The organism is Nonomuraea sp. NPDC049158 (assembly GCF_040648335.1).
In the GTDB taxonomy this organism is placed as follows: Bacteria; Actinomycetota; Actinomycetes; order Streptosporangiales; family Streptosporangiaceae; genus Nonomuraea.
In genome coordinates, this window is sequence record NZ_JBEZDM010000002.1 from 229520 (window position 1) to 285062 (window position 55543).

General features: G+C 69.5%; 54 protein-coding genes, 1 tRNA gene and 1 riboswitch (2 of these 56 cut by a window edge). Of the genes, 25 read left to right on the forward strand and 30 right to left on the reverse strand.

What is annotated here, in order from left to right; translation table 11 throughout:
• From AB0B61_RS05190 to AB0B61_RS05205, 4 genes are all read right to left on the reverse strand, one after another.
• A protein-coding gene (locus AB0B61_RS05190; RefSeq protein ID WP_358428232.1) for an ABC transporter ATP-binding protein crosses the window boundary here: on the reverse strand, positions 1-1692 show its 5' portion. It extends 150 nt beyond the left edge of the window; the window shows 1692 of its 1842 coding nt (coding positions 1-1692); the start codon lies at positions 1690-1692; the stop codon falls past the left edge of the window.
• Positions 1693-2169: 477 nt separating this feature from the next.
• Positions 2170-3555 (reverse strand): xylan 1,4-beta-xylosidase, encoded by a 1386-nt coding sequence (locus AB0B61_RS05195; protein WP_358428235.1) that lies wholly within the window; start codon positions 3553-3555, stop codon positions 2170-2172.
• 94 nt (positions 3556-3649) lie between these two features.
• The gene (locus AB0B61_RS05200) at positions 3650-4399 is read right to left on the reverse strand and encodes an SDR family NAD(P)-dependent oxidoreductase (protein WP_358428238.1); all 750 of its coding nucleotides are present in this window, start codon (positions 4397-4399) and stop codon (positions 3650-3652) included.
• A gap of 24 nt (positions 4400-4423) precedes the next feature.
• Complete coding sequence (locus AB0B61_RS05205) at positions 4424-5464, reverse strand: phosphotransferase family protein (protein ID WP_358428241.1); 1041 nt, start codon at positions 5462-5464, stop codon at positions 4424-4426.
• Between the two features lie 153 nt (positions 5465-5617).
• On the opposite strand from AB0B61_RS05205, the gene AB0B61_RS05210 reads away from it, so the two are divergent.
• Positions 5618-6700, forward strand: coding sequence for a GNAT family N-acetyltransferase (locus tag AB0B61_RS05210; RefSeq protein WP_358428244.1), 1083 nt, complete (start codon positions 5618-5620; stop codon positions 6698-6700).
• The gene (locus AB0B61_RS05215) at positions 6697-7803 is read left to right on the forward strand and encodes a DegT/DnrJ/EryC1/StrS family aminotransferase (RefSeq protein WP_358428247.1); all 1107 of its coding nucleotides are present in this window, start codon (positions 6697-6699) and stop codon (positions 7801-7803) included. The genes AB0B61_RS05210 and AB0B61_RS05215 overlap by 4 nt, the downstream gene beginning before the upstream one ends.
• Before the next feature lie 85 nt (positions 7804-7888).
• Here the strand turns inward: AB0B61_RS05215 and AB0B61_RS05220 are convergent, their stop codons facing one another.
• The gene (locus AB0B61_RS05220; RefSeq protein ID WP_358428250.1) at positions 7889-9274 is read right to left on the reverse strand and encodes a PLP-dependent aminotransferase family protein; all 1386 of its coding nucleotides are present in this window, start codon (positions 9272-9274) and stop codon (positions 7889-7891) included.
• A gap of 71 nt (positions 9275-9345) precedes the next feature.
• On the opposite strand from AB0B61_RS05220, the gene AB0B61_RS05225 reads away from it, so the two are divergent.
• From AB0B61_RS05225 to AB0B61_RS05265, 9 genes are all read left to right on the forward strand, one after another.
• A complete protein-coding gene (locus AB0B61_RS05225) occupies positions 9346-9984 on the forward strand; it encodes a pyridoxamine 5'-phosphate oxidase family protein (protein WP_358428253.1) in 639 nt (212 codons plus the stop codon).
• Between the two features lie 86 nt (positions 9985-10070).
• The gene (locus tag AB0B61_RS05230) at positions 10071-12497 is read left to right on the forward strand and encodes a protein kinase (RefSeq protein WP_358428256.1); all 2427 of its coding nucleotides are present in this window, start codon (positions 10071-10073) and stop codon (positions 12495-12497) included.
• Positions 12498-12610: 113 nt separating this feature from the next.
• Positions 12611-14245, forward strand: coding sequence for a serine/threonine-protein kinase (locus AB0B61_RS05235; protein ID WP_358428259.1), 1635 nt, complete (start codon positions 12611-12613; stop codon positions 14243-14245).
• Positions 14246-14268: 23 nt separating this feature from the next.
• Positions 14269-15624: a hypothetical protein gene (locus AB0B61_RS05240; RefSeq protein ID WP_358428262.1), complete on the forward strand. Its 1356-nt coding sequence runs from the start codon at positions 14269-14271 to the stop codon at positions 15622-15624.
• A gap of 90 nt (positions 15625-15714) precedes the next feature.
• Positions 15715-16923, forward strand: coding sequence for a DUF2510 domain-containing protein (locus AB0B61_RS05245; protein WP_358428265.1), 1209 nt, complete (start codon positions 15715-15717; stop codon positions 16921-16923).
• A 70-nt stretch (positions 16924-16993) separates the two neighbouring features.
• A complete protein-coding gene (gene orn / locus AB0B61_RS05250; protein ID WP_358428268.1) occupies positions 16994-17587 on the forward strand; it encodes an oligoribonuclease in 594 nt (197 codons plus the stop codon).
• Positions 17588-17653: 66 nt separating this feature from the next.
• Positions 17654-17729, forward strand: a tRNA-His gene (locus tag AB0B61_RS05255).
• Between the two features lie 154 nt (positions 17730-17883).
• On the forward strand, positions 17884-18114 hold the full coding sequence (locus tag AB0B61_RS05260) for a response regulator transcription factor (RefSeq protein ID WP_225292318.1): 231 nt from the start codon (positions 17884-17886) through the stop codon (positions 18112-18114).
• 111 nt (positions 18115-18225) lie between these two features.
• Positions 18226-18996, forward strand: a complete 771-nt coding sequence (locus AB0B61_RS05265) for a helix-turn-helix transcriptional regulator (protein WP_358428271.1) — start codon at positions 18226-18228, stop codon at positions 18994-18996.
• Between the two features lie 114 nt (positions 18997-19110).
• Here the strand turns inward: AB0B61_RS05265 and lat are convergent, their stop codons facing one another.
• The 4 genes from lat to AB0B61_RS05285 form a co-directional block, all read right to left on the reverse strand.
• The gene (lat, locus tag AB0B61_RS05270; RefSeq protein ID WP_358428274.1) at positions 19111-20397 is read right to left on the reverse strand and encodes an L-lysine 6-transaminase; all 1287 of its coding nucleotides are present in this window, start codon (positions 20395-20397) and stop codon (positions 19111-19113) included.
• A 76-nt stretch (positions 20398-20473) separates the two neighbouring features.
• Complete coding sequence (locus AB0B61_RS05275; RefSeq protein WP_358428277.1) at positions 20474-21007, reverse strand: HdeD family acid-resistance protein; 534 nt, start codon at positions 21005-21007, stop codon at positions 20474-20476.
• Positions 21008-21109: 102 nt separating this feature from the next.
• Positions 21110-21757: a hemolysin III family protein gene (locus AB0B61_RS05280; protein ID WP_358428280.1), complete on the reverse strand. Its 648-nt coding sequence runs from the start codon at positions 21755-21757 to the stop codon at positions 21110-21112.
• 92 nt (positions 21758-21849) lie between these two features.
• Positions 21850-23337, reverse strand: coding sequence for a penicillin-binding transpeptidase domain-containing protein (locus tag AB0B61_RS05285; RefSeq protein WP_358428283.1), 1488 nt, complete (start codon positions 23335-23337; stop codon positions 21850-21852).
• Positions 23338-23411: 74 nt separating this feature from the next.
• Here AB0B61_RS05285 and AB0B61_RS05290 point away from each other — a divergent pair, with 74 nt between their 5' ends.
• Positions 23412-24257 carry a fused MFS/spermidine synthase gene (locus AB0B61_RS05290; protein ID WP_358428286.1) on the forward strand — a complete coding sequence of 282 codons (846 nt, stop codon included), beginning with the start codon at positions 23412-23414 and terminating at the stop codon, positions 24255-24257.
• Positions 24258-24289: 32 nt separating this feature from the next.
• Here the strand turns inward: AB0B61_RS05290 and AB0B61_RS05295 are convergent, their stop codons facing one another.
• Positions 24290-24982 carry a response regulator transcription factor gene (locus AB0B61_RS05295; RefSeq protein WP_358428289.1) on the reverse strand — a complete coding sequence of 231 codons (693 nt, stop codon included), beginning with the start codon at positions 24980-24982 and terminating at the stop codon, positions 24290-24292.
• Positions 24975-26717: a histidine kinase gene (locus tag AB0B61_RS05300; protein ID WP_358428292.1), complete on the reverse strand. Its 1743-nt coding sequence runs from the start codon at positions 26715-26717 to the stop codon at positions 24975-24977. Before AB0B61_RS05300 ends, AB0B61_RS05295 begins: the two co-directional genes overlap by 8 nt.
• A gap of 187 nt (positions 26718-26904) precedes the next feature.
• On the opposite strand from AB0B61_RS05300, the gene AB0B61_RS05305 reads away from it, so the two are divergent.
• Entirely contained in the window at positions 26905-28518 is a 1614-nt protein-coding gene (locus tag AB0B61_RS05305; RefSeq protein ID WP_358428294.1) for a serine hydrolase, read from the forward strand.
• Positions 28519-28722: 204 nt separating this feature from the next.
• Positions 28723-29682 (forward strand): pirin family protein, encoded by a 960-nt coding sequence (locus AB0B61_RS05310; RefSeq protein ID WP_358428297.1) that lies wholly within the window; start codon positions 28723-28725, stop codon positions 29680-29682.
• Positions 29683-29779: 97 nt separating this feature from the next.
• Here AB0B61_RS05310 and AB0B61_RS05315 read toward each other — a convergent pair whose 3' ends face one another.
• From AB0B61_RS05315 to AB0B61_RS05325, 3 genes are read right to left on the reverse strand one after another with little or no spacing between them, the layout of a single operon-like run.
• Positions 29780-30874 carry a HAMP domain-containing sensor histidine kinase gene (locus AB0B61_RS05315; protein WP_358428300.1) on the reverse strand — a complete coding sequence of 365 codons (1095 nt, stop codon included), beginning with the start codon at positions 30872-30874 and terminating at the stop codon, positions 29780-29782.
• Positions 30875-30902: 28 nt separating this feature from the next.
• On the reverse strand, positions 30903-31580 hold the full coding sequence (vanR-Sc, locus tag AB0B61_RS05320) for a VanSc-type vancomycin resistance response regulator transcription factor VanR (RefSeq protein WP_358428303.1): 678 nt from the start codon (positions 31578-31580) through the stop codon (positions 30903-30905).
• 9 nt (positions 31581-31589) lie between these two features.
• Entirely contained in the window at positions 31590-32306 is a 717-nt protein-coding gene (locus AB0B61_RS05325; RefSeq protein ID WP_358428306.1) for a VanZ family protein, read from the reverse strand.
• A 280-nt stretch (positions 32307-32586) separates the two neighbouring features.
• Here AB0B61_RS05325 and AB0B61_RS05330 point away from each other — a divergent pair, with 280 nt between their 5' ends.
• The 3 genes from AB0B61_RS05330 (at position 32587) to AB0B61_RS05340 (ending at position 34828) form a co-directional block, all read left to right on the forward strand.
• Positions 32587-33837: a serine hydrolase domain-containing protein gene (locus tag AB0B61_RS05330; RefSeq protein ID WP_358428309.1), complete on the forward strand. Its 1251-nt coding sequence runs from the start codon at positions 32587-32589 to the stop codon at positions 33835-33837.
• A gap of 68 nt (positions 33838-33905) precedes the next feature.
• Positions 33906-34460, forward strand: a complete 555-nt coding sequence (locus AB0B61_RS05335; protein ID WP_358428312.1) for a MarR family transcriptional regulator — start codon at positions 33906-33908, stop codon at positions 34458-34460.
• On the forward strand, positions 34457-34828 hold the full coding sequence (locus AB0B61_RS05340; protein WP_358428315.1) for a hypothetical protein: 372 nt from the start codon (positions 34457-34459) through the stop codon (positions 34826-34828). The genes AB0B61_RS05335 and AB0B61_RS05340 overlap by 4 nt, the downstream gene beginning before the upstream one ends.
• Before the next feature lie 59 nt (positions 34829-34887).
• On the opposite strand, the gene AB0B61_RS05345 is transcribed toward AB0B61_RS05340, so the two are convergent.
• Entirely contained in the window at positions 34888-35217 is a 330-nt protein-coding gene (locus AB0B61_RS05345) for a nuclear transport factor 2 family protein (RefSeq protein WP_358428318.1), read from the reverse strand.
• On the reverse strand, positions 35214-36314 hold the full coding sequence (locus tag AB0B61_RS05350) for a low temperature requirement protein A (protein WP_358428321.1): 1101 nt from the start codon (positions 36312-36314) through the stop codon (positions 35214-35216). Before AB0B61_RS05350 ends, AB0B61_RS05345 begins: the two co-directional genes overlap by 4 nt.
• A 139-nt stretch (positions 36315-36453) precedes the next feature.
• Between AB0B61_RS05350 and AB0B61_RS05355 the strand changes: the two genes are divergently transcribed.
• On the forward strand, positions 36454-37851 hold the full coding sequence (locus AB0B61_RS05355; protein ID WP_358428324.1) for a M6 family metalloprotease domain-containing protein: 1398 nt from the start codon (positions 36454-36456) through the stop codon (positions 37849-37851).
• A 129-nt stretch (positions 37852-37980) separates the two neighbouring features.
• Here the strand turns inward: AB0B61_RS05355 and AB0B61_RS05360 are convergent, their stop codons facing one another.
• The 7 genes from AB0B61_RS05360 to AB0B61_RS05390 form a co-directional block, all read right to left on the reverse strand.
• Positions 37981-38787 (reverse strand): hypothetical protein, encoded by an 807-nt coding sequence (locus tag AB0B61_RS05360; RefSeq protein WP_358428327.1) that lies wholly within the window; start codon positions 38785-38787, stop codon positions 37981-37983.
• 71 nt (positions 38788-38858) lie between these two features.
• The gene (locus tag AB0B61_RS05365; protein WP_358428330.1) at positions 38859-39134 is read right to left on the reverse strand and encodes a 4a-hydroxytetrahydrobiopterin dehydratase; all 276 of its coding nucleotides are present in this window, start codon (positions 39132-39134) and stop codon (positions 38859-38861) included.
• Between the two features lie 9 nt (positions 39135-39143).
• Entirely contained in the window at positions 39144-40019 is an 876-nt protein-coding gene (locus AB0B61_RS05370; protein ID WP_358428333.1) for a carbohydrate ABC transporter permease, read from the reverse strand.
• A gap of 1 nt (position 40020) precedes the next feature.
• On the reverse strand, positions 40021-40935 hold the full coding sequence (locus AB0B61_RS05375) for a sugar ABC transporter permease (RefSeq protein WP_358428336.1): 915 nt from the start codon (positions 40933-40935) through the stop codon (positions 40021-40023).
• 3 nt (positions 40936-40938) lie between these two features.
• Complete coding sequence (gene ngcE / locus AB0B61_RS05380) at positions 40939-42384, reverse strand: N-acetylglucosamine/diacetylchitobiose ABC transporter substrate-binding protein (protein WP_358428339.1); 1446 nt, start codon at positions 42382-42384, stop codon at positions 40939-40941.
• A gap of 192 nt (positions 42385-42576) precedes the next feature.
• Complete coding sequence (locus AB0B61_RS05385) at positions 42577-43791, reverse strand: aminotransferase class III-fold pyridoxal phosphate-dependent enzyme (protein ID WP_358428342.1); 1215 nt, start codon at positions 43789-43791, stop codon at positions 42577-42579.
• A gap of 52 nt (positions 43792-43843) precedes the next feature.
• Entirely contained in the window at positions 43844-44788 is a 945-nt protein-coding gene (locus AB0B61_RS05390; protein ID WP_358428345.1) for a carbohydrate kinase family protein, read from the reverse strand.
• Between the two features lie 71 nt (positions 44789-44859).
• Here AB0B61_RS05390 and AB0B61_RS05395 point away from each other — a divergent pair, with 71 nt between their 5' ends.
• Positions 44860-45444, forward strand: a complete 585-nt coding sequence (locus tag AB0B61_RS05395) for a TetR/AcrR family transcriptional regulator (protein WP_358428348.1) — start codon at positions 44860-44862, stop codon at positions 45442-45444.
• 168 nt (positions 45445-45612) lie between these two features.
• On the opposite strand, the gene AB0B61_RS05400 is transcribed toward AB0B61_RS05395, so the two are convergent.
• Both AB0B61_RS05400 and AB0B61_RS05405 read right to left on the reverse strand, forming a co-directional pair.
• A complete protein-coding gene (locus tag AB0B61_RS05400; RefSeq protein ID WP_358428350.1) occupies positions 45613-46182 on the reverse strand; it encodes a hypothetical protein in 570 nt (189 codons plus the stop codon).
• Positions 46179-46721 (reverse strand): helix-turn-helix domain-containing protein, encoded by a 543-nt coding sequence (locus AB0B61_RS05405; RefSeq protein WP_358428353.1) that lies wholly within the window; start codon positions 46719-46721, stop codon positions 46179-46181. Before AB0B61_RS05405 ends, AB0B61_RS05400 begins: the two co-directional genes overlap by 4 nt.
• 134 nt (positions 46722-46855) lie before the next feature.
• On the opposite strand from AB0B61_RS05405, the gene AB0B61_RS05410 reads away from it, so the two are divergent.
• Positions 46856-47494 carry a class II aldolase/adducin family protein gene (locus AB0B61_RS05410; RefSeq protein ID WP_358428356.1) on the forward strand — a complete coding sequence of 213 codons (639 nt, stop codon included), beginning with the start codon at positions 46856-46858 and terminating at the stop codon, positions 47492-47494.
• A gap of 5 nt (positions 47495-47499) precedes the next feature.
• Here the strand turns inward: AB0B61_RS05410 and AB0B61_RS05415 are convergent, their stop codons facing one another.
• Complete coding sequence (locus AB0B61_RS05415) at positions 47500-49068, reverse strand: DUF885 domain-containing protein (RefSeq protein ID WP_358428359.1); 1569 nt, start codon at positions 49066-49068, stop codon at positions 47500-47502.
• A gap of 22 nt (positions 49069-49090) precedes the next feature.
• On the opposite strand from AB0B61_RS05415, the gene AB0B61_RS05420 reads away from it, so the two are divergent.
• A complete protein-coding gene (locus AB0B61_RS05420) occupies positions 49091-50347 on the forward strand; it encodes a DUF4032 domain-containing protein (protein ID WP_358428362.1) in 1257 nt (418 codons plus the stop codon).
• On the opposite strand, the gene AB0B61_RS05425 is transcribed toward AB0B61_RS05420, so the two are convergent.
• The gene (locus tag AB0B61_RS05425; RefSeq protein ID WP_358428364.1) at positions 50341-50943 is read right to left on the reverse strand and encodes an NAD(P)-dependent oxidoreductase; all 603 of its coding nucleotides are present in this window, start codon (positions 50941-50943) and stop codon (positions 50341-50343) included. The two genes, AB0B61_RS05420 and AB0B61_RS05425, sit on opposite strands and share 7 nt — an antisense overlap.
• Before the next feature lie 234 nt (positions 50944-51177).
• Between AB0B61_RS05425 and AB0B61_RS05430 the strand changes: the two genes are divergently transcribed.
• Genes AB0B61_RS05430 through AB0B61_RS05445 form a run of 4 tightly spaced genes read left to right on the forward strand, consistent with a single transcriptional unit; the run spans position 51178 to position 53234 of the window.
• The gene (locus AB0B61_RS05430) at positions 51178-51555 is read left to right on the forward strand and encodes a roadblock/LC7 domain-containing protein (RefSeq protein WP_358428366.1); all 378 of its coding nucleotides are present in this window, start codon (positions 51178-51180) and stop codon (positions 51553-51555) included.
• Between the two features lie 3 nt (positions 51556-51558).
• The gene (locus AB0B61_RS05435; RefSeq protein WP_358428369.1) at positions 51559-52440 is read left to right on the forward strand and encodes a hypothetical protein; all 882 of its coding nucleotides are present in this window, start codon (positions 51559-51561) and stop codon (positions 52438-52440) included.
• Positions 52441-52469: 29 nt separating this feature from the next.
• A complete protein-coding gene (locus AB0B61_RS05440; RefSeq protein WP_225292286.1) occupies positions 52470-52844 on the forward strand; it encodes a roadblock/LC7 domain-containing protein in 375 nt (124 codons plus the stop codon).
• A gap of 18 nt (positions 52845-52862) precedes the next feature.
• Entirely contained in the window at positions 52863-53234 is a 372-nt protein-coding gene (locus AB0B61_RS05445; RefSeq protein WP_358428372.1) for a hypothetical protein, read from the forward strand.
• 65 nt (positions 53235-53299) lie between these two features.
• Here the strand turns inward: AB0B61_RS05445 and AB0B61_RS05450 are convergent, their stop codons facing one another.
• From AB0B61_RS05450 to AB0B61_RS05460, 3 genes are all read right to left on the reverse strand, one after another.
• Positions 53300-54142, reverse strand: a complete 843-nt coding sequence (locus AB0B61_RS05450; protein WP_358428375.1) for an alpha/beta hydrolase — start codon at positions 54140-54142, stop codon at positions 53300-53302.
• 125 nt (positions 54143-54267) lie between these two features.
• A complete protein-coding gene (locus tag AB0B61_RS05455) occupies positions 54268-55008 on the reverse strand; it encodes a hypothetical protein (RefSeq protein WP_358428378.1) in 741 nt (246 codons plus the stop codon).
• A 181-nt stretch (positions 55009-55189) separates the two neighbouring features.
• Positions 55190-55325, reverse strand: a riboswitch (cyclic di-AMP (ydaO/yuaA leader).
• 164 nt (positions 55326-55489) lie between these two features.
• Positions 55490-55543, reverse strand: the final stretch of a protein-coding gene (locus AB0B61_RS05460) for a DUF5302 domain-containing protein (RefSeq protein ID WP_225292283.1). 147 nt of this gene lie beyond the right edge of the window; 54 of the gene's 201 nt are visible here — the last part of the coding sequence; the start codon falls outside the window, past its right edge; it ends in the stop codon at positions 55490-55492.

A 55543-nucleotide genomic window follows, 5' to 3' on the forward strand; every position in this document is an offset into this window, starting at 1 on the left:
CAACCGGCGCAACGGCTCCATCACCCGCTCAGCGGTGACCACGTCCAGCCCGGTCATCGGCTCGTCCAGCACCAGCACCGGCGTGTCACGCAGGATCGCGCGGGCGATGGCGAGGCGCTGGCGCTGGCCGCCGGACATGAGGCGGCCCCGCTGGCCGATGGGCGTGTCGTACTTCTGGGGCAATGTCTGGATGAAGTCGTGGACGTCGGCCAACTCGGCCGCCAGCACCACGGCGGCGTCGTCGGCGCCCGGAGAGCCGTAGGCGATGTTGTCGCGCACCGTGCCGGAGAACAGGAGGTTCTCCTGGTGCAGGAGCGTGATGGTGTCGCGCAGTGACGATCGGGTCAGGTCGCGCAGGTCCACCCCGTCCAGGAGGATGCGGCCGGTGTTCGGGTCGTAGAAACGCAGGAGCAGCTTGGCGAGCGTGGATTTGCCCGCACCGCTGGCGCCGGTGCAGACGACGAGTTCCCCCGGTTCGATCACGAACGACAGCTCGCGCAGTGTCGCCCTGATCCGCTTGGGGTACGTGAAGCCGACCCGCGAGAACTCGATCCGTCCCCTGCTGCGCCCCAGCACCGGTACGGCGGTGGGACGGTCGACGACGGTCGGGCTCACGGAGAGGACCTCCATGACGCGGTCCGAGCCGGCGGCGGCCTCCGAGACGGTCAGGGCGAGCTGGCCCAGACCCTGGACGGCGGGGTACAGATAGGCGAGGTAGGCGGCGAAGGCGAGCAGACCACCGAGCGTGAGGCGGTCTTGGGTGATCTCCCAGGCGCCGAAGCCCAGGATGACGATCAGGCAGATGGTCTCCAGCACCTGTACGGCGGGGCCGTAGAGACCGGAGAGCCACGCCTGGGACAGGTTCGCGCGCAACCAGGTGCGGCCTTCGCGGTGCAGGTGCCTGGCCTCGGTCTCCTGCTGGTTGTAGGCCTGGACGAGCGACTGGTTGGACAGGCTCTCCTCGATGACGCTGTTCATGGTGCCGTTGCTGGTCCGCTCGCGGGCCGCCGCGTTCCTGAACCGGGACGCGAACAGCTTGGAGACCACCAGGAACGCCGGGATCAGCGCGAACGTGACCAGCGCCAGGTCCCATCTGATGATGAACGCCGCGCCGGCGAAGAAGATCACGCTGGCCACGGTGGTGAACATCTTGACCAGGCCGGAGCCGACGAGCTCCTCGATGGCCTCGATGTCGTCAGTGAGCCTGGCCATCAGGTCGCCCGTGCGGCGGTTCTCGAAGAAGTCGGGTGTGAGGGTCTGGACGTGGCCGAAGACGCGGTCGCGGAGCTTGAGGAGAAAGCGTTCCGCGCCCGCGGCGGTGATGTACGCGCCGGCGAAGGAGACGAGACCGGCCAGCACCGCCAGGCCGAGCCAGGCGGCCGCGGGGGCCCAGAAGGCGCCCAGGTCCCGTTCGCTGAGGACCTTGTCGGTGATGTAACCGAACAGGGCGATCGCGGCGACCTCACACAGAGCGGCCAGGATCGCGAACACGACCCCGGCCGCGAACAGCGCCCTGACGCCACGGGTGTCCGGCCAGAACTCCCGGAAGGTGTTTCGGATGGACACCGTCGGCGCCAGGGGCTGAGCGGAGAGTGAGAGCCGTTGGGAGACCCGACGGCTCTCAGGTGGCACCTCCGCTACCACCACCACCGCCTGCGCCATCCGCCGCCGCCGCCGCAGCCGCCGCCGCATCCACCCCACCAGCGACGCCGACCACAGCCTCCACCGCGACGGCCCCATCCCCACCAGTCGCTACGGTGTGCCGGGAAGAGCTTACCGAGAGTCATGATTCCCCCCTGTGCCAGTAGCACTATTTCGGCTTTCAAAATAGGACGCTAGCACCCAAATGGTGAAAAATCAGGGCTTGGGGGCGTTCTTTGATCTGATTTGACCGGTGCTCATGGAAAAGATCTGCGCATGTGTGATATGTAAATCAGCGATAAAGCGGATACATCCCGCCCCATACCGGAACCCCGCTGGGACCTGGGCAAACCCAAGCCGACGCCTCGATCACCACAGAAGTGGAAAAGCGGTTTGACGTTTCTCTGTCCGCCGCAAGCCGCCCTGGGCAATGGAATTCCGGGGGACGGCAATGATTGTTCCGAAGAATGGTGAGAGAAGGGCTCCGGCCGACCGTCGGAGCAGACGAACGGAGCCCTTGACCGAGGATCAGGCCCCGCGTCCCGCCCACTGGATCTCGTACGGTTTCAAGGTCACCCGCTTGCCGTCCACGGTGGCGGTGACGCTCGTGTCGGCCGTGTTGACCATGACCATCTGCCGCTCCTGGCCCAGCGTCTTGATGCGCTGGTCGGAGGTGGTGACCGAATCCAGTTTCACCCCGGCGGGGAACCACTTCGCGAACCCGCTCAGCAGCCCCGCCATCGGCAGCTCCTGGCCCGTGCCGGACGACCAGAGGCAACCGGGACACTCCGTCCCGTCCTTCTGCTCCGGGTTCCAGTAGAGCGCCGACGTCACGCCGCTCTTGGCGAACTCCATCAGCGTCGTGGCCTGTACGGCGGTGCGCTTGTCCTCGCTCCAGCCGGAGTTGGTGGGCTCGACGTACCACTCGGCCCACCACACCGGCATGTCGTTGCTCTTCTGCCTGAGCCAGGTGGTGACCGCGCTGAACTTGGCCTGGGCCGCGAAGTCGTTCGGGATGTTGGCCTTGTCGTTGGTCATCGAGGCGCCGTCGACCACGATGAAGTCGGCGCCCTTCTTGTGCTCGATCCAGTATTCGACCGCGTCGAGCGCGCGCTGGTCGACCGTGCCCCAGGGGCCGCTGAGCTCCGAGGGGGCGGAGCCGGAGTTGGTCTCGACCGGGATGTACGGGCCGCCGACCTGGATGTCGCCGTTCACCTTCTTCAGCGCCGCGTAGACCTTGTTGTAGAGCTCGGTATAGCCCTCGGCGTCCCAGCGGTTCGTGGACGGGTTCCAGAAGCCCTTGAACTCGTTCCACACCATGAAGTACTTCACCGTCGGATACTGCCTGGCGATCCGCGCGGCGAGCTTGGCGTAGTCGTCGAAATGCTCACGCTTGGGGGCGACCGTGTGGTTCTTGGACCAGTCCGTACGGCCGGGCTGGCCGCCCTTCATCCAGTCGGGCGCGCAGCACAGCGTGATGACCGGGACGGCCCGCGAGGAGGCCATGAGCTTCAGCCGCCGGTTGAGGTCCCGTAAGTTGTACTGGTCCGGGCTCGGCTCCGGGTTGCCCACGCCCCAGCCCATGATGTGCTGGTTCTGCAGCATGGGGACGCGGCCGAGGATGTTCTTGGCCTGCTCGGTGATCTCGCGGGGCACGTTGTCGGCGCTGTACTGGGTGTGGGTGACGCCCCAGCGCGGCCAGTCCTCCAGGGACGGCGGCTGCTCCAGCGTGGGCGGCGGCTCACTCGGCTGGGTCTGGGCGACCTCGCCGCCCTTGTACTCGTCGCGGGGGCCGCTCCGCGTGCCCGCGTACACCATGATCGCCGCGACCAGCGCGACCGCGAGGATGCCCACGCCCAGGGCGATCGGCCATGGCGGCCGTCTGCGTGCGTGCTTGCCATCGGTGGGAATCACGGTGCCTCCACCCTCGCGCGTAGACAAGGGCCGGGACGCCTCTCCCAGCCCTTCCCACGGTATATATCAGTACTTGCAAGGGACTTGCGGTCGATCAAGGTGCTGGCGGGCGCTGCCCTCCAGCCGGTCCGGGAACTCCCGCATAACGGTACGGCACTGGTTGCCTCCCCGGTTGCACGATGAGAAGCGTGCCCGGTTCGTCGGCGTAGAAGGCGCTTTCGACGGCCGCGGCGACATCGGCGGCGCTCAGCAGCGGGAACCCCGCGTTGACGAACATCTCGCGCGCTCCCGCCACCAGCGGCGTGTCCGTGAACCCCGGGCAGACCGCGCCGATCCGGATGCGCTCCTTGGCCAGCGGCGCGGCCAGTGCCCGGACGAGCCCCACCACGGCGTGCTTGGTCATCGTGTAGACGGGGTCGCCGGCGAAGCCGACGAGCCCGGCCAGCGACGAGGTGACCACGATCGCGCCGCCGCCCGAACGCTTGAGCGACGGCAGGCAGGCGGCGACGCCGAAGACCACGCCGTCCACGTTCACCCCGACGACCCGGCGATACCGCTCGACGTCGAACGCCACGAGATCCACCCCGCCGGAGATCCCCGCGTTGAGGTGCACCAGGTCGAGCCGTCCGTAGGCCTCCTCGGCGAGCGCGACGGCCTGCCGCGAGGCCTCCTCGGTGCCGACGTCACCGGCCAGCCAGACGCCGCCGACCTCCTTCGCCAGGCGCTCGGCCCCTTCGGCGTCGAGATCGAGGATGACGCACTTGGCCCCGCCCGCCGACAGCCGCCGCGCCACCGCGGCGCCGATGCCGCTCGCCCCTCCGGTGATCAGTGCCACAGTGCTCATGTGCGCTCCTCAGGCGGTTTACGCTCAGGGGTTCAGGGGCTGGTCGAGCATGCGGTGCGCGCGGGCGATGAGCGCGGGTACGGCGGAGCCGATGTTCTCGAAGCCCTCACCCACGGTCTTACCCTGCCGGAAACGGGCGTGGATACCTTCGACTATGACCGCGAGCTTGAAGTTCCCGAACGCCACGTAGAACGGAAGGTCCGAGATGTCACGGCCGGCGGCCTTCGTGTAGTGGGCGGCGAACTCGGCGGCGTTGAGGAACCCGGGGGCGAGCGTCACGTCTCCGGCCACCGGGATCCCCGCCCGCTCCTCGTCACCGGAGTCCTGCCAGTAGGTGAGCGTGAGCCCCAGGTCGGCCAGCGGGTCGCCCAGGGTGGACATCTCCCAGTCGACCACGGCCAGGATCTCGGGCGGGCCGGGCGCCAGCCGTACGAGCGTGTTGTCGAGGCGGTAGTCACCGTGCACGAGCGTGCTGGCCGAGCGGGCCGGCATATCCGCGCGCAGCCGCGTGACCAGGCGGTCGTACTCCGGCAGGTCGGCCGTCTTCGAGCGGCTCCACTGCTGGCACCACCGGTCGAGCTGCCTGGCCAGGTAGCCGTCCGGGCGGCCGAAGTCGCCGAGCCCGACCTCCTGGTAGTCGACGGCGTGGATGGCGGCCAGCACCTCGGCGAGCCGCTCCGCCAGCCGCCGCGTCTCGGCGGGCGTGGGCGCGCCGAGCTGCTCGCGGGTCCTGGCCGCCAGGCCGTCCACGTACCCCATCAGGTAGAACGGCGCTCCGATGACCTCCTCGTCGGCGCAGAACGCGATCGGCTCCGGCACCGGGACCGGCGTCCCGGCGAGCGCGGAGATGACCCGCCACTCGCGCCGCATGTCGTGCGCGGTGGGCAGCACGTGACCGAGGGGCGGGCGGCGCAGCACCACCCGGCGTTCGCGGGTCTCGATGAGGTACGTGAGGTTCGACCTGCCGCCGGAGATCAGGGAGACGGACAGGGGCTCGCCCGCGTCGGGCATGTTCGCGCCCATCCAGCCGAACAGCCGGGGCCGGTCAATCCCAGGTACGGTCATGCACACACATTAGAACGTCACTCTGTCCTGAACGCTAGCTGAGAGTTGTGTAACGTTCCGGAGCTGCGGAGACGACCATCATGCGAGACCATTTACCCTGGGTATACACAGCTACCTCCAAACTAACTGAAGGTATGCCGAACGTAGGAGCCCATGCGCGTCACACTTGCTCACCCTCGCGAGCTGGGAGCACCTGAGCTGAGCCGATGGCGGGCTCTCCAGGAGGGGCACGCGGCCTTCGACAACCCGTTCCTGTCTCCCGAGTTCACGGTCACGGTGGGTGAGCTGCGCGACATGGTCCGCGTCGCGGTGCTCTACGACGGGCCCGACATCGTGGGGTTCTTCCCGTTCGAGCGCCATCCGATGGGCATCGGCAAGCCGGTGGCCGCCGGGCTCACCGACGCGCAGGGCCTGGTCCACGCCAAGGACCTGGAGATCGACCCGCGCCGGTTGATCAAGCAGTGCGGGCTGTCGGTCTACGAGTTCGATCACCTGGTCGCGGGCCAGCCGCTGATCGCCGGGCGGCACGAGCGCCACCCGTCGCCGATCATCGACCTGCGTGAGGGGCACGGCCCCTACACCGAGTTCCTGCGCCTGCACTCCAGCAAGACGTACAAGTCGACCCTGGCCAAGTCGCGCAAGCTCCAGCGCGACGTCGGGCCGATCCGTCACGACTACGCGACCACCGACCCCGCGCCGCTGCACACGCTGCTCGGCTGGAAGACCGACCAATACCGGCGTACGGGGCGTACCGACCGGTTCGCGCAGCAGTGGATCGTCGAGCTGGTCGAGCGGCTGCTGGCCACGCAGACCGAAGGCTTCGCCGGGGTGCTCGACATGATCTACGTGAACGACCTGCCGATGGCCGGGCATTTCGGGCTCCGCACGCGCACCACGCTCGCGGGCTGGTTCCCGGCCTACGACACCCACTACGCCAAATACTCCCCCGGCCTCATCCATCACCTGGCGATGGCCGAGCAGGCCGCCGGTTCCGGCATCCAGGTGATCGACATGGGCCGGGGCGAGAAGGAGTACAAAGACAAGCTCAAGAACGGCGAGTTCCAGGTGGCCGAGGGCCGGGTCGCGACGATCGGCGCCGCCTCGGCCGTCCACTGGCTGTTGCGGGTGCCCGTGCGCAAGACCCGGGCCACCGTCCTGGCCAACCCGCTGCTGCACAGGACCGCCGACCGGGCGCTGAAGACGTTCGGGCGGCTGCGCACGGCCCTCCAGTCGTGAAGGGGATCGCCGAGCGCACAGGCCGTCACTGCCTGCTGCTCCCCTCGAACCGCCTCGGCCTCTACCTCGCGTTGCGTCACTGGTGCACGCCGGGCCAGCGGCTGCTCATGTCGCCGATCTCCGCCGACGAGATCCTCTTCCTGGTGCTGGCGGCGGGCCTGCGCCCGGTGATCGCGCCGCTGTCGCGCCGTGACGGCAACATCGACGCCACTCGCGTCAACCTCGGCCAGGTGGACGCCGTCCTGACCACCAACCTGTACGGCCTGCCGGACGCCGTGTCCGCCTTCACGGGAAAAATCCTGATCGAGGATGTCGCCCACGCGATGGAGACCAGCGTCGCCGGCCGCCCCCTCGGCACGTTCGGCCAGGCCGGAGTCTTCAGCCTGTCCAAGCACCCGGGCGCCGGCTCGGGCGGGGTCCTCGCGGTGGAGAGCCTGGCGGACCTGCGCGCGCTCGAACGGGCCCGCGACGCGCTGCTGGAGCCGGGCGCCTTCCGCGCCGAACTGCTGTCCGTGGCCAGCTCGATGGCCCGTCAGGTCGCTCTCCGGCTCGACCTGGTCCGGCCCGCCCTCCGGCTCTCCCGCATGCTGGGCATGGAGGAGTCACGCGAGGGCTACCGCATCCCGCTGCGGCCCGACGAGCTCGCGGCGGCCATGAAGCAGGTGCCGTCGCTGCCGCCGTTCGATCCGTGGGTCCGTGCCGACCTGCACGACTACCGCGCCCGGAGAGGGGCGCTCGCCCGCTGGTACCAGTCGAGGCGGCTGGCCAAGGTGCCCGGGGAGCGGGCCCGCCGGCTGGCGGGGGTGCGCTCGCTGGCGGAGCTGCCGTCGGTGGCGGCGGGCGTACGGGATCAGGTCGGCCAGCCGTTGTTCCGGGTGCCGCTGCTGGTGCGCGACCGCGACGCGGCGATCGCCGCGCTGGAGCGGCGCGGGGTGGTGACGGGTTACCTCTACGACCCGCCGTACGACGACTACGCGCCCGCCTTCACCGACCCCTCCCCCGATCCGGCCCCGGCCCGCTGGTGGGCCCGCCACGCCCTGCCCGTCGACCCGGTCTACGCCGCCCGCTCGCTGCCGATCCTGCGCGAGCTCGAGCCCGCCTGAGACGGCGGCCGCGTGCGCCGGTAGCTGAGCTCCGCGCGGATGGCTGAGCCATGCGGCGCCGGCTGGGCTCGCGGCGCCGGCCGAGCTACGCGCCGGTGGCCGAGCGGATCAGCTCGGCCACTGTCCGGCAGCCGCGCCTGACCTCGGCCAGCGTGGCCGAGCCGTACCCGATCACCAGGCCGTGCAGGCGCTCGGCGCCGTAGTGGTGGCGGGCGGTGGAGTCGAGCAGCACGCCTTGCTCCCGCGCGGCGGCGACCAGCCCAGGGACCATGTCGAGCGGCAGCTCCGCCAGCAGGTGCAGGCCGGCCGTGTCGCCGCGCAGGCGGCACACCGGGCCCAGGATCTCGACGATCGCGCCGCGCCTTCGGGCGTACTCCAGGCGCATCCTGCGCAGGTGGCGATCGAGGTCGCCGCGCTCCAGCAGGGTCGCGACGGCCCGCTGGACCGGGCCGCTGGTGCGGTCGGACATCGAGACGCGGATGGCGGCGATCCTGTCGAGCAGCTCGGGCCGCCCCACCAGCCAGCCGACGCCGATGTCGGGGGCGAGCGTCTTCGAGAGCGTGCCGAGCAGGACCACGCGCGACGGGTCGAGGCCGTAGAGGGCGGGCAGGGGTGCGACGTCGTAGCGGAACTCGGCGTCGTAGTCGTCCTCCACGATGATCGCGCCGGTGCTCCTGGCCCAGGCGAGCAGCCGTTCCCTGCGCGGGATCGGCAGGCGACCGCCGAGCGGGTACTGGTGGGCGGGCGTGGTGTAGAGGACGCGGAGATCGTCGGGGAGCGCCTCGACGATCACGCCCTCCTCGTCGACGGGGCACGGCACGACCTTCGCGCCCCTGGCCCCGAACACCGTGCGCGCCACGTGATAGCCGGGATCCTCGACGCCCGCCCGGCCGCCCTCACGCAGCAGCGCGAGCGCGCACAGGTCAAGGCCGTTGCCGGTGCCCCTGGTGACCAGGACGTTCTCCGGGCCGACCGTCACGGCCCTGGCCCGCCGCAGGTGGTCGGCGAGCAGTTCGCGCAGGTACGGCAGGCCGTACGGGTCCGGGTGGTCGCCAGGAGGCAGGTCGGCGGCCCGGCGCCAGGCCCGCTTCCAGGCCGCGTGGTCGTAGTCGCGCACCCAGGGAGTGCCGGGGGTCAGGTCGATCGTCCGCTCGGCCGGTGGGCGCGGCGCCGGCTCGGGCACGGCCGGCGGCTCGACGGCCAGGTGTGAGGTCTCCAGCGCGGCCACGAACGTGCCGGAGCCGTGCCGCCCCTCCAGCCACCCCTCCGCGTACAGCTGCTGGTACGCCTCCGTGACCACGGTCCTGCTCACGCCGAGCTGCTCCGCGAGCCCGCGCGAGGACGGCAGGCGCTCTCCCGGCGGGAGCGTCCCGGCGAGCATGGCCTGCCGCAGCCAGCCGGTGAGCTGTGCCGAGAGCGGGACGCCCGAGTCCCTGGACAGGGATACGGGCAGGTCGACGAGGGTGCGCACGAAAGTGGTCTCCGGGAAGCGGTCATTAGTGGCCCTACAGGCTATGTCCACTTTCTCATTACCGTGGCCCCATGCTCTCCACCACACCCCGCACCACGCTCGGCCGCTCGAAGGACCGTGGCAGCAGCGACAGGAACGACCTGTACGAGGTGCTCGACGCCGGGCTCATCTGCCATCTGGGTGTGGTGGTCGACGGCCACCCCATGGTGGTGCCCACCGCATACGGGCGCCTGGGCGAGACCCTCTACGTGCACGGCTCCACCGGGGCCCGGTCGCTGCGCGCGAGCGAGGGCACGGACGTGTGCGTCACCGTCACCCACCTCGACGGCATCGTGCTGGCCCGGTCGATCTTCCATCACTCGGTCAACTACCGCTCCGCGATCATCTACGGCCGCGCCCGGCTGCTGACGGACCCGGAAGAGCGGCTGGCCGGGCTCCGCGCCGTGTCCGAGCAGCTCGCGCCGGGCCAGTGGGACTACGTCCGGCAGCCGTCGCCCAAGGAACTGGCCGCGACCGCCGTGCTGGCCCTGTCGCTCGACGAGGCGTCGGTGAAGATGCGGCACGGCGGGCCCCTGGACGAGGACGAGGACTATGAGCTGCCCGTCTGGGCCGGGGTTCTGCCGCTCGTGACCTCCTGGGGAGAGCCCCAGCCGGATTCGGCACTCCCAGAAGGTATCGATGTACCTGTTCACATCCGCGGCCGGAGGTAGTTCCATAAATCAGGAACCACCTGGCAAACTTCTCTCCTTGATCACACGTCTCATCAGGTGGGCCCAACTCCTGATGGGGGATGGCGATGGAGTGGAACGCTCCTGGTTATACGGAGATCAAGCAGCTCGGGGCGGGCGGCAGCGGCCGAGTCGTGCTCGCGGTGCACGATGAGACCGGCGTCAAGGTCGCGATCAAGTACCTCTCGGAGCGGTTACTCGGCGACCCGGTCGCCCTGGCCCGCTTCCAGTCGGAGGCGCGGCTGCTGACCACGCTGCGCGACCAGAACATCGCCACGCTGTGGGAGTACATCCAGGACGGCTACGGCGCGGCCATCGTGATGGAGCTGGTCAACGGCGTGTCCCTGAGGGCGCTGCTGCGCGAGCACGGGACGACGGGGCCGGAGGCGGCTCTGGCCGTGCTCAAGGGCTCGCTGCTCGGCCTGGCCCGGGCCCACTCGCACGGACTGGTGCACAAGGACTACAAGCCCGAGAACGTGATCGTCCGCGACGACGGGGCCAGCAAGCTGGTCGACTTCGGCATCGCGGTCCAGCAGGGGACCGCCTCGCGGGCCGAGGGCACGCCCCCGTACATGGCGCCCGAGCTGTGGGAGAACATGCCCGCCTCGCCCGCCACCGACGTGTACGCGGCGACGGCGGTGTTCTTCGAGTGCCTGACCGGGCACCGGCCCTACCGGTCGACCGAGCCGAGCGTGCTCGGCTACCAGCACATGCACGCGCCGATCCCGGTCCACGACGCGCCCGAGCCGGTGCGCGAGCTGATCACCCGCGGCATGGCCAAGGACCCGGCCGTGCGGCCGGTCAGCGCGGCCGCGTTCGTCATCGAGCTGGAGGCGGCGGCGCGGGCCGCGTACGGCGAGGACTGGGAGGAGCGCGGCAGGCGGCGGCTGGCCGGGCTGGTGGCCCTGCTCGCCCTGCTCCTGCCCGTGCCCCAGACGCCGCCCGCCGAGGTCACGACCTCGCTGGCGCAGACCGTCTTCCGTACGACGCTGCGTACGGCCAAGCACAACGCGGCCCGGTTGGCCATGGGCGTGGGAGTGGTCGCGGTCGCGACCATCGCCGTGATCGTCGTGCTGTCCAGCCGCGACCAGGCCGTGGAAGTGGCCCTGGCGAGGCCCTCACAGTCGCAGGGCCCGGCCGAGGAGGGCTCCCCGCCGGCCACACCGGTGACGTTGAGCCAGCCGCCCGAGGAGTCCCCGATCGGCCTGCCCCGCGACGAGCCGACCGCGCTGGCCGTAGCCTCCCCCAGCCCCAAGCCGCACACCGCCGAGCCCGTGGTGGCCACCACGCCACCGACCACCAAGCCCGCGCACACCCCCACACCTAAGATCACCATCACCAAGCCCGGTAAGCCCACACCGACCAAGACACCCAAGCCGCCCAAGACCATCACGCCGACGCCTGTCGTCACCCCGACACCGACACCGACCCCAACCCCGACACCGACACCAACACCGACACCGACGCCGGTGACCTCGGTCGCGGGGCTCACGCTCGGCGGGCTGACATTCAACGACGACAACGTGGCCGGCTCCTCGCTGTCCATCCGCACCACCGGCACGGGACCGGTCACGGCGACCGCCGCCTGGTCCGTGGGGGGCGTCGGCGTCCGCAGCCAGACCCTGCGGCTGAGCGGCGACCGGGCCTATGACCGCGCGCTCAGCTACAGCGCGGACGAGCGCCCGTGCGGCAAGACCGTCACGCTGACCGTCACCACCTCCCCCGCCGCTCCCGGCGGGGCGCGGACGGCCACGGTGAACGTACCGCCGTGTCCCACGCGGGTGACGGGCCTGCGGGTCTCGCTCGACCTGGCCGCCTCACCGGGCCGTACGGCTCAGGCCCGGGCCAGGGTGACCACCAGCGGCACCGCCGAGGTGCCCGTCGAGGCCGCGTTCGCGCTGAACGGCGACCAGGTCGCCACCCGCTCGGCCACCCTGTCCGGCCGGACGGCCTACTCGCGGACGTTCACCTACGCCTTCAGGTCCCGCCCGTGCGGCACCACCGTCTCCGTCGTGGTCCGCGCGGGCGACCGGACGGCCACCGCCCGGACCAGGGTGACCTGCCCGGCGAGCGTGCGGAAGGTGTCGATCGTGCGGGCCTCGCTCAGCCCGCGCGGCCCGGCCACCGCGGTCGTCGCCGTGTCCACCGACAACGACCAGCCCGTACGGCTCAGCGTCGCCTTCTCCCTCGGCGGCCGCATCGCGCACACCGAGACCCTGACCCTGTCCGGCGACACCTCCTACACCAGGACCGTGAGCTACACCTTCGACAAGGTGCCGTGCGGCACGTCCTGGCTCGTGACGGCCGCCACCCGGCCCGCGGCGGACAGCGGCGGCGACAGCTCGGGCGGCACGACCGCGGCCTGCCAGGAGGACCCGCCCACGGACGACGACCCACCCAAGGACGACCCGCCGAAGGACGACCCCACGAAGGACGGACCGAAGACCCCGGCCCCCGACACCCCGTCGTCCGACGATTCGGGAACCCTCGATTGACCTCCGGATTCATACTGTGTCCGGACATTAACTGTGAGAAAGCGGTTACCTCTGGTTAAGCTACGGTCCGTCTGATGAGGGTGGGGGCCCAGAGGACCGCAGAGGGAGACCGCATGTACGACGACCATGGTCCGTGGGGGGTCCCGGGCTACACCGAGATTCGCGAACTCGGCGCGGGATCCGCCGGGCGGGTCGTGCTGGCCCGGCGGGACCATGACGGCGTGGAGGTGGCCGTCAAGTACCTGTCCGACGAGCTGCGGTCCGACGTCGGCTTCGTGGCCCGCTTCCGGCACGAGGCCCGGCTGCTGGGCACCATGCGCAGCCCGCACAACGCCCGCCTGATCGACTATGTCGAGGCGGGCGGGGGCGCGGCCATCGTCATGGAGCTCGTCAACGGGGTCTCCTTACGGGAGTTGCTCAGGTCGGAGGGTCCCACGGGCCCGGAGGCCGCGCTGCTGGTGCTCAAGGGCTCGTTACAGGGCCTGGCCGCGGCCCACGCGATCGGCGTCGTGCACCGCGACTTCAAGCCCGAGAACGTCATGGTCCAGGAGGACGGCTCCAGCAAGCTCGTCGACTTCGGCATCGCGGTCAGGACCGGCGAGGACGCGAGCGCCGCCGGCACCCCGCCGTACATGGCGCCCGAGCAGTGGTCGGGCGCCTCCGCCGCACCGGCCACCGACGTGTACGCCGCCACCATCGTGTTCTTCGAGTGCCTGACCGGTGCCCGCCCCTTTCGCTCGCCCAACCTCGCGGCGCTGGCCCGCCAGCACCAGAGCTCGCCGCCGCCCATCGAGGAGGTGCCCGGCCCGCTGCGGAACCTGGTCGAGCGCGGCCTGGCCAAGAACGCCCTCGACCGCCCGCCGTCCGCCGAGGCGTTCCTGACCGAGCTCGAAGCGGTCGCGGCCAGAGCGTACGGGTCCGACTGGGAGGAGCGCGGCAGGCGCCGGCTGGCCCGGCTGTCCGGCCTGCTGCTCATGCTGTTCCCCAGCCCGCCCGAGGTTCTCGCCGAGGTGCAGACCTCGCTCGCCGAGACCCGTTTCACCGAGCCGCGCGGGCTGCTGAGCAGGCTCTCCACGAAGATCCTGGTCGGCACCGCCTGTACGGGCCTGCTGATCGGCGTGGCGGTCGTCCTGGTGAAGACGATGTCCGCCGAGCCCGCCCTGCAGGCGCAGACCTCGCAGGTGACGCCCACCACGGCCGCGCCGGAGCCGTCCGCCGCGGCCGAGGAGGAGCCTTCCGAGGATCCTTCCGACGAGCCGACACCGACGGTGAAGGAGACGACGCCGGAGCCGACGACCCCGGCGAGCACCGCGCCACCGCCCGTCACCAGCGCCACGCCGAAGCTGACGCCGACGCCCACGCCGACCCGCAAGCCCACCAGGACCGTGAAGCCCCGGCCGTCGAAGACCGCCGTCAGGACCCCGCCCCCGGTCGAGTCGTCCGAGCCCGAGTTCACCGGCACGGTCGACGACCAGCCGTCGGGGGCCACGTCGGCCGCCACGAAGCCGCCCACGACCGCGCCCCCGACCGTCCGCCCGACGCGTACCCTCAGCAGCCCGGCCCCCTCCTCCGACCCGCCGAGCAGTCCCGGCAACGGGGAAGGCAGCGGCAGCGGGGAAGGACCCACGCGGACTCCGTCACCGCAGGACGGCGCCCTCTTGGGGCTCGTCCTGGTGACGTCCGGCGCGCTTCCGGTCACACTTGCGGTTAAGCGCCGTATGGCGGGACGACATCGGAGAAAGCGTTAGAAAGGCTTCGGGGGGCTACGGCGATGGACAACCCGAGAAACGGTATCGCCGGCTTCCGGCTCACCGAGCACACCTGGAACACCGAACTGGGCAACTGGATCGACGCGATCTCGCCCGACGGACGCCGGGCCGGGGCCCTGCTGTTCGACCCGAAGATCATCGGCATGCCCGGGGTGCGCGAGCGCGTCGTGGCGACGGTCCTGACCGACCAGCGGCTGGTCCTGGGCGGGCTGGCCGGGCTGATCCCCGTCGCCGACGTCGTCGCGGCGGGCGAGCAGGTCTGGCTGCTCACCGCGCAGGCCGTGAGCCCGACGCTGTCGGACCTGCTGGCCTCGGGGGCGATCGACGCGAGCGGCGCGGCGGCCGTACTGGCGGAGACGGCCCAGACCCTCCTCGCGCTGCACGCGGCCGGGGTCACCCACGGTTCGGTACATCCCGGCTCGGTGGTCATCACCGCCGACGGCGCGGCGCTGCTGTCGGAACGCGGCTTATCCGATGCCATCCGCGGCCAGGTCTCCCCGCCGGAGCGGGACGTGGCGGCGTGGGCGTCCCTGGCGCGGGCGCTGGCCGCCTCGGTCACGCGGAGCGCCCCGCGCGCGGCGGCCCTGTTCGAGCGGGCCGCGGTCACCACGACGACGCACGGCCTGGGCACCGCCAGGTCCGTCGTGCTCTCCGAGCCCACGGCGCTGCCGGGCGGGGCGCTCAGGCACGAAGGGCTGGCCCAGGCGGCCCGCGGCAGGTCGGCGTTCGCGCACCCTCCGGTGGCGGCGCAGCCGCCGCTCGACGAGAGCGACATCGTCACGCTGCTCGCCGTCCCCGGCCCGCACCAGGCGCCGGTGCACTTCGGGCCCGGGGTCAGCTCGGGAGTGAGTACGGAGTCGGCGCAGGCCGGCACCACGGCCGAACGGATCTGGCGCGAGGGCCGGGAGCAGGTCGGAACGGTCCAGCGCGGCGGCAAGCCAGGCAAGGCGGCACGGGCGAGGCGGCGCCGGACCATCCTCTCGGCGGTGCTGTTCGCGGTCATCATGGGCGGCGCGATCCTGGCCTGGCTCAAGCTGAGCGGCGCGCCGGAGCTGGCGATCAAGTCGATCGACGTCGTGGCGCCGAAGAAGCCGCAGGGCTGCGACAGCGCCGTCGTCGTCACCGGCAAGATCGTCACCAATGGGGAGGCGGGCGAGATCAGCTACGAGTGGCGCAAGAACCTGGACAAGGAGGTCGTCAAGCAGACGCTCCGGACGACCGCCGACCAGACCTCCTACACCGTGCCGCTCCGCTGGACGCTCAAGGGCAAGAGCACCGTCAAGGCCACGGCCACGCTGCGGGTGCTGTCTCCCGGTCCCCTCAGGACGGACAAGGCGAGCTTCACGTACAAGTGCTGATGCCAAGCGCTGATCTTCGAGCGCTGATCCCTGAGCGTTGGTGCCGAGCCAGCAATGCATATCAAAGCTGTTGTTACTACTCTGACGAACATGACCACGCAGACCCCCGCGGGCTGGTACCCCGACCCGTACGGATCGCCCCAACTCCGTTGGTGGGACGGCGGCCAGTGGACGGACGCCACCCACCCGCTGGAGCAGGGGGCGTCACCGCACCAGCAACCGCCTTCCGGACCGCAGCAACAGCAGCAGTCGGGCCCCGACTGGTCCGCCACGCCGGCGAACCCGACGCGGCAGTTCGGGCAGCCGACATATGGACAGGCCGCGTACGGGCAACCGACGCAGGATCAGCCCGCGTACGGGCAACCCACCCAGGATCAGTCCGCGCAGAGCCAATCCGCGCAGAGCCAGTCCGCGTACGGCCAATCCGCGTACGGCCAGTCTTCTTACAGCCAGCCCTCGCCGGGCTCTTATGGGCAGCCCGGTCAGGGCTCGGGCCCCTACGGGCAGAGCCAGTGGGGTGGCACGCCGCTGCCCGGCCCCGGCTACGGTCCGCCGCCGAAGGAGAGCAATCCGCTGCCGTGGGTCTTCGGCGGCCTGGCGGCGCTGGTGGTGGTCGGCCTGATCGTGGTGGCCGGGATCTTCTTCGTCAACCGCGACACCGACGGCACCCTCGCCTCGTCGCCGACGCCCAGCGAGACGGAGCAGCTGCCGCAGCAGCAGGAGACCACCGAGCCGCCGCCGGCCATCACAGAGCTGCCACAGCCCCAGGACGGCCGCATCACCGACCCGCAGACGAACCTGTCGTACCAGGTGCCCGATGGCTGGAAGGTGCCGGCCGCCGGCTCGCTGAACGGCAGCGACCCGTCCCAGCAGACCTGGTCGAGTGGCGTGGGGGCGACCTCGCAGGAGAAGTACAACGGCAAGGACGACTGGAGCGGCAACGTCTACACGGGCCTGCTCAGCAAGAAATACCCCTACACGGGGACGGCCGGGCTGGGTGACGCGGCCAAGACGGTGTTCGTGGACTTCGCCCAGTACTACCCGGTCACCCACACCAACAAGATCATTCAGGACAAAGCGCTCAAAATCGGCGATAAGTCTGCCTGGGTGCTTCAGTTCCAGCTCGACTTCTCGAAGGAGTCGAAGGCCAAAGGTTACAAGTGGAACAAGGAAAACGGCGCGATCGTGGTGATGGATCGCGGCGAAGGTCAGAGCCCAGCCCTGGTATACGTGTCAGTCCCGGACAATCTGGGCACCGACGTGGTCGAGAAGGTTCTCAGCTCGCTCAAGCCCGCGTAACCGGTGGCACTAGGCTGGTGGGGTATTCAGGCGGGCGGATGGCTCCGAGCCGCTTGGGCGAGGAGATCGAATGAGTGACTTGCTGGTCTGGATCGACTGCGAGATGACCGGGCTCGACCTGGGTCGCGATGCGCTCGTCGAGGTGGCGTGCGTCATCACCGACAGTGAGCTCAACCAGCTGGACGAAGGCGTCGACGTGGTCATCAAGCCGCCGCCCGAGTCGCTGGAGCAGATGTCGCAGGTGGTCCGCGAGATGCACACCGCCTCGGGACTGCTGCCCGAGATGGCGAGCGGGGTGACATTGGCGGAGGCGGAGTCGCTCGTGCTCGACTACATCCGCCGCCACATCCCCGAGCCGAAGAAGGCGCCGCTCTGCGGCAACTCCATCGGCACCGACCGCACGTTCATCGCGCGCGACATGCCCGTGGTCGACGGCTATCTGCACTACCGGATGATCGACGTGTCGTCGATCAAGGAGCTGGTCCGCCGCTGGTACCCCCGGGTCTACTTCGCGGCCCCGGAAAAGCAGGGCGGACACCGCGCGTTGGCCGACATCACGGAGAGCATCAGGGAGCTGCGCTACTACCGGGCGGCCATCTTCGTCGGCCAGCCCGGCCCCGATTCGGCCACCGCCAGAGCGGTCGCCGAGCGTGTCAGCGGCTAATCGAGTGGCGTAAAGACTCCCGAAGACCGCTACACTTTTCCTGTGCCGCCACGTCGGCGGCCAATGGTGGGTGTAGCTCAGCTGGTAGAGCGCCAGGTTGTGGTCCTGGATGTCGAGGGTTCAAGTCCCTTCACTCACCCCATGCACGCGGCCGGTCCCTCGGGACCGGCCGTTGTCGTTTTTCTACGGCAACGTCCCCAAAACATGACATCGCGAGTTATGCTCGCTGTCTACCGCTTACGCCGGATGCGCGGGGGCCTCGGCGATCTGACCGTCTGCGCGCCCCCGGAGGCCGGATGAGAGTCGAAGACGCAGCGTTCGATAGCGTGTTCACGTCCCTGAGCAAGCGCGAAACCGAGGTCATGGACCTGATCGCCACTGGGCAGTCGAATGGGCAGATCGCGCAGCGGCTGTTTCTCAGCGAGAAAACGGTCAAGAACCATGTCAACCGCATCTACGCCAAGCTCGGCGTGGACTCGCGCGTGACCGCGATCGGCCTCTGGCGATCTCGTCCCAACCTGCCCTGACCCGGCCACCACACATGGCCGAGCTCTGTCCAGGGGACGCTCTGCGGGGAATCCCGGTGATTCCCTGCGGGGAATCGTGCTCCGTCACCCGCGTGGGCTAGAAAGGGAGGCGTGGAACGATTCGCGAGCGAGCTACGGCGATGGCGTAGCAGTCGGCGGGTGAGCCAACTGGAGCTCGCCAACCGGGCCGGCACCACCCAGCGTCACCTCAGCTTCATCGAGCGCGGCCGCTCCCGCCCCGGGCGGGCCATCGTCGTACGCCTGGCCGAGTCGCTCGAGCTGTCGCTGCGCGAACGCAACGGCCTGCTGCTGGCGGCCGGCTACGCTCCCGTGTTCCCCGAGTCAGGTCTGGACGACGCCATGCTGCGCCCCGTACGCGAGGCTCTGGACAGCATCCTCGACGGGCACCTGCCCTATCCGGCGGTCGTCGTGCGGCCCTACGGCGAGCTGGTGGCGGCCAACGCGGCCATCGACGTGCTCACCGAGGGGGCGGCGCCCGAACTGCTGGAGCCGCCGGTCAACGTGCTGCGGCTCGCCCTGCATCCCAAGGGCATGGGCCCTCGGGTCGTCAACCTCGCGGACTGGGGCCGGCACATCACCGAGAGCCTGCGGGCCGAGCTCCTGCGCAGCCCGGATCCGCGGCTCGACGCCTTCATCGCCGAGCTGGAGTCGTACGTGCCCGACGCGGTGCCGGGGAGCGATCATCTCGGATTCGCGGTGCCGCTGCGGTTGCGTACCGGCGATACCGAGCTGCGGCTGCTGACCACGCTCACGTCCTTCGCCACCGCGGTGGACGTCACGCTGGCCGAGCTCAGGCTGGAGGCGTTCCTACCCGCCGACGCCGCCACAGCGGCCTTCCTGCAGTCCCGCCACCCCCACTGACCCCTTCCCAACCTCCAGGCGAGCAGGCGTCGCAGCCGGGCGGAGCACGGTGCCGGTGGGTCAGGCGGCGGCGACGCCCGTGTGGGCGTCGCCGCGTGTCGACGGATCGGTGGTCTAAGCCCGGGCCATCAGGGGGAGGGTCGCCGAGATGGCCGTGAGGCCGTGTTCCAGGTCGGATTCCGGGATGTTGAGCGCGGGCCTGAGGCGTACCGAACGCGGGCCGCAGGCCAGGAGCAGCACCCCCGCCTCGTCTCGCAGCCGCGTGACCAGCGCGTCGCGTGCGGCCCCGTCGGGCAGGTCGAACGCGCACATCAGGCCGCGTCCCCGGGCGTTGGAGACCAGGTCCGGGTGTTCGGCCTGCAGTTTGACCAGGCGTTCGACCAGGAGGGTGCCGAGGGTGGCGGCGCGCGGGATGAGGTCGTCGCGTTCGACGATCTCCAGGAGGCCGCGCGAGCGGACCATGTCCACCAGCCCGCCGCCCCAGGTCGAGTTGATCCGGCCGCTGACCTGGAAGACGTTGTCGGGGACCAGGTCCACGCGGCGGCCCGCCATGATGCCGCCCACCTGAACCTTCTTCGCGAAGGCCACGATGTCCGGCGCCAGGCCGAGCTGCTGGTAGGCCCAGGGGGTGCCGGTGGTGCCGCCGCCCGTCTGCACCTCGTCCAGGATGAACAGCGCGTCGTACTCGTGACACAGCTGCTGCATCGCCTGCAGGAACTGCGGGCGCATGTGGTTGTCGCCGCCCTCGCCCTGGATGGGCTCGGCGATGAAGCAGGCGATGTCGTGCGGGTTCGCCTCGAAGGCGGCGCGCGCCTGGGCGAGCGCGTGCCCCTCGGCGGCCTCGACGTCTCCCAGGTGTACGGCGGGTACGTCGATGCGCGGCCAGCGGAACTGGGGAAAACGGTCGGTCTTGCCTGGTTCGGTATTGGTCAGGCTCAAGGTGTAGCCACTGCGGCCGTGAAAGGCCTTCGTCAGGTGCATGACCTGGGTGCCGAGATCGCGGGAACGGCCCGCCGCCTCGTTGCGGCGGCTCTTCCAGTCGAAGGCGGTCTTGAGGGCGTTCTCGACGGCCAGCGCACCGCCTTCGACGAAGAACAGGTGGGGCAGCTCGGGGTCGCCGAGGACGCGGGAGAAGGTCTCGACGAAGTCCGCCAGGTGGCCGGTGTACATGTCGGAGTTGGCGGGCTTGTTGCGGGCCACCTCGCCGAGAAGCCGGACGAACTCCGGCTCGAAGGGCGGGTTCACGCCGAGCGGGGCGCTGGCGAAAAACGTGTAGAAGTCAAGGTATCGGCGGCCGTTTCCGGCGTCGACGAGCCAGGAGCCTTGGCTGTGCTCCAGATCGAGCACGAGCCGGTAACCGTCGACGAGCAGATGGCGGGCAAGGCGGTCGTGTACGTCCATGTCACCTCCACGTTGAAGCCAGACATGGCGTACATTTCCCAGGTGAACCTATGTCTATGCGGAAAATTTCCGGAATTCAGGTGGCATGGGCGAATTTTTTTACCTCGAACGACAGCACGATCATCGCGATGCCGTACAGGATGGCGAAGATCCCGACCAGCCAGACCAGGGTGAGGAGTCCCGCGCCGGGCCAGATGAGCAGCAGGACACCGAAGACGATGGACAGGATCCCGCCGATGATGAGCATCCACTCGTTCTCGATCACCTTGCGCATCTGCACGCCCGCGACGATCTCCGACGCTCCGCTGAGGATCGCCCAGAACGCGATCACGAAGAGCAGGATCAGGGATGTCTTGCCCGGCCAGACGAAAGCTATGATCCCCGCCAGGATCCCGAGAATGCCGGAGATGATGAGCCAGACGCGGGAGTCCGTTCCATGCCGGAAGGCGGAGAACACCGAGAAGAGCCCACTGACGATGGCGTACGAGCCAAAGAAGATCACGAGCACGAGCAGCGTGATCGCGGGCCAGATCAGCGCCAGGATGCCGAAGATCACCGCCAAAACGCCGCGGATCAGGACGAGCCACCAGTTGCGTGCGATTTGCTCCATACTGGTGTGATCTCCCGATCGATCACGAAAGCAGACCACAGCGCGGTCAAAACTCGGTAACTCGCCACCGACGGGGCGAAATCACCTGACCGAGCAGTCGCTTTAGACGTGGGAGTAGACCACGATCGACACCGCGATGTACTGGACCAGGTAGGCGGCGATCGTGAACGCGTGGAACACCTCGTGGTAGCCGAACCAGCCGGGTGCCGGGTCCGGGCGGCGCAGACCGTACACGATGGCTCCGGCGCTGTAGAAGACGCCGCCGACGGCGACCAGCACGACGGCGGCCACGCCCGCGCCCGCGATCAGCTGCGGCATCACGAAGATCGCGGTCCAGCCGAGCGCCAGGTAGAGGATCGTGTAGAGCCAGCGCGGCGCGCCCATCCAGAACACCCGGAAGAGCACCCCGGACAGCGCGCCACCCCAGATGACCGCCAGGACGGCCACCCGGGCGGCCCCGTCGAGCGCGAGGAGCGCGAAGGGCGTGTAGGTGCCCGCGATGATCAGGTAGATGTTGGCGTGGTCGAAGCGCCGCAGCACCTCCGCCAGGCGGGGGCCCAATGTGCCCCGGTGGTAGGTGGCCGAGATGCCGAAGAGCAGACCCGAGGTGATCGCGTAGATCGCGGACGCGAGACGGGCCTGGAGGGTGGGGCCGAGCGCCACGAGCGCGAACCCGGCGACCAGCGTCACGGGCAGCGCTCCTGTGTGCAACCAGCCTCGTAGCCTCGGCTTCGCGGTGATGGTCGTCATATAACCTACGGTACCGTAGGTTATGGCCCCGTTGAGGGTGTGGACCCTCGACGAGACGAAGGTCATAGCCCCTGAATCAGCCGGGTCAACGGTTAGATCCCGTTGAGGAAGCGGGCCGCGACCGGGAGCGCGGCGCTCCGGCCCGAGCCGCCGTTGCGCACGAAGACGCTGAAGGCCAGGTCGTCGCGGTAGCCGATGAACCAGCCGTGCTCCCGCCCGCCGGCGGCCTCGGCCGTACCCGTCTTGCCGGACACGCCCGCGGGCAGTCCGGCGGCGGCGGCCGTACCGTGGTCGACGACGGCGGCCATCATCTCCCGCAGCGCCGCGACCGTCCCCTCGTCGAGGTCGACCGGCTTGGCGGCCGGGCCGTCGATCCGTTCGGCGGCGGCCTTGGACAGGATGCGCGGCACGCGCAGGGTGCCGCTCTCGACCGCCGCCGCGACCATCGCCATGCACAGCGGGGTCGCCTCCACCGAGCCCTGGCCGAAGGAGTCGACCGCCAGCTCGTTCGTGCCGTCCGGCGGGTCCATCCGCCCGCAGTTGCCGCCGAGGCCCGTGGCCAGCTTGGCGCCGCCGAACCCCCACTTCGCGGCGGTCTCGACGAGATCGTCACCCGATAATCGGCTGACGGCCTCGCGCACGAACGTGGTGTTGCAGGAGTACGCGAACGCGTCGGCGAACGTCACGCGGCCGTGCGCCTGCTCGCCCGCGTTCTTGATCGGCCTGAAGTTCGGGACCGTGTACGTGGCCGGGCAGTCCACCTCCGCCGCCAAATCCAGGCCCGACTCCAGCAGCGCCGCCGCCGTGATCGTCTTGAACGTGGACCCGGGCGGGAAGAAGTCGCGGAACGCGCTGTAGTTGCCCTCCAGCCGATCGGCCACCGCGAGCACCTCGCCGGTGCTGGGCCGGATCGCGATGATCGACGCGTCCCGCACCCCGTCGAGCGCTCGCGCGGCCGCCGCCTGCACCGAGCGCGACAGCGTCGTACGCTCCAGGCTCACCTTGGGCTCTACGGTCATGAGCCGCCGCGCCTGCTGTCCCGGCAGCGCCGTCTCCAGCGCCCACCCCTGGCTCACCTCGTCGAACTCGGGCTTGAGCTCGGCGAGATAGGACTCGGCGTAGCTGTCGTTGGGGATCTTGTCACCCTCGCTGGTCACCAGTTCGACCGCGGGCCCGTCGAACTCGGCCAGCCGCACCGTGCCCCCGTCCTTGAGCCGGGGATCCAGCGTCTCGGGCGTCCAGAGCACCTTCCAGGTCCGGTCGCGCACGGCCAGCCGCAACGTACCGCTGAACGGCCACGCCCCGAACTCGCTCAGCGTCCTGCTCCCGGTGAACGGCACCTCGGCCGAGGTCTCCCCCGTGCTCTTCACGGTCCCGGGCCGCAACTGGATGTCCTGAACATGCAGCTCGTCCGAGAACGACCGGTGCCGGGTGATGAAGTCCGCGGGCGGCTGATAGACCAGGATGGCCATGGCCCCCAGGTCCCCCCGCTGCCACGCCGCGAAGTAGGCGGCCGAGGTCTGCGCGGCGCTGCCCTTGACCCGCTTGGACACCACTATCGCGAAGACACCTGCACCCACTACCGCAACAACGGCGATAACAAGCACAATCAGCCTTCGTCGTCGCATACGGTTACTCCCAGGAGGGGATCATCGTGGCACGAGGACAGCGGGAGCCGATGCCCGGCCTCTACCCGGTGACGTTCGGCGAGATCGAACTGCTCCGGGACCTGGATAGGCAGGACGGCTGGGTACTGTCCAAGGATGGCGTACCTCAGTCGTACGTTGACTTACAAGACCCTACATATCTGGAATTCGAGTACGTACGGCTTATGGCGGACGTGATCGACCTTCTTCCGGAAGGCGCGCTCGCCTGCGTCCACGTGGGCGGCGGGGCGTGCACGATCCCACGCTATGTCGCGGCCACCCGGCCTGGGTCCAGGCACATCGTCCTCGAACCCGACGGGCTCCTGGTCAACCTGATCCGCGAGCAGCTCGACCTGCGGTCCGTGCCACGGCTGAAGGTGATCGTCCAGGGTGGGCGCGAGGGCACCGCCAAGGTCTGGGACGACTCGGCCGACCTGCTGGTCCTCGACGCCTTCTCCGGCGCCACCATGCCGGTCGAGCTGGCCACGACGGAGTACATGGGCGACATCGCCAGGGTGCTGCGCCCGTCGGGCACGCTGCTGATCAACATGGCCGACGGCAAGGGCCTGGCCTTCGCCAGGCGGCTCGTGGCGACGGTCCAGGGGACGTTCCGGCATGTCGCGCTGCTGGCGGAGCCGGGCGTCATGCGCGGGCGCCGCTTCGGCAACCTCATCGTCGCCGCCTCGCGGGCCGAGCTGCCGATCGACCAACTGACCCGCCGCGCGGCCGGCGGCCTCACCCAGGCCAGGTGCGTGTACGGGGAGGCGCTGACGAACTTCGTCGCGGGCGCCCACCCGATCAAGGACGGCGACGCGGTACTGGCCCCGGTTCCACCCCCGGCCGTCTTCGGCTGAGGCCCGCGCTCAGGGCCCGGGCCGGCCCTCGCTCAGACCCCAGGGGCGGCCCCTCGCTCAGGCCCCAGGTAGGCCAGGACCGCGGCGACGCGGCGGTGGACGTCGCCGCTGTTCTCCAGGCCGAGCTTGGCGAAGATGGAGTTGACGTTCTTCTCCACCGACGAGACCGACAGGTGCAGCGCCCGGGCGATGGCGCCGTTGGACCGGCCATGTGCCATCTCACGCAGCACGTCGCGCTCGCGCGGCGTCAGCGCCTCCTGCTCGCCCCGCACGTCACGCCTGGCCAGCAGCCCTTCGACCACCTTGGGGTCGATGACCGAGCCGCCAGAGGCGACAGCCCTGATCGCGCCGAGCAGCTCGTCGAGGTCGCCCACCCTGTCCTTGAGCAGGTAGGCGAACCCCTCGGTGCCGTGCTTGAACAGCTCGAAGGCGAACAGCGCGTCCGAGAACTGCGAGAGCACCACGACCCCGACGCCCGGATGGTCGGCGTGGACGCGGTGGGCGGCGTCGATGCCCTCGAACCCCTGGCGCCACTCCCCTCCCGGCATCCGGATGTCGGTGATCACCACGTCGGGGCCGAGCCTGCGCGCGGCGTCGACGAGCTCGTCGGCGTTGCCCACCGCGCCGACGACCAGGACCTCGCCCGAGGTCTCCAGCAGCCGCCGGGTGCCCTCACGTACCAGGTAGTGGTCGTCGGCCACGATCGTGCGGATCCGCTCAGGCATCGACCGGCACCCAGGCGTTCATCCGTGTCCCCTCTCCTAGCCCGCTGTCGAGATCAAGCCCGCCGCCGAGCGCGTCGAGCCGGTCGGCGAGCGTGGCCAGCCCCCGGCGGCGGACGGCCTGCGGATGGAAGCCCCGCCCGTCGTCCGTCACGGTGGCGCGCAGGCGGCCGTCCGCCCGCGCCAGGTGTACCTCTATCTTGGTGGCGGCCGCGTGCTTGAGCGCGTTAGTCACCGCCTCGCTCACGGTGAAGTACATCGCGCCCTCCACCTCGTCGGGGAAGCGCTGGGCGCGCAACTCCCTGCTCGCGGCTACCGTGGTCGGCACCGGCAGCCGGGCGCAGCGCTCCTCCACGGCCTCCACCAGGCCGCCCTGGCTGAGCGAGCTGGGATGGATGCCGGCGGCCAGCTCGCGCAGGTCGTTGAGCGTCTGGCGGGCCTGCTCGCGCAGCTCGGCGAGCATGTCGGGGCCGCCGCCGGTCGCGCGGGCCAGCTCCAGCCCGGCGATGAGCGCGACGAGTTGCTGTTGTACGCCGTCGTGGATGTTGCGTTCGATGCGCCGGCGTTCGGCCTCCTGGGCGTTGACCAGGCGTCCGGCCAGCCCGGCGCTCTGGATGGCGAGCCCCGCCGGCACGGCCAGCGCCTCCAGGAGCCGGCGGTCGGCGGCGGTGAGGCGCTCGTCGTCCCTGGGCCCGCACTCGATCCGCCCCAGACCGCCCCGCACGGGCAGCGTCAGCGCCGCGCCGCCCTCCTCCCGCCCGGCGACCACGCGGGTGCCGTCGGCGAGCGTGACCGCCGCCCACCTGACCTCCAACCCATCGCGTACGGCAGCCGCGAGCCTGCCGAGCTGCTCCACGGGCTCCGGCGTCTCCTCTAACGCCGTGCCCAGGCTCGTCAGCATCTCGCCCACGGTCGGCCGTACGTCGAACACCACGTGGAGCCGCGAGCCCCTGATCCCGATCCTGACGTCGAGCAGCCGGTGCCTGACGACCGCGACCGTGATCGCCACCGGCAGCGACCCCAGCAGGACCAGCACGCCGACCACCCCGGTCAGCGGCGTGGCGTGCCCGAAGATGAAGAAGGAGAGCAGCACGAACCCGGCGATGCTGACAGTCATTCCGGCGACCATCCAGGCGTACTGGCCACGCTCGCCGCTTCCGGCCCGCCGCCAGCGGACCACCAGCCCGCCGAGCACGACGAGGGTGATGATCCAGGTGACGAACTGGCCGACCGCGGACGCGAGCCCGGCCACCAGGTCGGCCGAGTCGACCGGCGTCAGCGGGCCGGACCTGGCGGAGGGGATGGGGCCGATCAGGAGGTTGCCGGTGAAGTGGACGATGATCGCCACGGCCCCGATCCACGCGACGGGCCGCCAGCGGCGCGACGGCAGCCGGCCCTCGGGGAACAGCAGCGGGACGAAGATCCACAACAGGCCGTAGTAGACGGCGAACAGCGCGACCAGCACGCGGACGACCGCCGGTGCCACGTCGAGTTGGCTCAGGCCGACGCCGAAGGTGCCCACACCCAGGCAGACCGCCGTGGCCAGGAGCAGCCAGACATAGGGGATCCGCGGCCGGCGGACCGCCAGCAGCCAGCCGAGTGCCGGCAGGACCAGACCGATGACGATGAACGCCCACTGCGTCGGAGGGGCGGGCAGGCCGCTCTCCATCAGCGCGCCCGCCGTCACACCCGCGGCCGCGATCGCCGCGAGCAGCCCGGCCACCAACCTGGAACTCATAAGGCCCCATCGTCGCGGGGGGCGGTGGGCTGCGTCTATGCGGATAACCGCATACTCGGTGCGGTTATCCGCAGACTCAAGACGGCGGCTCACCAGGTGGGATATGTAGGACGAGGTCTGTTGAGTGGGAGGCGGGTGTTCCACCTGGGGCCGAGTCGAAATCCAAGTCGAAGTCGAAGGAGCCACCATGTCCTCCTCCCTGAAGTCCTCCTCCCTGAAGTCCTCCTCCCTGAAGTCCTCCCCCTTGAAGTCCTCCCCCTTGAAGTCCTCCCCCTCGAAGCCCGCTCTCGCCGTCGCGGCCGCCGCCGTGACCGTGTCACTGACCGCCTGCGCGGCAGGGACCACCACCAGCCCGCCTGGGGTGGCCGCGAACCGGCCTGCGGCCGTCACCAGCCTGTCTGAGGTCGCCGCGAACCGGCTTGCGGGCATGACGAGCGTGTCCGGGATCGCCGCGAACTGGCCTGCGGGCGACACGAGCTCGTCCGTGGCCGCCGCAAGCCAGCTCACGGTCTCCGCCGCTGCTGGGAACGTTCCAAGTGCTCCCTCAGCGACCACCGCGCCCACCGTGGAGATTCCCGGCACGCCCGTCGGCCAGCAGTTGCGCTGGCTGCTCGACGCCCCCGCCAGGACGCCGATCGGACAGGCCGAGCTGGCCGAGCACTTCGCCCCGGCGTTCCTGGAGCAGATCCCGGCGGACAAGGTCAACGAGACCCTGGCCGGGCTGCGCGGGATCCAGTTGCAGAAGATCATTGGAGCCGCGCCCACCGCTTTGATCGCGCATGTGGTGGTCGGTGCCCAGACGCTCAAGCTGACGCTCTCGGTGGACGCCACGGGCAAGATCAACGGCGTGCGGTTCACCGAACCGGCCACTCCTCAGCCCTCCCCCACGAGCTGGGACGAGCTGGATCGGCGGGCGCGCAAGGCGGCGGCCCGCGTGGGGTTCCTCGCCGCCGAGGTCAAGCCCGATGGCACCTGCCGCCCGGTCCACGCCATCGCCGGCGGGCAGGCGCGCCCGCTCGGCTCGATGTTCAAGCTGTACGTCCTCGGGGCCGTCGCCAAGAAGATCGAGCAGGGCAGGCTCTCGTGGGACACCGCGATGACGATCAAGCCGGAGCTGAAGAGCCTGCCCAGCGGCCAACTCCAGGACCGCCCCGACAACAGCCGGGTGCCGGTGCTGGAGGCGGCCAAGCTGATGATCGCCATCAGCGACAACACGGGCGCGGACCTGCTGCTCCATCAGGCCGGCCGCACGGCGGTCGAGGACCGCGTACGGGCCTGGCACGGCCAGGTGAAGCGGAACACGCCGTTCCTGACCACCAGGGAGCTGTTCGCGCTCAAGGGCGCCGACTACCCGCGACACTCCAAGGAGTTCCTGTCGCGTGACGCGGCCGGGCGGCGGGGCTACCTGTCGGCGGTCGTCGACAAGCTCCCGCTGTCCAGCATCACCGCGTGGGCGGCGCCGCGCGAGCTGGACACCGTGGAGTGGTTCGGCTCTCCGGCCGACATCTGCCGCGCGTACGCGGGGCTGGCGAAGAGCCGTGACAAGCGGATCGGCGAGATCATGTCGCAGAACACCGGCGGGATCAAACTACCGGCCAAGGAGTGGTCCACCGTCTGGTACAAGGGCGGCTCCGAGCCGGGCGTGCTCGACCTGAGCTACCTGGCCCGCACGCCGTCCGGGCGTACCTTCATGGTCACGGCCCTGGCCTCCGACCCGTCCGCCGCCCTCTCGGAGGACCAGGTGTACGAGGAGCTCGTCGCCCTCTCGCGGGGCGCCTTCGCCTTGCTCAAGTCGTCCTGAGCCCGAGCCCTTCGGCGCCCTGAACCCGAGCCCTTCGGCGCCCGGACCCTGGGCCCTTCGGCATCCTGAGCCTGGGCTCTTGGCGTCCTGAGGTGGGGCTTCCGACGGCCGAGTCCGGGCTCCTGGCGGCCGGGACCGCTCACGTGGAATAGTTGAAATCTCAACTTGGTTGAGCACAGCAGATTCCGCCGAAGGGAGCCCGACATGCCCGCCGTCACCGTAGAGAACCCGCTCAGCCTGCCCCGCCTGCCGGAGCCGCTGGCCGAGGCGCAGGGCCGCAAGGTGCTCGCCGTGGAGACCGCGCCGAGCGGCTTCGAAGGCGAGGGCTTCCCGGTACGCCGCGCCCTGGCCGCCATCAAGCCCGAGTACCTGGACCCGTTCGTGATGATGGACCAGATGGGAGAGGTCGACTACGCGGCCGGCGAGCCCAAGGGCACCCCGTGGCACCCGCATCGCGGCTTCGAGACCGTCACGTACATGATCGACGGCGTGATGGAGCATCTCGACTCCAACGGAGGCGGTGGCACGATCACGAACGGTGACACCCAGTGGATGACCGCCGGCGCCGGCATCTTGCACAAGGAGGCGCCGCCGGAGTGGCTGGTGCAGCAGGGCGGGCTGTTCCACGGCATCCAGCTGTGGGTGAACCTGCCGGGCGCCAAGAAGATGATCGCCCCGAAGTATCAGGACATCGGGAGCTCCAGCGTCGCGCTGCTCAGCAGCCACGACGGCGGCGCCCTGGTCCGCCTCATCGCGGGCGACCTGGCCGGGAACACCGGCCCCGGCAGCACCCAGACGCCGATCACCCTGCTGCACGCCACGATCAGCCCGGGTGCGCGGCTCACGATGCCGTGGCGCAGGGACTTCAACGCCCTCGCCTTCGTCCTGTCGGGACGCGGCACGGTCGGGACCGAGCGGCGCCCGCTGGTCAGCGGCCAGCTGGCCGTGTTCGACGGCTTCGGCGACCGTCCCGGGAAGACCACGTCGGGCGAGACGATCACGCTGTCGGCGAAGGACACCATGGAGGTCATCGTCCTGGGCGGTCAGCCGATCGGTGAGCCGGTGGCCCATTACGGCCCGTTCGTCATGAACACCCGCGCCGAGCTGGCCCAGGCTTTCGAGGACTATCAGGCGGGCCGCTTGGGCTCCATTCCCGCCGCCTGATTTCGGGAATCGCATGGAGCGGCCCGCTTTAGGCGGGCCGCTATTGAGCAGGCGCCATCAAGTGCAGCGGCTTTTCAGGCCCCGCTCGGGGAGGATCCTACGGCGTGCCGGGAAGCCGGACCGTGACCAAGAGACCGCCGTTGGGGCCGGGGACGAGGTCGAGGGTCCCGTCGTGGGCGCGGACGATGCTGTGCACGATGGCCAGGCCGAGGCCGACGCCGGCGTGCTCGTCGGTGCGTACGCGTTCCGTTCCGCGCCGGAACGGAACGATGAGGGTCGGTATCAGTTCCGGTGGGAGCCGGCGACCCGTGTTCTCGACCCGCAGCACGCTCGTGTCGCCGTGCGCCTCGGTGTGGACCGTCACGGTGCCGTCGGCGGGGAGGTTGTGGACGATGGCGTTCTGGACAAGGTTCGTCACCATGCGCAACAGGAGCTCGGCGGAGCCGTCGGTCTGGGCCGCCCCGCCGGTGACGTCCAGCGTGATCCGGCGCTGTTCGGCGAGGAGAAGCAGCGTTTCGGCGGCTTGTTCGGCGATGAGGGAGAGGTCGACGCTCTCGCGGGTGAAATGTCCGCGCTCGCCCCGGCTGAGCAGCAGGAGGGCCTCGGTGAGGTCGATCGCCCGCGTATTGGCGGCGTGTAGACGTTCGATGAGTTCGTCCCGGTCCTGAGTGGGGTCCTTGCGGGCGACGTCGAGCATCGTCCGCGAGATCGCCAGCGGGGTACGCAGTTCGTGGGAGGCGTTCGCGGCGAACCTCTGCTGCTCGGCGACGTGAGACTCGAGTTGTTCGAGCATCGAGTCGAACGCGTCGGAGTGTTCACGGAATTCGTCCTGGCGGCCCTTCATGCGAATCCGGTGGGAAAGCGACCCGCTCGCGGCCATCCGTACCGCATCCGTGATCTGTGTGAGTGGTGCGAGCATGCGGCCGGCGAGAATCCACCCTCCCACGAGTCCGAACACCAGCAGGAACACCAACGCCTGGCCCGCCCGCGGAGCGAAGGCCCGCAGGAGGTCGTCGCGGGTGGGACTCGAAAGGAGCGGTACGTGGGGTCCGTGTGAGCCGCGGCCGAGACCTCCACGTGGTGCGTCGGGTACGTAGCGCAGGAGGAACACCCACACGGTGGCGAGCAGCAGGACACCCGCGAGCATGAGGAATCCGGCGTAGCTGAGGGTGAGCTTGAGGCGAACACTCAAGCCAGGCGCCCTGTTCACGGTCTCCTTCCTAGCGTGCGGTGCCGGGTGCTGTGTCGATGCGGTAGCCGACCCCGGCCACCGTGGCGATGATCCCGGGTTCGCCGAGCCGTTTGCGCAGTGCCGAAACAGTGATGCGTACGGCGTTGGTGAACGGGTCCGCGTTCTCGTCCCATGCGCGCCGCAAGAGTTCTTCGGCGCTGACGACACCCCCTTCGGCGGCGACGAGAACCTCGAGTACGGCGAACTGCTTCCGGGTGAGCGCGACGTAGCGGCCGTCGCGGTAGACCTCGCGGCGGAACGGATCCAGACGCAGACCCGCGATCTCTCGCACGGGTGGCCTGCTGTGGGCGCGCCTGCGGTCGAGCGCCCTGATACGGAGCACGAGCTCTTGGAGCTCGAAGGGCTTCGTGAGGTAGTCGTCGGCGCCGAGTTCGAACCCCGAGGCCTTGTCGTCGATCCGGTCTGCAGCGGTGAGCATGAGGATGGGCATGCCGCTGCCGGAGGCGACGATGCGGGTGGCGATCTCGTCGCCGGAGGGGCCCGGGATGTCGCGATCAAGGACCGCGAGGTCGTAGGCGTTGATGCTCAGCAGTTCCAGCGCGGTGTCGCCGTCGCCGGCGACGTCGGCGGCGATCGCCTCGAGCCGCAGACCGTCACGGACGGCTTCTGCCAGGTAGGGTTCGTCCTCAACGATCAGTACGCGCATGCCTGAAGCCTATGACCAGAAAAGAAACGTGTACTGGACACAGGACACAGGACTCAGCCTGCCACCTCCGCCGTGGTGCGCCACCAGTGGCGCGAGGCCAGCGCGGCCAGCGCGGCGCCGGCGGCGTTGACCAGTACGTCGTCCCACCGAGGACACCCGGTCCAGCCGCAGGACGTACTGTGCGGTTTCGACCAGGATCGAGCAGCTCGCCCCGAGCGCCAGGATGCGCGGCACTGACGCCAGCGCCGCGAAACGCATCGGAGCGAAGAAGCCCAGCGCCGCGAAGATCAGCAGGTTGGCGCCGATCCCGAAAGATCCCATCGTGAGCAGGTCCCGCAGCGGAACCAGGCTCACCCGGCCGGGGACGATGCCGGCCCCCGGGCCCGGCATCATGGTCATCCATACGAACGGCACCGTCCCGTAGACCATGCCCACCTCGGCCAGCGACATCCGCCACGCCGATCGGACGCCGGCGGCACACCGGCGGCGCGCCAGAGCCCACACCACCAGCGCGGCCACCGGCAGCGCGACCAGCGTCATGAGCACCACACCGTTCTCCGTGTCGAGGCAGCCGTGCCACCGCCCGGCCATGCACCTCGGGGCGGACATCATGAGCGGCCGCCGCACCACGTACGCGGCGCACGCCATGCCGAGGATCGCCAGGCTCAGGAGCACGATCCCGCGCCTACGGCGGGACGGTGCTGACAGGGATTCGCTGTGGTTCATGCCCTCATCGAAGCCGGAGGGCCGTTGCGGTGGCGTATGCGATTTTCCATACGTCCGCGATACACGCGGTCTCGGCAGCCGCGATCCGCCTGGTCCGCCGCGGCGATGCAGGCGCGGATCTCCCGCACGTGCCGCTCCAGCATGCGCGGGGATTCGGAGTATCGCGGGCGTATCGAAAATCGCATACGCCACCGCAACAGTCATTCGTCTTCAGTGGCGGCACCGACCACAGCGCATCACTGTCAGCGCCAGGTTGGTCGACCGGGAAAGGATTGTGATCATGGACTCCGATTCGGTACGTGGCATCGACCGGCGGCGGCTGGTCAAATGGGGCGGGCTCGCCGCCGCCGCCGGCGTGGTGGCGGCCGGCGCGCCGTTGGCAGGCGCCAGGATCGGCCACGCCGACTCATCCGGGCACGACCGGATCCCGCCGGATACCCAGCCCGGCGGGGCCTACGACCGGTACGTGGCGAAGCTGGCCGCCGAGGACAAGTTCTCCGGCGTGGTGCTGCTGGCGTACCAGGGCCGGACGGTGCTGTCGCGCAGCTACGGCATGGCCGACAGGGAGAAGGGGATCCGCAATCACGAGGGCGTCGCGTTCAACCTCTCCTCGGGGAGCCAGCCCTTCTTATCGGTGGCCGTCCTGCAGTTGGTGCAGCAGGGCAGGGTGGCTCTGTCGGACCCGGTGGGCGAACACCTGACGGGCTTCCCCAAGGAGATCGCCGATAAGGTGACCATCCATCACCTGCTCACCAGCACCTCCGGGCTGGACGCCCCGATGCCGGACTGGCAACGCGTCTTCCACAGCCGGGAGGAGGTGCACGAGTACAAAGAGCAGTGGGCCCGGCAGGCGACGCTGGTGGGGGTCCCCGGCGCGGGGTCCAACGGCCACCTTCCCGGCGGTGGCGTCGGCCTGGCCATGGCGGCGCTGATCGTGGAGGCGGTGTCCGGCATGACGTTCTGGGACTACGTGCATCAGCATGTCTTCGGGCGCTCCGGCATGAGCGGCTCCGCGTTCTACACCAGGGACCAGTGGCTCACCGACAAGCACATCGCGCACCCGTACATGCTGCAGGCCGACGGCAGCCTGGTGGACGCCGTCCGCAACCTGGACAAGGGCAGCCTGGACCCGAACACACAAGGCAGGAATCCGGGCCGCGGCTTCATCGGTTACGCCTCGGGCGACGGCTTCGCCACCGCGCCGGACCTGGTCCGGTTCGCGGAAGCGCTGCGCGACGGCACGGTGCTGGACCGGCCCTACGTCGACTTGTTCGCCGGGGCCAAGCTCCCCGGCCCGGAGCCCACGTCGTACGCGGCGTACACGATGCCGATCAGCATCATCAACGGCCAGTGGGTGATCGGGCGCGGCGGCGGGGCCGGTGGCATCGGCGCCAACTGGAGCATCTACCGGGACACCGGCTGGGTCGGCGTCATCCTCAGTAACTGTGACGGCGCGCCGCTACTGGACATCTGCCTGCGGGAGGCTGAGGCCGTCACCGGCGCGCCGGTCAACCCGCCAGGCGGCGGCTGACGCGCGGGCACGGCGCAGCATGGACCGGTCGACAAGTCGTGAAGTACGTACTAATGTGCTCATTTATCATGAAGAACGTACATAAATCAGATTTCGACGCTGACCCCGACGGAAGCCTCTTCGATCCCGCGGCCAGGGCCGCCATGCGGCAGTTCACCGGCGGAGGCGACACCGCCGCGCTGGAGGCCGCGGCCGCCGTTCGCACCGCCTTCCATGCCATCGAGCGGATGCGCGCTCATGGCAGCCAGGGCAGGGGGTTGAGCTCCGGCGCGATGGACCTGCTGATGCGGCTCGGCGCCACCGATGGGGATGGGGTGAGCATCGGGGAGCTGGCCCAGTCCGCGGGTGTCAGCTCCCGTAACGTGACGGGGCTGGTCGACACGCTGGAGCGTGAAGGTCTGGTGCGGCGGGTCCCTGACCAGCGGGATCGACGCTCGGTCCTGGCCCAGATCACGGCCGAGGGGCGGGATTGGATCAAGGCGTTCAGCGAGCCGTCGCAGCGGGCGATGACGGCGATGTTCATGGACTTCTCGGCCGACGAGGTGACCCGGTTCCGTGACCTGTGCCTGCGGGTGGCCGACAATCAGCACCGGCTCGCGCAGTACCTGGAAGGTGCCTCATGAGCGGCGCGAACCAGACACGTGAGGTCGTACGCGGCTATCACGAGGCGCGCTTCCGCGGCGACGTGGCCACGGCCGCCGCGCTCGTCGGTGACGGGTTCAGCTTCCGGAGCCCGCTCATGAGCTCCGACGACGCCACCGGCCACCTGGCCGGGATCACCGGTTTCGTCCAGGTGGTCACGGGGGTCGACCTGATCAGCGAGCTTTATGGCGAGTCGGAGGCCACACTCGTCTACGACGTGCACACCGCCACCCCGGTGGGCACCCAGCGCACCGCCGAGCACTTCCGGCTCGTCGACGGCCGGATCGCCGCCATCATGCTGATCTTCGACGCCACGCCGTGGCAGCCGATGAGGCAGCTGATGGGCTGAGCTCAGCTGACGAGCTGGGCGCGGTCAAGGGGCGGGCGCGGTCAGGAGGCTGGGTGCGGTCAAGGGGACGGCAGGGCGGCGGCGGTCTGGCGCCAGATCCTGCCGTCCTTGATCACTAGAGTCCCGAACGTGGTGACCTTGTTGCCGGCGATGGTCATGAGGGCGTTGTAGAAGATGACGTCGTCCACCGCCTGGACCGACATGACCTCGACGACCTGCGGCTCGGCGGCCAGATAGGCGCCGAACAGCTCACGGATCTCCGCCGCACCCCTGGCCACGCGGTCGAAGCGGACGACCATGGCCTCCTCGTGGTACTGCGCCAGCAACGCCTCCAGGTCCCGGTCCGCGATCGCGGCCAGCTGGCGGTCGAACAGCTCCATGACGGTCATGCCTCTCCTCCGGGCAGGGGACGGCGAAGATCGTAGGCGACCTGCGCCCCGCCGTACAACAGAATCAAGGGGAGCGCCAGCGCGGCCGGGAGCGCGGAGGTGACGAGCGTGAGTACGGCGGCCGCCACGCGGATGCCGGTCGCGAGCCGGTCGCCGGAGCACAGATGCTGGAGGCCGAGGGTGACGAACACCACCGCGGCGGGCACCCCGACGGCCCAGCCCGTGCCCGGGTGGGCGATCGCGTGCTCGATCCCGATGCCGAACGCGATCAGTCCCAGCGACAGCGGCAGATGGGAGTAGACCCAGACCTGTCCGGCAAGCTGAGTACGCAGCACCACGGACTCGTCTATGTGGCCGAAATACAGCCACCAGAACGCCATGGCGATCGCGATGCCCGCGAGGGCGATCAGCAGCGTGCCCGGCGTGATCGCGTGACTCTTCAGCCCGACCACCACCGCGGCGACGACCTCGCCCAGCACGATCACCACGAACAGTCCGAACCGCTCGGGCAGGTGCTCGCTCTGCGGCGGCAGCGTGCCCTGGTGCCGCCGCGCCAGGAGCGGCGTGGCCAGGTCGATCACCATGGCGACGGCCCACAGGACATAGCGCAGCGGCGGCTCTACGGCCAGCGACGCCGTCCAGATGACCACCGACACCGTGAACCCGGCCACATAGCTGCTGGTCAGCGGCCGCCCCTCGGGCACATGCCGCCCGGCGCGCAGGTAGGCCACGATGAGCAGGATCCGTACCGCCACATAGGAGAGCGCGAACAGCGCGGAACGCTGCTCGATGTCGCCCACGCTCGCGGCCATCGTCCCGATGGCCAGGATCTGGGGCAGTACGAGCAGACGGTGGCTCACGTCATCGGTGTCGAAACGGTTCGCGTAGAACACGTACCCCGCCCAGGCCCACCAGAGGGGAACGAAGAGCCCGATGAACGCCAGAATCCGCCCCGGTTCGGTCCCCTCGGCCAGCACATCGGCCAACTCGGCCACGGCCACCACGAACACCAGGTCATAGAGCAGCTCCAGCCAGGTGGCCCGTCGCTGCGTTCCCTCGAACAGCCGTAACCTAGGCGGCTGCCAACTCCTGCTCACCGATACCTCCCACGTGTAATCGTGTAATTATGTCGCTCTGGAGGTCTGGTGCGCGCGGCATCGGTTGAGTAGGGGGTACTCAGGACAGCCCCCATTATCCGTCCTACCTTCACGGAAGGACGGACGATGGGGGGACACCATGCACTTCGTTCCATTAGCGCCGGATGCGCTGGCCAAGCTGGAGACCCGCTTCTACGAGCTGAAGGCGGCCGGGCTCCTGCCCGAGCACCTGACGTTCGAGGACTACTACGCCATATGGCGTTCCGAACGGCGTGGGCCGCGTTCGGCAGGTCTGGATGACGGCAACCTCACCCCGCGGGCTCCCGACGTGAGCCTGATCAACCGGCCGCCGAAGAAGCTCAAGGGCGTCATCAAGACGCTGGTGCTGCTGGTCGACTTCGAGGACCGGCCGCATGATCCGGCTCACGACACGGAGCACTTCAGGCGGCTGCTGTTCGGCACCCAGCCGGGCAGCATGCGCGACTTCTACCGGAAGGTCAGCGGCTTCGGCGACGACCACGGCATCGACGTGCAGGGCGAGGTGTTCGGCTGGTTCCGGCTGCCGCAGACGCTGGCCTTCTACGCCAACAACAAGTCGGGGCTGGACGAGGACCACTTCCCGCGCAACGCCCAGGGCATGGCGCGGGACGCCGTACAGGCCGCTCTGGCGGCGGGTGTCGAGTTCGACCCCTCGTACGACGTACTCGACGAGCACCAGGTCACCGCGCTGTTCGTCGTGCACGCCGGCCCGGGCGCGGAGACCTTCGCCGACGCCGAAGGGCTGCAGTACATCTGGAGCCTGAAATGGACCGTCGGCGACGATCCCATCACGGTCGGGCCCGACCTGAAGGTGAACACCTTCCTGACCGTGCCCGAGGACTGCAACGTCGGCGTCTGCGCCCACGAGTGGGGGCACCTGGCGGCGCGCTGGGCCGACTACTACGACACCGACCGGGCGCAGACCGGCGCCAAGTCACACGGGCTGGGCAACTTCTGCCTGATGGCGGCCGGCTCGTGGGGCAACCGCGGCGTCACGCCCGTGTTTCCGACCAGCATGCTGCGGATGTTCCACGACTGGGTCACCCCGCGGCTGGTCACCGAGACCACCCACGGCATCGCGCTCCGGCCGGTGGCCGAGGGCGGTGACTTCGTCGTCGTCCGTAACGATCGGACGATGAAGGACTCGCAGTACATCGTCGTGGAATACCGCCGCAAGCGGGGCCAGGACGAGTTCCTGCCCGACCAGGGCATCGCGGTCTACGTCGTGGACGAGGCCATTCCCAACGTCGACAACGAGCGGCGGCTGGCGATCGAGCTGATGCAGGCCGACGGCCTGCGCCAGCTCGCCCAGATCGGCAGCCTGGGGAACAGGGGCGACGCCAACGATCTGTATCCCTATCAGGGCAACGCGAGCATCGGCCGGGACACCAGGCCCCCGCTCGACCTGCCCGGGGGCGGATGGACCGGCGTGACCATCGAGGTCTCCGGCACGCCAGGAGACGAGGAGATGACGATCGACGTCGTGGTCAGCCCGTAGGGGCCGTCCATGACGGAGGTCGGCTACGGCAGATGCTGGGCGAGTGCCGCGACCGCCCAGCATCTGCCGTGACGGCACCGGTGAACGTGACGGCGCCGGTAAATGTGACGGCGCCGGTGAACGAGACGCTCAGTTGAGTGTGAGGCAGGCGATGCGCGGGGCGGGCTGCTCGGAGGGGGTGGTCGGTCTGGCGTGGAGGACCAGGGAGTGGGGCATGGCGCCCGTCAGCGGCCAGTCGTGGCGGGCGGTGGCGCGCCCGGCGCCGGAGCCGTCCGTCTTCAGGTCCAGCCACACCTCGCTGGTGGCATCGGCTCGGCCGGCGATGTGCTGGAAGTGCGCCCCCGCGTCGGCTGGACCCTTCCCGCAGGGCGCGACATGGAGGTGGGCGCCGTATCGGTGGTTGGGCACCAGGCCCTCCACCACCAGCGAGGTCACCGTCTTGCCGCTTGCGGACTCGGCGGTCACGCTGGCCTGAGCCCCCTTGGGCACCAGCTTGCGGTTGTAGACGATGGCCATCGTGGTGCGCGGCTTGAACACTCCGGCGCCCGTGAGCGTGGTGGGCGCCGCGGCGGCATCGGAGCTGTGGACGGCGTTTCCCACGGGCGCGTCGGCCTCGGGATCGGCCGGGCTCTGCGCACAGCCCGCGACCGCCAGGGCGAGCAGCAGCGCGGCCGACCGCGCCCGCAGCGGGCGAGCGGCCCCACGCGCGGTGTCGCCTGATCGGGCTGTCCCGGCGACGGTGTCGCGCGCAGTCGTGCGGTCGGTCCCGGCGACGGTGTCGCACGCAGTCGCGCGGTCGGTGTCGCGCGGGGCGGCGGACTGCTCCACGATGACGAAGTCGGGGTATCCGGGGCTCAGCAGCGCGCGGGACCGGCGGGCGGACGCGCGCGCCCGCAGTGAGCGGACGGAGGCGATGGTGGGCGTGGGCAGGCGCATGGGAACCCCCAAAGCGATGACGAGCCCTGGCCAGGCTCACGGGGCCACCACTCTAACCAGTAACCGGCCAACTACGCACCGTGTTTGGCGGCGATCCCGTCGATGAGTGCGGCCAGGGTGAAGTCGTTCTCCGTGAGACGCCCCTTGTCGTGGGTGGTCAGCGTGAGGTGCAGCTTGCGCCACCGGATGTCGATGTCGGGATGGTGGTTCATCTCTTCTGCCTGGACCGCGATCTCGTCGACGATCCGGATGGCCGTGGGGAAGTCGGGCGCGGTGATCGTGCGCCGGATCTCCTCGCCCTCCCTACGCCATTCGGGCAGGTCATTGAGCTTGCTGTCGACGTCCATGAGCTCACGTTACTTCAGCGCCCCCGCGCCGAGGCCGGACTGGATCTGGCGTTGGAAGATGATGTAGACGATCATCACCGGGATGATCGCCATACAGAGGGCGGCGAACAGGCTCGGCCAGTCCGCCTCGTACCCGGCGATGGTGGAGATGTCCGCGATGCCCTGGGTGATGACCCACTTGTCCTTGTCGTCGGTGAGCAGGACCAGGGGCAGCAGGTACTGGTTCCACTGGCCGAGCACGTTGAAGATGGTGATGCTGATCAGGCCGGGCTTGGCCATGGGGAGCATGATCTGGAAGAACGTGCGGGTGTGGGAGGCGCCGTCGATCGCCGCCGCTTCGGCCACGGTGTCCGGCAATGTACGGAAAAATGCGGCTAAGAAGAAGACCGTGAACGGCAGCGAGTACGCGATGTAGACCAGGATGAGCCCGATGTGGGAGTTCAGCAGGCCGAGCTGGAGGACGACGAAGAACAGCGGTCCCAGCGCCAGGAAGATCGGGAACGCCATCCCCGCCACAAAGAAGTAATAAATCACCCTGTTGCCGAAAAACTGGTAGCGCGCCAGCACATACGCCGCCATCGAGCCGAACAGCATCGTCCCCAAAGTGCTGAAAAATACGACGATGACGGTGTTGAGCATGTACTGCCCCACGTGGGCCTTGTCCCAGGCCCTCCCCCAGGCGTCGAGCCGCAACTGCCCGGGCAGCTGAAGCGCGTCCCCGAAGATCTCCGTGTTGTTCTTGAACGACGCGAGGAACGTCCAGAGCAGCGGCAGGATGATCAGCAGCGCCCAGATGAAGAGCGCCACATGCGAGAGGCCGCCGAGCACCCCGAGCCGGGGTCTGGCCGGACGAGGCGTGGGCCTGCCGGAGGAGGTCGGTGCCATGTCAGAGCTCGATCCTCTCGCGCCTCGTGGTGCGCAGGGTCAGCACCGCGAACGTCACGGTGAGAAAGAACAGCACGACCCCCATGGCCGAGGCGTAGCCGACCTTGGAATAGGTGAACGCGGTCTTCCATATCTCCACGGGCAGCACGGTCGTGGCCCCGTCGGGCTCTCCTTTGTCCCCGGCGAGTACGAGGATCAGCGCGAACCCGTCGAACGCCGCGATCCCCAAATACACCCAGCCCACCTGGATGGTGTCGCGCAGCAGCGGCAGCGTTATCGAGAAGAACAGCCGCGCCCGCCCCGCCCCGTCGAGCGCCGCCGCCTCGAAGTAGTCCTTCGGAATGGCGGCCATTCCCGCCGAGAAGAGCACCACATAAAAACCGACGGCCTGCCAGATCATCACCGCCAGAATCGCCCAGAGGGCCAGGTCCGGCTCGACGAGCCAGCCGACGGGATCGAGGCCCAGCTTGACCAGGAGTCCGTTGATCACGCCGCTCTCGTCGGGCCGGTAGACGGCCTTGAACAGCACTCCGACCACGGCCACGGCGAGCACCTGGGGGAAGAAGAACACCACCCGATAGAACCTCGACCCCCAGATCCCCTTCATTCCCGCGCCGCGCGTTCCGCCGCCCAGGTTCAGCAGGAAGGCGAAGAACAACGCGATGACGACCGTCACGAGCGGCAGCACGAGCAGCAGGATTCCGTGATTGCGCAGGGCCCGCCAGAAGACCTCGTCCCCGAATAAGCGGGTGAAGTTGTCCAGCCCGATGTAGTGCAGCCTCGACTTGTAGCCGTTCCAGTCCGTCAGGGAGATCTGGAACGCCTGGATGTAAGGACTGATCACGAACACCGAGTAGAGAGCGACCGGAACGGCGAGAAACCCGGCGACGAACCCGTACTTGCGCAACCGCTCCATGTGCTAGTTGCTCCGCGTCTGCTTGACGACGGCCGAGTCCTTCTTGATGGCGTCCGCCTTCTTCTGCATGTTCTGGCAGAACTTCTCGGGCGTGATGCGCCCGGCCATGACCACGTTTATCTGCTGGGTGCCGTAGTCGAACAACTCCTTGTACCAGCCCTCGAAACGGGCGTCGGTGATGATGTTCTGACCGGCGGCGTCCTGCGCCTTGGCCGCGCTCTTGAGGCCAGGGGTGAGGTCCAGTCCCTCGGCGGCGCCGTTGACGACGGTGAGGTTCAGTGTCTTCTCGGTGAAGCCCTTGGCCCCTTCCTTCGACAGCATGATGCGGAGATACTCCAGGCCGCCCTGCGGGTTCTTGCCTTTGGCGGAGACGAAGAAGTTCTCGCCGACTCCCACCTGGATGGCCCCGTAGGGCATCTTGTCGGCGGCGGTGACGTCGGGGATCGGGGCGATGGCGTACTCGAAGTCCTTGGGCTTGTCCTTGGCCATCTCGTTCTCGATCCACGAGCCGACCGGGTAGAAGAGCAGCTTGTTCTGGAGCTGCTTGACCTGGGTCTGGGTGTGATCGAGGCCGAAGTACGCTTTATCGCCATAAAGCGTCTGGATCTCCACCCAGGCGGTCACCGACTGCTTCACCGGCTCGGCGTTCCAGGCGTTGTCGACCAGGTTGTCGATGTCGATGAGGACCTGGTTGCCGCCGATCTTGGCGGCCGTGTAGAGGGCGTTCCAGAGCTGGTAGTAAGGGCCCTTCTGCCCGGGATAGGCGAAGAGCAGGATGCCTTCCTTCTTCGCCGTGTCGCCGAGCGCCTTGAACTCCGCCCACGTCTTCGGAAGCGCCCATCCCTTGTCCGCGAAGAGCTTGGCGTTGTACCAGAGCGCGCGGTGGGAGACGGTGTAGTTGAGGACCAGGTCCTTGTCGTCGATCTTCGCGTTGTCCAGCACGGCCGGCGTCACGGTGTCGCGGACCTTCTTGGACGGGTCGTCCAAGGAAGGCGCGTCGAACAGCGCGGTCAGGTCGGCCAGCTGGCCCTCGCCGGCCATGGCGGCCAGGTCGAGCGCCTCGGGGCCCGAGTTGTTCACCACGTCGGGCACGTCGCCGCTGACGAAGCGCGGGCGCAGCTGGGTGCCGATCTGCTGGGTCGCGTTGTGCTTGACCGTCGCTCCGGGGAACCTCTTCTCGTACATCTTCTCGTGCAGGTCTTTGGCGTACGCGTCGCCGTAGCCGCCGCTGAAGATCGTGACCTCCAGCGGCTTCTTGGCGTCGACGCCGAACGGGTTCTTCGGGTCGGCGGAGACGGCGATCGAGCCGGTCGGCGTCGAGGTGGGCTCGTCGCCGGCGCCGCTGGTGGCGCAGGCGCTCAGCAGGCCCGCGCCGGGGCCGGCGACGAACGCGGTCATGCCGATGCGGCGCAGCAGCTGACGCCGAGTGATCTCTCCCGGGTGGGTCATGGGGGCTCCTGAAGAGGACGAATTAGGAAAGTTTCCTAACCGTTTGCCCGAAGGTACGAACGGCTGGGCGCACCCGTCAAGGGGCGCAATCGAGCCGTAACACCTTTGCCGCGATCCCCTGCAGAAAGGACATTAGATGTCCCCCGCCCAAACGGCCACCCACCGCCGACCCGAAGCTCTCTCGGGGTCCCGTCAGCCGAAGTGCGCTCGGGTCTCGGCGAAGGCCAGGTCGGTGCCCTCCAGGGCGCGTGCCACGTCCTCCTCCGTGTGCGCCGCCGACATGAACCAGTTGTGCCACGGGTGGATGTACACGCCGTGCCGCAGGCAGGCGTCGCTCCAGTACATGGCGGTCGACAGGTCGGCGTCGCCATCGAAGCTCAGCCACGGGATCGTCACCGGCCCGGTCTGGTTCACCACGAACCCGTGCGCCTTGGCCTGCCCGTACAGCCCGTCACGCAGTTGTGTCCCGGCCCGCTCCATGGCCGCGATGCCGTCGGTGTCGCGCAGCGTCTCGATCGTCGCCTTCGCCGCCGCCATCGCCACGGCCGAGAACCAGAACGAGCCCGTCGAATACAGCGTCTGAGCCGGGCCGCGCAACGCGTCCGTGCCGGTCACGGCGGCGATGGCGTAGCCGTTCGCCATGGCCTTGGACCACGCCGTCAGGTCCGGCCGTACGCCATAGGGCTCCCACGACCCCCGCAGGTCGATCCTGAACCCCGCCCGGACGTCGTCGATCACCAGCGCGGCCCCGATCCGGTCGGCCAGCGCCCGCGCGGCCCGCGCGAAAGCGGGCTCCACCAGCTCCTGGTCCTCGAAGGAGTCGTGCTTGAACGGCGTCACGATGATCGCCGCGACCTGCCCCTCGACCGTGGCGGCCGCGGCCTCCAGCGACTCGATCGAGTTGTAGTCGAACTCCACCAGGTCGGCCCGCTCGTTCGGTGTCGTCCCGGCGAGCGACGGCGTGCACCAGGGGTCGGCCCCGTGGTAGGCGCCGTGGGCCATCAGCACCTTCGTCCGGCCGGTGGCCGCTCTGGCGACCATGAGGGCCTGGGTGGTGGCGTCGGTGCCGTTCTTGGAGAACATCGCCCAGTCCGCGCTGGGCACGGTGTCGACCAGCAGCTCGGCCAGCTCGACCATGATCGGGCCCGGCCCGTTGAGGCAGTCGCCGAGAGCCAGCTGCCGGGCGGCCGCCTCCTCCACGCGCGGGTGCCGGTGCCCGAGCACCACCGGGCCCCAGCTGCACATGAAGTCGATGTACTCGCGGCCGTCCACGTCCCACTGGCGGCACCCTTCGCCCCGCTCGAAGAACTGCGGGTATCCGGGGGCGAAGATCGCGGCGTTGAGGTGCCCGTACATGCCGCCGGGCACGACCTTCAACGCCCGCTGACGAAGCTCAGCGTCTGTCATCTGAAATCCCTCTCCACGTTCCACGAATCGAACACAGCAGCCGGCGGCGTTGTCATGCCAGCAGGGCGAGGGTGGATTCGAGGTCGGTGAGGCCCGCGTCCGAGCCGAGCCCGGTGGCGACCTGGGCGGCGGCGGCCGTGCCCCAGCGGGCGGCGCCCACCACGTCCTGTCCGTGCAGCAGTCCGGTGATGAACCCGGCACAGTACGCGTCTCCGCAGCCGGTCGTGTCGCTGACCTCGACCTTGAGCGCGGGCACCTGCTCGATACCCGCCTCGGTCACCACCAGGCTTCCCTCGGCCCCCATGGTGACGAGCACCCCGCGCGGCCCCTCCGCCAGCAACGCCCTGGCCGCCGCCGACACCTCCGCCGCAGAAGGCGACGAGCCGGAGCCGGAGCCGCCTGCCATGAGGAGCGCCTGGGAGTCGTTCGGGAGGACATAGTCCACGTGCGGGAGGAATGCCCGTGCCATCCCCAGCAAGTCCGGCATTTCCGACAGCAGGTCCATGGTCACGATCACCCCGGCCGCCCGGAGCGAGTCCAGCAGCGCGAAGAACGCCGGATCCCCCAGCCCGAACGTCACGTCCATCCCGCCCAGGTGGACGGCCCGCACGCCACGCAGCCGCGCCTCGTCCAGGTCCGCCGCCGTGACCCCGAGGTTGGCCCCGGGGACGTGGAAGCTGGGGCGCCCGCCGTCGGGCCTGATCGGCAGGATCGACGCCGCCGTCTGCTCGCCGGCCTTGCGGATGAGCAGGGAGACGTCCACGCCGCGCTTGGCCATCACCGCCACCAGGAAGTCCCCGAGCTCGTCGTCCCCGATCGCGCCCATGGAGACGACCTCGTTGCCCAGTTTGACCAGGTCGACCGCCGTCCCGGCCGCGGACCCGGCGGCGGTGAGCCGGATCTGGTCCACCAGGGCGGTGTCCTGCCCTTCCGGGATGTACGAGACGGGCCTGGCGAGGATGTCGACGATGTGCACGCCGACCGTGGCGACGGTCATGGGTCTAAATAGACAGACGTCCGAATAAAAAGTCAATATGCTCAGGACAGCACCACGAAGGGGGCCACCGGATGCCGAAGATCGTTGACCATGACGAGCGCAGGCGCGAGGTGCTCTCAGCCGCCAGCCGGGTGATCGTCAGGGACGGCATCGACGCCGCCACCACCCGTGCCATCGCCAAGGAGGCGGGCTACTCCAACGGCGTGCTGGCGCACTACTTCGCCGACAAGGACGAGATCCTGCTGTCGGCGCTGCGACAGTCCCACCAGCGCATCCGCGAGCGCCTGACGCGCAAGATCGAGGGCGCCACCGGCCTGGCCGCGCTGCGCGAGCTGCTGCTGGACAACCTGCCCCTCGACGCGGAGCGTACCCAGGAGACGCGTCTGGAGGTCAGCTTCTGGAGCCGCAGCCTGGCCTCGGAGCGCCTGGCCGAGGTCCAGCGCGCCGAGGCCGCCGAGCTCCGCGGCGCCGTACGGACGCTGCTCGGCGAGGCTCGGGCGGCGGGCGAGCTCACCACCGACGAGAACCTCGACGACATCACGGAGCGCCTCCTGGCGCTGGTCGACGGGCTCAGCCTGCACCTGCTGCTCTATCCCGGCCGTCTGGGCCGCGTGGACCTGGAGCGCCTGATGCTCTCCGCTCTCGACCATCTGTGATGGTCTTCTAAAAAGACCTTCCATCCTGTACGGCAAGCCGCCCAACCCGCCAACCGCCGCAGGTGGCGGGCGCCTGTCCAGGGAGACGCCCGCTGACCGGGCGCGACGTCCCGCCGCAACGGCGCGTAGTTACCCGATTCGGCCCTCATCCTCGGCCAGGTGCGGAGATCACTCTTCGGCCTGTCGCTCGCGCAGGTACCAGGCCGCGATCGAGTATGGCGGTGCCGCGGCCTGGGAGCGGGCGGCATGCTCGACGATCGCGTCCTGCATGAAGCGCAGGTCGGCGGGTCGGGGGTAGGTGGCGTAGATCGGCTGGAGCGTCGCGGCGCCGAAGTCGGTGAAACGGCCGGCGTCGGTGAAGACGCCCTTGTGGGTCAGGTAGGTCAGCAGCCCGCGCCGGCCGGCGATGCCCACGGAGGAGTGCAGGGCGATCGCTTCCCACACCCGGTCGACGTCCGTCGCGGCGACGCCGTGCTCGGTCAGCACGGATGCCGCCAGATCGGCGCCTTCCACCTCGAACCGGGCCTGGCCGGCCGCGAGGGTGCCCAGCCCCAGATCGTGCATCACGCAGGCGGCGAAGAGCAGGTTCTCGTCGTAGGCCGCGTCGTTCAGGGAGCCTTCCTGCTCGGCCAGCAGGCGGCGAACAGGAAGCTGCGGATGCTGTGGTCGGCGATCGGCGTGCTCTCCGACTTCTGTACGAGGGCGAGGCTCGCGGCGGCCAGCGGCGGTCCTCGTCATGCCCGGGCCGAGCGATACCGGCCACGGAAGGTGGCTGGTGTGGTGCCGGTGCGCTGGACGAAGTACTTGACGAAGTTGCTGGTGTCGAGGAAGCCGAGCCGGGTCCCGATGCCCGCGACGGGTTGGTCGCCGTGGGCGAGCAGGCGTTTGGCATTCATCGACCGTCGCGTCGTGCTGGAGAGGAGCACGCCGAGCAGCCGCTGGAGGATGGCGGAGCGAGTGGCAGCCGGCATGCGGGTGGCGCCGTATTCGTGGTCGAGGTGGTCGAGGGCCCGGCGCAGGGCGGGGGCGTCCTCGCCGGTGATCTGCCACAGGGTGCGTCCGAAGGGGTCGTCGAGGCGGACGTCGGCGGCGGTGGCGGGGTCGAGGAAGTCGGGCTGGAACAGCACCAGGGTGCCGGTCGCCGCGCTGAGGTCGCCGAAGCGCTGCACCTGGCCGGGGCGAACCCACAGCATGGTGCTGTCGGTGACGGCGTAGTCGGCGAAGTCGACCATGTGCCACAGCAGCCCCTCCTCGACGAGATCGAGCGGCCCAGGCACCGCCGGCAGCGCTTCGCCGTCGGCAACTGACCGACAGGCGCACCGGCGTTCGGCCTGCCACTTCCCGTGGGAAGTGGCAGGCCGAACGCCCCTGGCATTGCCGCATTTCGGACGACCGACTACATTGCTCCGCCATGAGCCTCCGCGAGCAGCTGTGCGAGTACGGACAGAGAGCCGTCGAGCAGGGCCTGGTCATCGGCACGTCGGGCAACCTGAGCGTCCGTCAGGGCGAACTGGTCGCGGTCACCCCGTCCGGAGTCGCGCTCGACCGGCTGACACCGGAGATGTGCCCGATCGTGGACATCGAGGGTTACCTGGTCGAAGGCGACTTACAGCCGTCCTCGGAGACGCCGATGCACCTGGCCGTCTACGAGACCACCGGCGCGCAGGCCGTCGTCCACACGCACTCGGTGTTCGGGACCGTCGTGGCCAGCACGATGACCGAGCTGCCGCCGGTCCACTACAACGCGCTGCTGCTGGGCGGGGTGGTGCGGGTGGCCGAGTACGCGACGTACGGGACGCCGGAGCTGGCGGCCAATGTCCGGGCGGCGCTCGACGGTAAGCAGGCGGCGCTCATGGCCAACCACGGCGGCGTCACCATCGGCGCCACGCTGGAACAGGCCTTCGAGGCCACCCGGCTGCTGGAATGGCTGTGTGAGGTGTACGTGCGGGGGCTGAGCGTCGGCAAGCCCACGATCCTGACCGACGAACAGCTCGCGGCCGTGATCGACCGCTCGCTCAACCCACCGGCCTTCCCCCGCCGCACCACCTGAGGGGGCTACAGGTGGGCCGCCTGTTCCGCCAGTCCCAGGGGCAGGCCGCCCGAGCCCGCGATCTTGTCGTGGAACGACTTCAGCGACCCGTCGTACGACTCCCTGATCCGGTCGATCTCGATCGCGCCCGTCAGGTAGGACGGCGCCTGTGTGGGCCAGGCGCAGTAGCGGTTGACCTCCCCCTGCGCCGTTCCGGGCGACAGTGACGCCTTCGTCGCCATGAACGTCTCCGCCTCCTCGATCGACATGTCCTCGCAGTGCAGCGCCGTGTCCACCACGATGCGGGCCGCGCGGAAGATGCGGCAGTCCAGGTGCGCCAGCTCGGTGGCGAGCGTGTCGAAGTAGCCCTGCTCGTGCAGCACCTTCTCGACGTAGAGGGCCCAGCCCTCGGTGAAGTACGGGGTGCGGAACACGTTGCGCACCGTCCGGGTGTTGCTCGCCATGTGCGACAGGTGCCAGTGGTGGCCGGGATAGGCCTCGTGGACGGCGATCGACGGCATCTGGGCCCGCGAGTTCGTCCGCAGGCGCTGCCGTACCTGCTCCTCGGTGAACCCGTCAGGCGTGTACGGCACGAAGAACACGCCGGTACGCGAGCTGCTCAGCGGCGGCGGCGACAGGTAGTGGGCCACGGCCAGGACCGGCCTGGTGTATTCGGCCGAGGGCAGCACCAGGCACTCCTCCCCCTCGGGGAAGGTCACCAGGTCGCGTTCCTTGACGAACTCGCGGGCCCGCCGCGTCTCGGCCTCGTACTCGGCCCGCATGTCGGCCAGCGTGGCGGGATGGTCGTCCATCAGGGACTCCATCGCGGCGCGCCAGTCCTCGGTGCCGTTGAGTCTCCTGGTGACCTCGCGCATCCGCGCGTCCAGCGAGGCCCAGGCCGCCTCGCCCTTTTCGTGCAGCTCGGCGGCGCCGTACCCGAGCAGTTCGCGCTCGCGCAGCAGCGTCGAGTAGAGCCGCTCCCCCATCCGCCAGGTGCCGCCGCACTTGAATTCGTCGAGGAAGGTGACGAACGCGTCGAAAGCGGCGGCGGCCGGCTCGGCCGCGGACGCGAGCCGCGCGCGCAGCTCCGGGTCCGTCACCATCGACGGGATGGTCCTGGTGAGGAAGTTGCGTCCGGTGCGCGCCTGCCCGAGGCCGCGCTGGACGAGCAGCGGCGCCGCGAGCTCGGCGTCGAGGTTGGCCCGGCAGGCGGCCAGCACGTCCGGCACCTCGGCCAGTCGGGAGAGGGCGGCGGCCACCAGCTCGGGCTCGGGCTTGAGCCGCCGCTGGAACGGCGTGAACATGGAGGTGAAGATCGCCGACAGGTAGACGGCCGGGTCACGCCGCCAGTCCGGCCAGGAGGCCAGAGCGATGGAACCCCTCAGCTGGGACAGGACGAGATCCCTGTCGATCGCGTCGTCCGGCGTCGGCGTCTCCAGCCTGGAGAGCCGGTCCAGCCAGACGATCTCTTCCCGCTCACGGGCGGCGAAGGCGGCGGCGGTGAAGTCACCGAGCGTGTGATCGTAGCCGTCGGCTCCCAGGGTGCTGGCGACGACGGGACGACCGGAAAAGTACCACTTGAGAAACTCGTCCACGTCCGCACAATATCCTGGGCATATGCCCCTACAGATCACCGGCGCGCTCGGCAACCCCGACCTGATCCGCCTGCCTTGGGAGGTCCCTCTCTCCGACTGGCCGACGCATCACATCGTCGACCTGCCGCGCGGTATCTCGCGCCACGTGGTGCGGTTCGTGCGGCTGTCCGGCAACGTGTACGCGATCAAGGAGATCAGCGAGCGGTACGCCAGGCGGGAGTACCAGCTGCTGTGGGACCTGGCCAGGCTCGACGCGCCGTCGGTCGAGCCGATCGCCTACGTCACCGGCCGGGACGAGGGGCTCGACGCGGCGCTGATCACCCGGCACCTGCAGTTCTCGCTCCCCTACCGCGCGGTCATGTCGGGAACGCTGCGGCCCGACACGCTCACCCGGCTACTGGACGCGCTGGCCGTGCTGCTGGTGCGGCTGCACCTGACCGGCTTCTACTGGGGCGACTGCTCGCTGTCGAACACGCTGTTCCGCAGGGACGCGGGCGCGTTCGCCGCCTACCTCGTGGACGCGGAGACCGGCGAGATGCACCCGATGATCAGCGAGGGCCAGCGGCTCGGCGACATCGAGACCGCGCACATGAACATCTTCGGCGAGATGCTCGACCTGGAGGCGGGCGGGCTGCTGCACCCGTCGATCGACCCCATGGACACCGCCGAGGACATCGTGACCCGTTACCACCGGCTGTGGAACGAGATCACCCAGGACGAGATCATCGAGGAGGTCGACTGGCACCGGGTGGAGCAGCGGATCAGGCGGCTCAACCTGCTGGGCTTCGACGTGGCCGAGATGATGGTGCGGCGCAAGGTCGGCACCGGACGGCTCATCGTCCGGCCCAAGGTGGTCGACGCCGGGCACCACCAGCGGCGGCTGCTCCGGCTCACCGGGCTCGACGTCGAGGAGAACCAGGCCAGGCGGCTGCTGAACGACCTCGACGGCTTCCGGGTCGCCAAGGGCCTGCGGCACGAGGACGAGGCGATCGTGGCGCACCGGTGGCTGGCGGAGGTGTTCCAGCCGACGGTCGAGGGCATTCCGGCCCGGCTGCGCGGGAAGCTGGAGCCCGCGCAGCTGTTCCACGAGGTGCTGGACCACCGGTGGTACCTGTCGGAGGCGGCCGGGGCCGACGTGGGCCTCACGGCCGCCGTGAAGTCGTACGTGGACAACGTGCTCGTCCACAAGCCCGACGAGAAGGCGCTCCTGCCCGAGGAGCCGGGCGGCCTGCTTGACGAGCCGGACGACCTGGTGGAGGAGCCGGGCGGGGTTCAGTAGGCGACCGTGATGCGCCGGCGCGGGTGCTCGCCCTTCTCCACCTCGTCGGCGATCGCGATCGCGTAGTCCTCGGCGGAGATGCGGCTGTTGCCCTCGGCGTCCGCGAGAAGCTGGTCGCCGCCGACACGGAAGTGTCCGGTGCGCTCTCCGGGCGCGATCTCCGCGGCCGGGGAGACGTAGGTCCAGTCGAGGTCGTCGACCTCGCGATAGAGGCCGAGAGCGCTCCGCTGGGCCAGCGCTTCCTTCTTGTACATCTCCGGGAAGCCGGGCGTGTCGACCAGGTCGACACCGGGCGCCACCTCCAGGCCGCCGGCGCCGCCGACGACGACGAGCCGCCTGACCCCGGCGGCGCGGACGCCGTCGATGAGGGCGCGATGGGCGTCGAGGAACGGTCCCTCGGGCTCGCTCCCGTCGCGGGGCGGAGCGATCGCGCAGATCACCGCGTCGTGGCCGCGGCCCAGCGTGGCGGCGTCGCGCACATCTCCCTTGACCGGTCCCGACCTGCTGACACCGGTCACCTCGTGGCCGCGGGCCGCCAGCTCGGCGGCAATGCGCTGACCGACCATGCCGGTCGCGCCAAAGAGAAGGATCTTCATATTCTCCAGAGTATCCATTGGATACTGGCGAGCTGGGCCAAGAATAATGCGAGCGATACTCTTAAATGTCGCAAGCAATACTCCCAATCAGGAAATCTCCGTCGCGGTTAGGTTTTTCTCCCCCTTGGCCGTAGACATCTTTAACCTCATACATATCTCGCTTTATCCGATCACCCGGCCGCCCTCCGCCGCTCCTACGCTGTCCCCGTCCTCATGACGGCGTGGGAGGGTCACGTGCTGGGACTGGATGACTGCCTGACCGAGGTCATGGCGATACCAGGGGCGCTGGACGCGATGCTGGTGGACCAGACGAGCGGCATGGCCGTGGCTATCAGCGGACCGCCGCAAGGCGTGGACGCCGAGAGCTCCGCCGCCGCCCTGACGGAGACGCTGCGCGCGACCATGGACGGCCTGGCCCGCTCCTGCCCGGGTGAAACTGTTCGTATCGACGACATGCTGGTAACTACCGACAAAGGCCATCATTTACTGAGATTCCTCGAAACGGTATTCGAGGGGCCGCTCGTCATTTACCTGCGCCTCGATCTGGAACGGTCGAATCTCGCCCTGGCGCGTTACCGCCTCCTGAACATCTCCCGCCAATTGCTCGCCTGAGTCATGGCACCGCTGGATACGCTTCTGGCCGGTCTCGCCCGTGAACGGGCCACGGGCGCCCTCCGCGTGGGCCGGGCCGGCACGATCTTCCTCAGCGAGGGCCGGGTCACGTACATGGAGTGCGCCCAGACGCCCGGCGTCGAGCGGCTGCTGGCGGCGCGAGGGCGGCTGCCGGAGACCGCGCTGCGCAGGCTGCAGGCCGACGGGGGCTGCGCGCGCCTGCTGGAGGAGGGGCCCGTCACGCTGGGCGAGCTGCAGTACTGCGTGCTCGGGGCCGTCCTGGACGCCGCGTTCTTCCTGCTGCCGACCGGCGGGTCGCGGCCGAAGTTCCGGCCGGGCGAGCAGCACTGGCTGGGCGGGCAGTGGTTCTTCGACGTGGCGGGCCTGATGCGGGAGTGCGCGCGCCGCCGCGCCTATCTCGCGCAGATCTGGCCGTCCGCCCAGCTGGACACGGCTCCGGTACGGCCGGCGCAGTGGCTGCCGGGCAGCGGGGTGACTCTGGACTCGGTCCAGTGGGAGGTCCTCACCGGGGCCGGGGCCGAGGCGACACCGCTCGACCTGGCCAAGCGGATCGGCAGGTCCGGCTATTCGGTGCTGCTGGCCGTACGGAGGATGGCGGCGGCCGGGCTGCTGGCACAGTCCGTGGAGACGACCACCACCACGCGCGCCCCGGAAGAGAGCGCGACGAAGACCGGTGAGCACAGGGCGAAGACCGCCGGAGACGGGCAGGGGGCGCTGCCGCAGCGGGGGCGCGTGGCCGCCGCTCAACGGCCGCCGCACGATCCCCGCGCCCCGGGCCTGCCGCTCGGCCCGCCGGTCACGGCGGACCCCACAGACCTGGCCCTGCTGATGCGCCTGAAGAAGGCACTGGAGGAGCTGACATGAGGTTCCCCCGCCCGCAAAGGAGGCCACCGGTGGAGCTGCGTGAAGAGGTGCTCAGGGAGATGGTTCTCCTGCGCGAGCGCACTCCGGACATCAGCGGGAGCGTCGCCTGCACGGTCGACGGCATGAGCATCGCCTGCGACAACGCCGACGGCAGTGGCGAGCAGGTCGCCGCGTTGTCCGCGGCACTGCTCGCGCTGAGCAGGCGAATGACGATCATGACCGGCCAGGGCGTACTGGAGGAGACGCTCATCTCCGGCACCGCCGGCTTCGCCGCCTTCTACGCGGCGGGCCCCACCATCGTCCTCGCAGTCCTGGCTGAGCCCGGCACCAATCTCGGGCTGCTCCGGCTGGAGGGGCGCAAGACGGCGGCCAGCGTGGCCGCCATCTCAGCACGGATTCACTGAGCTTGAACGGAGGAAGGCATGGCCAGCATGGACGTCTCTCTCAAGGAGATGATGACGATCGACGGCTCCATCGGCGCGGTGATCGTCGATCACGGCAGCGGCATGGCGCTGGGGGCGCTCGGCGGCTCCAAGGACCTGGATCTCCAGGTCGCCGCGGCGGGGAACACGGAGGTGGTCAAGGCCAAGCTGCGCACGATGGACTCGCTGGGGCTCAAGGACTCCATCGAGGACATCCTGATCACGCTCGGCGGCCAGTACCACATCATCCGGCCGATCACCGGCCGCGGCGGCAAGGGGCTCTTCCTCTATCTCGCACTGGATCGGGCACGGGCCAACCTGGCGCTGGCCCGGCACCAGCTCCGCGGGATCGAGGAGAAGCTGGAGGTCTGAGAGATCCGGTGGCTCGCGTCCGGGCGCGGCGGACACGAGCCACCGACCTCCACCGATCCCTTACGTCAGCTCGTGGTGAGCTTGGTGATGGCGCCGACGATGTCCGGCCAGAGCGGCCGGGGCAGGTCATGGCCCATACCGGGGAACGTCAGCAGCGTGGCGCCCGGAATCGCCGCCGCCGTGGCGTGGCCGGCGGCGACCGGGACGAGAGCGTCGGCCTCGCCGTGGATGACCAGGGCGGGGATCCCCAGCGTGCCGAGCCGCTCCGTGCGGTCACCGGAGGCCATGATCGCGGCCAGCTGCCGGGTCGTGCCCGGCGGGTCGAAGCACCGGTCGTACGCCTGGCCGGACAGCCGCAGGATGCGTTCCCGGTCCATGTCGAAGCCGGGCGAACCGATCACCGCCCAGGTCCTCAAGGACTGGGCGAGCACGGCGTCCCGATCGGTCGGGGGCGCGGCGAGCAGCACCGCGCTGGCCTCCGGCGTGGGCGGGGCCACGTCCGGGCCGGGCGTCGACATGATCGAGGTAAGGGTCAGGACCCGCTCGGGGTGCCGGATGGCGAGCGTCTGGGCGATCATCCCGCCCATCGAGGCGCCCACGACGTGGGCGGCGGTCCAGCCGAGGACGTCCATCAGCCCGGCGGCGTCGTCGGCCATGTCGTCCAGCAGATACGAAGAGGACGTCCCCAGTGTGGGAACGCCCTCGTCGTGCAGGTGTGTGGAGAGTCCGGAGTCCCGGTTGTCGAATCTGACGACGTGATGGCCCTGCTCCGCCAGGAGCTCGCAGAGCTCGTCGTCCCAGTGGATGAGCTGGGCGCCGAGCCCCATGATGAGGAGCAGGGGACGTCCGCCGGGTGAGCCGAAGGTCTCGTACGCGATCTCGATGCCGTTGGCGGCTGCAATGGTCACCAGGTCAGAATGACATTCTGTTTCCCGCGACGCAAAGACCGCCAGCTCCGGACTTGACGACCATCGAGATCGTCGGCTCCGGACCTGGCGGCCGCCAGCGAGACCGTCTTCGGACCTGACGGCCGTCAGCGCCGGACGAGCTTGCGGATCCGGTCGCGGCCGACCGTCGAGCCGCCGAACATCGCCAGCGCGACCGCCGCGGCGGCGCCACCGATGGCGTTCGACTCAACGACCTTCTCTTCGGCCTTGTCGGCCTTCTTGGCGGCCACCGGCACGGCCTTGGCGGGAGCGGGCTTGACCGCGGCGGGCTTGTCGCCCTCGGCCACGATCTTCGGGGGCTTGGCGGGGTTGCGGTCCACGACGGCGTACGAACCGGTGGAGAAGGGCAGCGGGTAGTTCTTCTTGCCCGGGCCACTGCCCCACTTGGTGATGACGTAGTCGATCTTGATGTGGCCCGCGCCACCGTTGCCGTCCACGCCCAGCGTGCTGGAGTTGAAGCGGCCGCCGGTCAGGGCGGCGAAGGTCTTGGCGTCGAGGTCGAGCATGACGCCGCTGGAGGACGGCACGCCCGGGCCGCGGTCGCCGACGAAGAAGGGCATCTTCTTGCCCTTGTAGACGACGTAGCCCTCGGTCATGAGCGGCCAGCTCGGGCTGGCGGCGAGCCCCTTCTGCATGGGCTTGCCGCTGGCCGGCAGCCCGGTGTCCCCGGCGCGGCCGGAGGAGTCGTCCCAGAAGTAGGACGCGGTGGTCTTGCCCTTGAGCAGGACCTTCTTGTCACTGCCGGAATCGGCGTGTGCGGCGGTGCCTGCGCCGATGGAGATCGCACCGACGACGGCGGCGGTGAGCATGGCAGATCGAACAGACATGGAGTAGCAAAGTCCTTTATACGGGAACAAGGGGATTGCGCTCGCGAAAGGTGTGCGTAGCCGGGCAAAACGCCAAACGGGCGCTACGTGGAGCGTGGAAGAGCGGGGGGAAGGTGCCGGTCAGTCAGCGGACGACAACACGCGGGCTGGCGGCACGACGCGGGGGTTACGCATGCGGTAGGTGTCCTCTCCATCTCGCCTACCGGGTTAGCTGACGGGTTCGGACGTGGAGATGCCCTACCGACCGCGGTCGGATTCACCCCTAAGGAACGTTTGGTTCCCCGGTTCCCGCGAGCGGGATTCGGCGCCTGCCGGTTGGTACTCCCCTGTTGAAGCCCCAAAGTCACCGGCTGGTAACTCCATGAACTATAGGTACCGAACCGGACAAAGGCAAACATAAGGCCATGAAACGGGCGAAGATCTACCTAGGAGGTCAAGAAAAAAGGGGGTACGGCATGCCGTACCCCCAGAAAAGCTCAGGTCAACCGCCGCTCTTCCGCCTGAAAGAACGCTTGCTGGCGGCGGGCCCGTGAGC

Excerpts from the sequence above, each read along its gene's own strand:
- AB0B61_RS05340 (WP_358428315.1), top strand. The coding sequence starts at position 34,457 with ATGAGCGGCGCGAACCAGACACGTGAGGTCGTACGCGGCTATCACGAG.
- AB0B61_RS05225 (WP_358428253.1), top strand. The coding sequence starts at position 9,346 with ATGCTCTCCACCACACCCCGCACCACGCTCGGCCGCTCGAAGGACCGT.
- AB0B61_RS05435 (WP_358428369.1), top strand. The coding sequence starts at position 51,559 with ATGGCACCGCTGGATACGCTTCTGGCCGGTCTCGCCCGTGAACGGGCC.
- ngcE (WP_358428339.1), bottom strand. The coding sequence starts at position 42,384 with ATGACCCACCCGGGAGAGATCACTCGGCGTCAGCTGCTGCGCCGCATC.
- lat (WP_358428274.1), bottom strand. The coding sequence starts at position 20,397 with ATGGACGTACACGACCGCCTTGCCCGCCATCTGCTCGTCGACGGTTAC.
- AB0B61_RS05420 (WP_358428362.1), top strand. The coding sequence starts at position 49,091 with ATGCCCCTACAGATCACCGGCGCGCTCGGCAACCCCGACCTGATCCGC.
- AB0B61_RS05355 (WP_358428324.1), top strand. The coding sequence starts at position 36,454 with ATGCACTTCGTTCCATTAGCGCCGGATGCGCTGGCCAAGCTGGAGACC.
- AB0B61_RS05205 (WP_358428241.1), bottom strand. The coding sequence starts at position 5,464 with ATGACCGTACCTGGGATTGACCGGCCCCGGCTGTTCGGCTGGATGGGC.
- AB0B61_RS05280 (WP_358428280.1), bottom strand. The coding sequence starts at position 21,757 with ATGACGACCATCACCGCGAAGCCGAGGCTACGAGGCTGGTTGCACACA.
- AB0B61_RS05390 (WP_358428345.1), bottom strand. The coding sequence starts at position 44,788 with ATGACCGTCGCCACGGTCGGCGTGCACATCGTCGACATCCTCGCCAGG.
- AB0B61_RS05360 (WP_358428327.1), bottom strand. The coding sequence starts at position 38,787 with ATGCGCCTGCCCACGCCCACCATCGCCTCCGTCCGCTCACTGCGGGCG.
- AB0B61_RS05365 (WP_358428330.1), bottom strand. The coding sequence starts at position 39,134 with ATGGACGTCGACAGCAAGCTCAATGACCTGCCCGAATGGCGTAGGGAG.
- AB0B61_RS05235 (WP_358428259.1), top strand. The coding sequence starts at position 12,611 with ATGTACGACGACCATGGTCCGTGGGGGGTCCCGGGCTACACCGAGATT.
- AB0B61_RS05385 (WP_358428342.1), bottom strand. The coding sequence starts at position 43,791 with ATGACAGACGCTGAGCTTCGTCAGCGGGCGTTGAAGGTCGTGCCCGGC.
- vanR-Sc (WP_358428303.1), bottom strand. The coding sequence starts at position 31,580 with ATGCGCGTACTGATCGTTGAGGACGAACCCTACCTGGCAGAAGCCGTC.
- AB0B61_RS05305 (WP_358428294.1), top strand. The coding sequence starts at position 26,905 with ATGTCCTCCTCCCTGAAGTCCTCCTCCCTGAAGTCCTCCTCCCTGAAG.
- AB0B61_RS05260 (WP_225292318.1), top strand. The coding sequence starts at position 17,884 with ATGAGAGTCGAAGACGCAGCGTTCGATAGCGTGTTCACGTCCCTGAGC.
- AB0B61_RS05230 (WP_358428256.1), top strand. The coding sequence starts at position 10,071 with ATGGAGTGGAACGCTCCTGGTTATACGGAGATCAAGCAGCTCGGGGCG.
- AB0B61_RS05410 (WP_358428356.1), top strand. The coding sequence starts at position 46,856 with ATGAGCCTCCGCGAGCAGCTGTGCGAGTACGGACAGAGAGCCGTCGAG.
- AB0B61_RS05200 (WP_358428238.1), bottom strand. The coding sequence starts at position 4,399 with ATGAGCACTGTGGCACTGATCACCGGAGGGGCGAGCGGCATCGGCGCC.
- AB0B61_RS05240 (WP_358428262.1), top strand. The coding sequence starts at position 14,269 with ATGGACAACCCGAGAAACGGTATCGCCGGCTTCCGGCTCACCGAGCAC.
- AB0B61_RS05275 (WP_358428277.1), bottom strand. The coding sequence starts at position 21,007 with ATGGAGCAAATCGCACGCAACTGGTGGCTCGTCCTGATCCGCGGCGTT.
- AB0B61_RS05445 (WP_358428372.1), top strand. The coding sequence starts at position 52,863 with ATGGCCAGCATGGACGTCTCTCTCAAGGAGATGATGACGATCGACGGC.
- AB0B61_RS05395 (WP_358428348.1), top strand. The coding sequence starts at position 44,860 with ATGCCGAAGATCGTTGACCATGACGAGCGCAGGCGCGAGGTGCTCTCA.
- orn (WP_358428268.1), top strand. The coding sequence starts at position 16,994 with ATGAGTGACTTGCTGGTCTGGATCGACTGCGAGATGACCGGGCTCGAC.
- AB0B61_RS05325 (WP_358428306.1), bottom strand. The coding sequence starts at position 32,306 with ATGAACCACAGCGAATCCCTGTCAGCACCGTCCCGCCGTAGGCGCGGG.
- AB0B61_RS05400 (WP_358428350.1), bottom strand. The coding sequence starts at position 46,182 with ATGACGAGGACCGCCGCTGGCCGCCGCGAGCCTCGCCCTCGTACAGAA.
- AB0B61_RS05370 (WP_358428333.1), bottom strand. The coding sequence starts at position 40,019 with ATGGCACCGACCTCCTCCGGCAGGCCCACGCCTCGTCCGGCCAGACCC.
- AB0B61_RS05455 (WP_358428378.1), bottom strand. The coding sequence starts at position 55,008 with ATGTCTGTTCGATCTGCCATGCTCACCGCCGCCGTCGTCGGTGCGATC.
- AB0B61_RS05210 (WP_358428244.1), top strand. The coding sequence starts at position 5,618 with ATGCGCGTCACACTTGCTCACCCTCGCGAGCTGGGAGCACCTGAGCTG.
- AB0B61_RS05330 (WP_358428309.1), top strand. The coding sequence starts at position 32,587 with ATGGACTCCGATTCGGTACGTGGCATCGACCGGCGGCGGCTGGTCAAA.
- AB0B61_RS05295 (WP_358428289.1), bottom strand. The coding sequence starts at position 24,982 with ATGCCTGAGCGGATCCGCACGATCGTGGCCGACGACCACTACCTGGTA.
- AB0B61_RS05425 (WP_358428364.1), bottom strand. The coding sequence starts at position 50,943 with ATGAAGATCCTTCTCTTTGGCGCGACCGGCATGGTCGGTCAGCGCATT.
- AB0B61_RS05375 (WP_358428336.1), bottom strand. The coding sequence starts at position 40,935 with ATGGAGCGGTTGCGCAAGTACGGGTTCGTCGCCGGGTTTCTCGCCGTT.
- AB0B61_RS05310 (WP_358428297.1), top strand. The coding sequence starts at position 28,723 with ATGCCCGCCGTCACCGTAGAGAACCCGCTCAGCCTGCCCCGCCTGCCG.
- AB0B61_RS05300 (WP_358428292.1), bottom strand. The coding sequence starts at position 26,717 with ATGAGTTCCAGGTTGGTGGCCGGGCTGCTCGCGGCGATCGCGGCCGCG.
- AB0B61_RS05345 (WP_358428318.1), bottom strand. The coding sequence starts at position 35,217 with ATGACCGTCATGGAGCTGTTCGACCGCCAGCTGGCCGCGATCGCGGAC.
- AB0B61_RS05335 (WP_358428312.1), top strand. The coding sequence starts at position 33,906 with ATGAAGAACGTACATAAATCAGATTTCGACGCTGACCCCGACGGAAGC.
- AB0B61_RS05245 (WP_358428265.1), top strand. The coding sequence starts at position 15,715 with ATGACCACGCAGACCCCCGCGGGCTGGTACCCCGACCCGTACGGATCG.